Here is a 57,671-nt window from a genome sequence, read left to right on the forward strand (position 1 = left end):
CATGCTGCCCCATAATCTTGTAATTTTTTGCTGAAAAGATCACGACACTGATTGATAATTTTCCCGAATTGTACTGAAGTTTTTAACATAAATTCTCTTAATAGCCCAAATATACAAAAATAGGGGTTAGGTTGTGGGAATTCGGGAGTGATTTTGAACAGGAGTGCTTTAGGGCATAAGGTTTGAGTGTCGGAGTGTGGGAGAGTAAGAGAGTAGGCAAAAATTGGAGCTTTACTAAAAGATAAGGGAGTCGCTGTAAGTGTAAGAGAGTGGGAGAGTAGGAAAAATTTGGGGTTTTAGTGCAAAGGTAAGAGAGTCAGTGGAAGTGAGTATTTTGAGATAGTAGAGTTTGAAAGAATTTTGAGTATTGAATAGAAACTACATTTTCTAAAACTGTTTATTACTTGTTCCCGTAACGGACCAATTACCTTGCTCATCTTACTTTTAGTCCTTAGCTTTGCATTAAAATTCAGTAGCTAGAAACCCACAACCCACAACTCGAATCTCGTAACCATTACTCCTACACTCAAACCCTAATACACTCAAACGCTCAAACCCACCACTCAATATGCTCTCAAACGCTCCGACTCTCAAACCCTTTCACTCCATCAACTGTAATGGTAAACTCGTAGATTTAACGGTCCCAAAAATAATGGGTATTTTAAATCTTACTCCGGATTCTTTTTCTGATGGTGGCTGGTTTAATGAGGAAAAGCTGGCTTTAGAGCATGCTGAAAAATTACTGAAAGAGGGAGCGGGATTGATTGATATTGGCCCTCAGTCGACTCGTCCTCATGCACAATTTCTTAGTGCTGAAGAGGAAATTAAAAGACTGGGAAATATAATTTCTCAAATTAAAAGATTCTTTCCGGAAACATTGATCTCATTGGATACATTTTATTCTCAAACTGTAAAATTTGGTTTTAATGAGGGAATTGATATGATCAATGATATTTCCGGAGGACAATTCGATCAAAAAATGTTCGATGTAGCGGCAGAAACAAAACTTCCTTATGTGTTGATGCATGTGAATCCTTCCTATGAAACGATGCATGATACCATTAAGTTTAAAGATATTGTAGTGGAAGTTAACAGGTATTTCAGTGAAAGAACTCATGAGCTTTTACAAAAAGGAGTAAAAGATATTATTCTTGATCCGGGATTTGGTTTTGGAAAAGCTGTGGCAGACCAAATGAAAATGCTTGATGAAATAGAGTATTTGGGTTTTGAAAAATTTCCCTTACTGATTGGTATTTCAAGAAAATCATTTATTTATAAACCGCTTGGGAAATCACCCTTAGATATTAATGAGGAAACTCAGAAACTGCATTTAAAAGTTTTAAAACAAGGAGCTAAAATCTTACGGGTACATGATGTGGCAGAAGCGAAGAAAACACTAGAGGTGTTCTTACAAGGGAATTATTGAAAAATAGCCATAAACATCTGTACAGTCTGATGAATCTGTAGAAAAAGCTCAACCACAAAAGTCACAAAAGTTTTTAAACACTTTGTCATTGCGAACGAATGTGAAGCAATCTCAATTAAGAAGTACACATAAGTTTTAAAAAAATCTATGATTTTTTATAAGAATTCAGCGTCATCAGTAAATCTCTTTTGCTAACTCAGATATTGAGGTATTATAAAAAAACTTTGCGTTAAGAAAACCTAACGCAAAGCTCTATTTAAAATTACAAATCTACATCTGTAGTTTGTTTTTATCTTTCCAGTGTAAAATTAGAAATCACTTTTGGACGTTCATTTTCATTAGCTACTTTCCATGAAGTTCTGTACATCCATTCCGTCATTTTGTATAACTTTTTATAATTGATGTTTTCCGATTCATCCTGAGGAGTGTGATACTGATCATGCAAAACGCTCGTGAAAAAGATAGCGGGAATTCCAACTTTAGCATATGGGAGATGGTCACTTCTGAAATAGAAATATTCTGCATGATTAGGAGAATCCCAATCTTTAAGGTATTTAAATTTTGTGCTTTCATTGTTTGCATCCTCAGCCATTTTTACCAATTCTTCAGAATTTTTGTGGGGTGCATTTCCACCTAACAAAGCTGCTTCTTCAAGGCTATTTCTACCGATCATATCGCCATTTAAAACAGCAACGATCTGTTCCTTTGGAACCACAGGATGTAAAGCGTGCCATCTTGAGCCGAGTAAGCCTCTTTCTTCTGCGCCGTGGAAAACAAAAAGAACACTTCTTTTTCCGGGTTGCTTTTTATAAGCTCTTGCTATGGCTAACATAGCAACGCAGGTGCTTGCATTGTCATCGGCACCATTGTAGATGGTATCGTTTTTAACGGGATGCCTTATTCCATCGTGATCCTGATGTCCACTGATCAAAACATATTCATTTTTAAGCTTCGGATCTGTTCCTTCAATTTTTCCGATCACATTCACAGATGGATATTTATAGGTTTCAGTGATGAGGTTTAAAGAAATCTTAGGATTATTTTTTACCCAGTTGGCATTTTCTCTTTTGATCCACAGAACAGGAATATTATTGGTAATGGTTTCTCTCAGCCCCTCTACACCATATGATCCTCGCGTCATTTGAGGTAGAACTTCTACCCAGCTTTTTTCAGAAGTGTCATCAGTGATGAAAATAATAGCTTGAGCACCCAATTTTTGAGCCGTATTATAATACTTTGTTCTTACAAAACCGGGATATCTTCTTACAAAAAGGGTCATTTCCTTTTCTATATTTTTGTCTGAAGCATTTACAGCAAGAACTTTTCCTTTAAGATTCAGTTTTGATAAATCTTCGGGTTCCGTATTCCCGGCATATACAATTTCGGTATCCAGATTTGCATTTACAGGTTCCGCAACAAGAAAATCTTTCCACAATTTTAATGTATTTCCTCCCAGTTTCATGGTACTCTGTGGAATCACCTGATGCCTGTACATATCAAAATACTGGAAAAAAGTTCCGTTATCGCCTGCAGGAGACATACCGGCTTCCTTAGCTTTATCAGCCAGCCACATGGACACTTTAAGTTCATTCAAGGTTCCTGCTTCACGTCCCCAAAACTGATCTGCAGCCATTTCGTACATATCTTTCTTAATATCAGACTCCTTTATGGCAGATACCAATGGCTTTTTATAGCTCTGGGCATTTCCAAAAGAAAGGATTAATATACCCAACAGGGATAAAAAATAATTCTTGTTCATTGGGCTGCTATTAATTAAGTGGAGCTAATTTTTCAGAAAACTGTTTTGAAAATTCTTTTCTGTCTTCTTCCAGTTTTTCTTTATCAGCAGGTAAAATATAATTGAAAAGAATTTTTTCTTCCCGATCAATAAAAATGATCTCTTTCTCTTCACCATCAATCATTTGGAGAAAGATCTCCCACATAGAAACGTCTTTTAGTCGTAATAACTCAAAAAAATCGTCTGCTTTTATTTCTATTTTTTTCATGTCTTGATTATTAAAATTCTAACAGTTTTAATTTAAACTGTATGGCAAAATTCTGTTTAAAATTGGGTGTTGTATAATATCCTACTCTGTAAAATATACCCAGGTTAAAATAACTGGAAAGGAAGTTATTCCATTCCAAGCCTACTTCCTGATACAAATGATCCAGTTTTTTAAATTTGAAATCATGGTATTCAGGGTGTTTCATATCTCCAATAGTTCCTCTTAAGACAAAATCAAAGCTGGACACATTTTGTCCGATACTTTTCAGATAAAGTGGAAGTTTATGGGTGAAATAATAGGCTACAAATTTATCATTATAATATTTTCCACCTTCCAATGTGGCAAACCCTAAGTATGAAGTAAGGTTAAAATTGATATCTCTGCTTGGAGATGCCAATCCATTCATGGTGAAGTTTTTCCATATCGGAGCCTCTCCCAGAACAATTCCGCCATATAGTCTAAAACCTGTCGTACCTAAAATTGTTTTAAAGTTATGAACAAAAAGTGCATCAAAACGGGTGTAATTAAAATCTCCACCTAAAGTTTTATAACTCTGTTCATAATTAAAATAGAGCTCCGGATATTTCTGGTCAATAATAGATTTTCCCTGCGGAGTCATAATATTGGTGGAATTCGGAGAATATTTTAAAGTTAATAAGGTGTTGAAATTTTCAAATGAGGAACCTCCGTTTCTGAATTGGTAATCAAACATGGCCTGTTCAAAATTTCTTCTCGCGGCGAAAATTAATGTAAGTCCATTAGTAATGTCATTCTGGTAAGATAAGGAAGCCCCCCGGAAATGATAATATCGGTCATTATTAAGGTTATTTCCATAATTCATCGTCCTCATCTTAAAATTCCAAAGCCTTCTGTAAAATTCCCCTGAAGCAGTAACGTCATTGTAATATTCAATTCTGAAAAATGAATTTTTTTCAAGAGTGGTCTTTATGTCCAAACCAATTCCATATTTCCATTTGTCATCTTTAAACCCATAGGCAAAATAATAATCTGGAGAAAAGTAGGGATTAAAGGTTTCATTGATCTTAGCCTTTAAACCTAATCTGAATCCTTCGTATAAGTTATAATTTACAATTTCGTCTACCGCAAAATCTACAATACCCATTCTGATCTGCCCGTTCAGAAGTCCGGTTAATATTTTTGCTTTCTTGTCAATATTATAAATTTTTCCAAGGCTGTCAATCGTTGTATAAGTATTTCTTTCCCTTTCTGTCAAAGGGTCTGTTCTGTATTGGTCCAATGATCTCCCATCAGCATTTTTTACGGAAAAAGTATAACCCCTGAAGTCTTTAGGGTTTTCCTCAATGGGAGATTCGAAATCAAAATACCTGGAGGTGAGAAAGGCATAGGTGCCAAAACTCTTTTTATTTTTCTTATCAGAAGCGTCCTCGGAATGTTCTTTGGTTTCATCTTTCACGGCCATTTTGCTCATCCGAAGTTTTACCTTTTCATGGGCTAGGAACCATTTGTTATTATAAAAGATCCACGTACTGGTTATAATTCCGTCGTTTTTATTTTTGCTGATGTTTTCAATTTTTTTAATACCATACGTTTCTGTATCGATATAAATAGCTCCGTTAAACTTTCTTTTTTTATCAGATTTTTTGTAGTTCACTTCACGGAAACGGATCACAAAATTCTTTCTCCCGTCCAGTTCTATCGTATCAGTAAGAAAATACCGGTATAAACCCCGGTTTTCCTGTTTGACCTGATTAGGAATACGGTCTCTGTTACTTTGTTGTAAAGCGATCATTTCAGTAATAGGCTGTTTAAGACCGGAGATTCTGTTATCTAAGATATTGATCTTCTCACCATATTTTTTTGAATATAAAAATTCCTGAGCCCTTTCCCAGAGAAACAATTTACTTTTTGAGAATATCTTTCTGGCGGAAATATTATTTAATGAATCTTTTTCTCTTTTCTTTTTGAAAAAGTTGGTGTCATTAAAAAATTGATTGAACTGAGTAATGCTGTCTTCATCGATATCCAGCGAAACTTTCTCATACGATTTGTAAGTGTATGAGCCCAGACTTTTAGGAGAATTATCTTTAAAGTATTTGTTGACCTTCTTTAAGATTTCGAGTGCTCTGGGGTCACTTTTATCCTGTAAGATCACGGTTTCAATGGCGGTAGTCTTTGAAGAGGTTTTTAGGAGTGAAACCTCTATGTAATCTTCTATTAAAGCAATTTCATTCTGATAATGATCTGCCTGGATTTCAATGCTTTTACATTTGGTTTTAAATTCAAAAATACCATTTGAGTCCGTTTGACCCAGAAGCTTATCATTACAGAATATTTTTGCATTAAGAATCGGTGTTTTGTCTACTTCATCGATGACTTTAATTTTTGATTGTGAAAAACCAAAAATAAATGTCCAGAAAAATATAATAATTAAAACCCTTTTCATGCAATAAATGTAAATCAAAATTAATGATATTTCTTGTTCCGAAAAAGTTTTGATATAGTTATTAATATAATTTTCATCTTTAGGAAAAGCTCTGTTTTGATAGAAATGTAAATAAATTTATTTATAAGGATTAGAGCAAATAAAAAAACTTCCAGGAATTTTGGAAGTTTTTATTATTATTGTTAAAATATTGCTATTTAAATATTTAAAGCTTTTTGATAAGCATTTTCTAACCCAGCTAGATTTTTTCCACCCGCGGTCGCAAAACCAGGGTTTCCACCTCCACCACCTTGGATCTCTTTAGCGAGCTCTTTTATAATTGCCCCAGCCTGATAGCTTGCAGCAAGGTCATCAGACACTCCTACAGTGATCATTGGTTTATCATCAGCATTGGATAGAATGATCGTTACTGAGGTTGGAATCTCTTTTTTTAACTGGAAAACAATATCCTTTACAGAACCGGCATCCAATGAAGTTTTCTTAACGAGTAATTGTTTATCTCCTTTCTGTTCATAAGCATTTTTCCAATCACCGATTTCTCCTTTGGCTTTTTCTTTCTTGAAAGCTTCCACTTCAGATTTTAGAGAAGTATTTTCTTCGATTAACTTTTCGATAGACCGTACAACATCTTTAGATTTTAGCAATTGAGAAAGTTCTGTTATCTGCTTTTCCAGATTTTTAAAATATTCAGCAGATTGATCTCCGGAAATAGCTTCGATTCTTCTGATTCCCGCAGCCGCAGAGTTTTCAGAAGTGATTTTAAAGTGACCGATTTCGCTGGTGTTCTTAACATGCGTTCCTCCACATAATTCTTTTGAACTTCCAAACTGGATCATTCTCACACTATCCCCATATTTTTCACCAAACAAAGCCATTGCCCCTTTGTCGATAGCCTCCTGAATAGGAATATTTCTGAATTCCTGTAAAGCAATGCTTTCTTTGATCTTTTGATTGACCTTTTCTTCTATTAAAGCCAGTTCCTCTTCGGTCATTTTATTGAAATGAGAGAAGTCGAAACGCAAATAGTCAGGTCCCACATAAGATCCTTTCTGTTCAACATGAGTTCCAAGAACATCTCTTAAAGCTTCATGCAAAAGGTGAGTGACAGAGTGGTTGGCCTGAGAGTTTTTTCTATCTGTAGCATTTACTTTAGCATAAAAAACAGCTCCTGCATCTTTCGGAAGACCATTGATCAGTGAAATGATCAATCCGTTTTCCTTTTTAGTTTCCAATACTTCAAAGCTTTCAGTAGCATTTTCTAAAATACCTTTATCACCAATTTGTCCACCTCCCTCAGGATAGAAAGGAGAGTTGCTTAAAACTACCTGATAAAATTCTCCGTCTTTATTTTCAACCTTTCTGTATCTTGTGATATACGTTTCAGATTCAAGTTGATCATATCCAACAAAAGTTTCCGGTTTTTCTTCCAAAACTACCCAGTCATAAACTTTTGAAGCAGAATCTTTTTTAGAACGCTGCTTTTGTTTTTCCATTTCAGCTTTAAATCCTTCCTCATCGATGGTCAATCCTTTTTCTTCTGCAATGATTCTTGTTAAATCATCTGGAAAACCATACGTATCATATAACTCGAAAACTTCTACAGAAGGTAATACTTTTAAATTATCAGTGATGGTTTGTTGAATCAGTCTTTCAACTCTTACCAAACCACTTTCAATTGTTTTCAGGAATGATTCTTCCTCACTTTTAATAACCTCTGTCACAAGATTTCCTTGCTTTTCCAATTCAGGGAAATAAGGTCCCATCTGATCTTTAAGCACTGATACCAGTTCGAAAAGGAAAGGTTCTTTCATTTCTAAAAATCGATAAGAATAAGAGATTGCTCTTCTTAAAATTCTTCTGATCACATATCCGGCACCTCCATTGGATGGTAATTGCCCATCTGCAATTGCAAAAGAAACAGCTCTGATATGATCTACTACCACACGGATAGCAATATCTTTTTCGTCTTCTAAAATTCCGGTATATTTTTTACCTGAAAGTGCTTCAACTTTAGCAATAAGCGGCGTGAAAACATCGGTATCATAGTTGGATGATTTTCCCTGTAAAGCCATACAAAGACGCTCAAATCCCATTCCGGTATCAACATGTTGTTGTGGAAGTTTTTCCAAGCTTTTGTCAGCCTTTCTGTTGAATTCCATGAAAACCAGATTCCAGACCTCCACCACCTGCGGGTGATCGTTGTTTACCAATTCCAGTCCGGAAACTTTTGCTTTTTCTTCAGGAGTTCTAAGGTCGATATGGATTTCAGAACATGGTCCGCAAGGCCCACTTTCACCCATTTCCCAGAAATTATCTTTTTTGTTTCCATTGATAATTCTGTCTTCAGAAATATGAGATTTCCAGAAATCATAAGCATCCTGATCTCTTTCCAGGTTTTCGGAAGCATCTCCCTCAAAAATGGTTACGTATAAATTTTCTTTCGGAATTCCATAAACTCCGGTTAGCAATTCCCAGGCAAAAGCAATAGCCTCTTTTTTAAAATAATCACCAAAAGACCAGTTTCCTAACATTTCGAACATCGTGTGGTGGTAGGTATCTCTACCTACATCATCCAAATCATTATGCTTCCCGGATACTCTCAAACATTTTTGAGTATCGGCAATTCTAGGGGCAGTAGGTGTTTTATACCCTAAGAAAAAATCTTTAAACTGCGTCATTCCTGAATTGGAAAACATTAAGGTAGGATCATCTTTCAACACGATAGGTGCTGAAGGAACGATAAGGTGGTCATTACTTTTAAAATAATCTAAAAATTTTTGACGTATCTCTTGTGATGTCATAAGTATGTATATTGCTTTGCTTTTAAGATAAGATGCAAATTTAATGTTTTTAGGTGATTCAGTTTTAATTTATTAATACTTTTGAAAAGATTTGTATCAATAGTCTGAAACAATTTGAGGAGCTATTTCCCGCTTTCCGCACTCGCTATTTTTCTTTTGCAAAGAAAAATGAGCTCAAACAAATGCTGCAATCGGGGCTAGACGAAAAATATAATTGAAAACACCCCTCTCAAAAATTCTTTTAAAATTTTCTCCACCTCTAAAGAAAAGGAATTTTCATGCTGTATATTTTCTTGTACTTTTCCATTTAACTTACTATCTTCGTGAGTATCTGAAAAGATAAAAGTTGACTATGAAGAAAAATGAAGTCCTGAAGAGCTGGGTTGAAAAGTATTCTGAATCTCTTCTGAAAAGAGCAATGTATCTTCTTTCAGACAAAGATGATGCAAAAGATGTTGTTCAGGAAGTTTTTCTCTCAGCACTTTCATCATACGAGTCTTTTGAAGGGAAAAGCCAGCCGTTGACGTGGCTTACCACCATTCTTAATCGGAAAGTTGCCGATTTTTATCGTGGAAAGTATAAGTCAGAGCCACAGATCAGGCTCGATCATTTTTTTGATGAAACAGGTTCATGGAAAAATAATAATGTGTTGAACGACTGGAATATTTCAGATAAAGAACCTGAACTTCTGGATGATGTCAATTTTAATAAAACTCTTGAAGAATGCATTGAGGAATTGCCCTCCAGATGGAAGATTCCACTGAAAATGTATTATATTCAGGAAAAAAAAGCTCCCGAAGTAAGTCAGGAATTGGATATTTCTACGACTAACCTGTGGAAGATTTTACAAAGAAGTAGAATGCAGCTGCGAGAGTGTCTGGATTTTAATTGGTTTGCAAAATCATAAACTATTTAAAAATGCTTAGGAAAATTATACACTTATTGTTTCTTCCCTGTAGTACAGCTACATTACTTATGGAAAAGAAAAATGCAGGATCCATTTCTCCAAAAGAGGATCGGAAACTTTCTATGCATTTAAGAATTTGCAAATGGTGCCGGGCTTATCAAAAAAAACTGGAGCTTCTTGATGATATCATGAAAAGAACTTTTACCCCAAAAGAAAATGATAAAATTAATGATGCTGATATTCAAGAGTTTAAAGAGGGTTTAATTAAGAAAATAGATTTTTAATAAAAATTCTGTCAGGATTTTGAAACTGTTCCGACTATACTTTTGAAAATAATAAAGTAGTCATTCAAAATCTTAAAAAAATGAACGGAACATCTAAACAACTAGCCAAAGAATACCCGACGTATAAGCTTGGTTATTATATTTCTCTTTATGGAGCAGCGCTTATTTTACTGTGGATTGGAATTTTCAAATTTACCCCGACCGAAGCGCAAGGAATAAAAAGCCTGGTTGAAAACCATTTTCTTACTTTTTTCGTATATAAAATAGCAAGTGTCCAAACAGTATCAAATGCTATCGGAACGATAGAAATTATCATTGCATTACTACTCATATTTAGTCCGAAATTTGTAGCTCTGAAGAAGTATGCTGGAATAGGAATGATAGTTACTTTCCTCGTTACTTTAAGCTATTTATTTACAACGCCCGGAATCTGGAAAGTGGTGGATGGAGTACCCGTAACGGATTTCTTTATTCTCAAAGACCTGATGCTTTTAGGATTTGGATTAATGATATTTCAAAAAAATAAATAATGAATAAAAAGATAAAAATGAAAAGTATATTAATATTACTGGCAGTAGTTTTAGGTATTGCCGTATTTGCAAGAAGTTGTGGCGATTCAAAGAAATCGACAGAAATTAAAAAAGAAAATGAGACCAATATGGACAGTAAAAATGTAAAAGAAGTTTATTTTGCAGGTGGATGTTTTTGGGGAACAGAGCACTTTTTCCAACAGATTCGCGGCGTTGTAGGAACAGAAGTTGGTTATGCCAACGGGAATAAAACAAATCCTACTTATGAAGAAGTAGTAAGTCATTCGACAGGTTTTGCAGAAACAGTAAAAGTAAAGTATGATCCTGAACAAGTGGATTTAAAACTACTTATCGATCTATATTTCAAAACAATTGATCCAACGAGTTTGAACCAGCAGGGGAATGATAGAGGGGATCAGTATAGAACAGGAATTTATTCTACTGATAAAGATACGGAAGCTATTGTAAAAGAAGAAGTTCAAAAGTTGGCTAAAAATTACGGAAAGCCGGTTGTTGTGGAAACAATTCCATTGAAAAACTTCTACAAAGCAGAAGATTATCATCAGGATTATCTTGATAAAAATCCAGGCGGATATTGTCACATTGAACCGGGGCTTTTTGAAATGGCCAGGAATGCGAATCCTCTTCCAAAAGCTAAATATCAGAAGCAGGATAAAAAGGTTTTAAAAGAAAAACTTTCTGATGAGCAATACCGCGTAACGCAAGAAAATGCTACAGAAAGACCTTTTCAAAATGAATATGATAAAGAGTTTCGTGAAGGGATTTATGTAGATATTACCACAGGAGAACCATTGTTTATATCAACGGATAAATTTGAATCAGGTTGTGGATGGCCAAGTTTTTCAAAACCAATTACTAAAAAAGTCATTGAAGAAAAAATTGATAAGTCTGTTGGTATGACCAGAGTGGAAGTTCGAAGCAAAACAGGGGATGCTCATTTAGGACATGTTTTTACAGATGGACCTAAGGATAAAGGAGGTCTACGTTACTGTATCAACAGTGCTTCTCTTAAGTTTATACCAAAAGCTGAAATGGAGAAAAAAGGATATGCTGAATATCTTCCGTTATTGGATAAAAAATAAATTGTAAAGGTTGCCGAAAGGCAACCTTTTTTTATTGTATCAATTAATTGTGATAAACACTTTTTTAAAACATAGCGTGAGTTGATAGAGTGTACTTGTCATTCCATAGGGATCTCACCACACAAATCAAAATAGCTGATCTAGATTCCTGTGGAATGACAAGGTCTGGTTGATTACTATCGCTCAATGTATGTACTTAAAGGGATTCTTGTTAATTTGAAAATTTTCATTAATACTCAACATTGAAATATTCAGAAATAGTAAGAATCCGAAAATTACATAATATGCCTGTTGAGGGACTTGTTTGAGCTCGTATTCAAATTTTTGATACCCTGTATAATAATTTTCTGCTTTATAATTATGATTAACATCTCCAACTGTACCGCCACAAATAGGGTGAATTCTTTCATTAGGGTCTTTATAAAAATGAATGGCAAAAAAATGATCCGTATTGCCAACGTCCAATCCATAGGCCTCTTGTTTTGCCAAACTCATGGCATCTATTAATGTGGTAAAATCCTGTAAAGTGTTTTTATCTCCAATTATAAACTCTATACCTGTTTCTCTTTCATTCCTTTTCTGAAGCTTTTTAAGCTCCGAAATATAATACTGCTGATTTTGTACCGCAGTATTTGGTTGTACAATGATTTTTTTAAACTTCCAAGTTCTGAAAGATTCAAACGTATTATCTATGCTGTCATTATATCTATGTTTGGAGGGAAGTCCGAATTCTAAAAAAGTATATGGAAGATGGGCTCTCTGACCGGCATAATACCAGAATAAGAATGGAATAAGTACAGCACTTATTAATCCCGGAACATAATATATTCTTTTCATCCTTAGCATTTTGATAAAATTAGAAAAAATTAGAGCACATAAACAAAAAAGTGATTCAAAATGAACCACTTTCTAATATTTTAATTTTTCAATCTTTTAATCTTTTAACCTTTAAATTAAGAAAAAACTACCAATCCCTCTTTCTCAAGATCCAGTAAGATCCAAAAATAAAAAGTCCACTCCAAACGATACAAGCAATTAAGCTTTCAGTAGGATAGGTGAACTCATATTTCATTCCTATCATTTTTGCCATATTTAATCTCATGATGGGATTAGGTATAAGGTTAGACATGCTGTCTAATGGTAAAAGGTGTGTAAAGAAAAAATCTTCTTTGAGGATTTTCATTCTTTCCAGTTCCTGTGTACCGCGAACCTTTAAAAATACTTCGACAGCTGTTAAGATTCCTTCACCAATCCAATACACAAAGAAACCAAGAAATACAAACATCGATTTCCTTAAAAGTACAGAAAGAAACATCAGGAAGCAGAAAAAGGCAAATAGCTTCACAAAATAGTTTCCAATAAAGAACATTTCTTTAAAAACCATTGCTGAGTCGGTTATTTTAGAATATTTATAACCTAAGAGAAGTGTAATAATAAAGACAATAACCGTTGAAACAACCGTGAAAATAGTGATCATCAGTAGCTTTGATCCTATAAATTCTTTTCTGCTCAACCCGTCAATGGTGTTTTGCTTAAACATTCTGTTGCTGAATTCCTGGGAGATCGAAAAAACAATGATCAGCCCTAGAAAGATCTTTAATAATGCTACGATCCAGGTAGTGAAATTCCAGATTTCAGGAAAATTATAGATTCCCTGCTCTTTTAAATTAATAGTGGCTCCAAAAATGTCAAGATCCACGAGTCCGATAAAAAGAAGGGCTACCAAAATTGCAAAGTATAATATCGTAAAAACTCTGAACGGTTTGTAGTTCAGGTTTTTGTAGTATTCAAGTTTTAATAATTTAAGCATGGGTATTCGTGTTTTTTACAAGTTCAAGGAATTGAGTTTCAAGAGACAGTTTTTTCTTGGACAAATGAGACAGGAAAATACCTTTTTCTGCCAATTTCTGATTTAAGGCTGAAGCGGAAATAGAAGCGTCTTCACGAATCTGAGCTTTAATAATATCATTTTCCATATTCACAGAACTGAACCATTGGAGCTCTTCAAGGGCATGTAAAAGTGCGGTATTGTTGTCTGCTTTCAATTCGAAAAAGCCTTTATTATTGGTGATTTCATCCACCCGGCCGCTGTAAATTGAATTTCCTTCCTTTAAAACAATAACATGACTGCATATTTTTTCGATCTCATCCAAAAGGTGACTTGCGATAATAATGGTAATGCCTTTTTTCGCAATATTAGATATGATTTCTCGAATCTGAATAATACCTTCTGGATCAAGCCCGTTGGTGGGTTCATCCAGGATCATTACTTCAGGATTATTCAACATCGCTGAAGCAATTGCCAAACGCTGTTTCATTCCCAGTGAGAACGTTTTAAAAGTATCTTTTTTTCTTTCGATAAGATTAACCGTTGTAAGGACTTCGTCAATCCTTTCATAAGGTGCACCTTTAATTTCAGCTACGATCTTTAAATTGGTTTCAGCGCTTAGGTAAGGGTAAAAATTAGGTTGCTCAATAATCGCTCCGATCTTTTTTAGGGTATCGGGATCTGTCCCTTTTTTTCCAAACCAATACCAGTCGCCACTGGTGGGATTTATTGTTGAAAGAAGCATTCCAAATGTAGTGGATTTTCCACTTCCATTGGGTCCCAGCAGACCATAAACATTACCTCTTTCCACATCGAAGGAGATATTGTTCACAACAACTCTTTTGAATTTTTTAGTTAAATTCTTTACTGACAAAACTTTTTCCATGTAATTTGTTTTACATAGTAGTAGTCTTTGTTTTTAAGAGAATGTTACAATATTTAATCATTTTGTCTGATCTTTTTTAAGATTAAAATATTAAATTTGATCGTATAATTCGTGAATATGAAGTTAATTGACCTTGCAAAAGAATTAAATATTTCCGCAGAAGCGATCAAACAATTTATCCAGGATTTTGATCTTGAATTAGGAATCTGTATGAGTACTAATTTTGAGATCAAACAGGATTTTGAAAAATTTGCCCGGGAAAATGTAGATTTTCTAAAACGATACGAAAAAGATCTGGATAAGCATAAAACGCTGGAGCAAATTGCAGAAACAATCAATCAGCCTAAAGAAAAGGTAGAAAAAGCAATACAGGATTCTACGCCGAATATTTTTGATAACGGATTTTTCCGTTCCTCAATTTCAAGTTATGGAATTGATAATAAATTAGGCGGTAATTATCAGTTCGTATACAACTATTTTGGACATAAAACCAGTCTCCAGCACCGGGATTTTATTGGCTACAGAGATCTTTTCTTTTATATATCCAGTGTTTTAGAACCTTTCTTAGATAAACAGCAGATTAAAGATTGGGGGATTAATAAACCTGCGGGAATTATTCTGTATGGACCTCCTGGAAGTGGGAAAATTTTCTGGGCGAATAAAATTGCAGAAATAATCAGCTATCAGTTTAAAGAAGTTAAAAAACATTATCTCGGAACATCTTTGATCGATGGGAATAAAACAAATTTCAACGATTTCCTGATGAATATGCTGACAGAAGATAAAGTGCTTCTTTTCATGGATGATTTTGATGAAATTATGATGGAAAGAAATGCAGAAAATAACGTGGCTTCCTGTAATCTGGAAACCCAGGAGATTGTTTTGCATTATATTGGAAAGTTTGCTAAAGAAGATGTTCTTATGGTCGGATCAGCCAAATCAGTTTCTGAAATAGATGAAGAGATATTGGCTCCAGGAAGGTTTGATGTTATGATCCCGGTTTTTCCACCCAATGCTTCAGAGCGTTCGGAGATTATCCTTTATGGCATGACCAAAGGATTGGAAAGTGACTCTTTACTTTATAAGATCCTGAAAAATAATAAAGCGGATAAAGTGCCTTTCTGGAGTGAAACAGCTGGCAAGATGAAAGCTTTTAGCAATACCATGCTGATGGATTTTACACAGAGCCTGAAAAAAAGGATCAAGAAACTTTATCAGCGAACAAAAAATGAAAAACTGGTTATTGATGGAACTCTTTTAAATGGAGCATTAAGAGATGCTGCAGGTAAACTTACAGAAGAGTATCTGCAGCAGGTTGAACAATTTTTAAATGATACAATCATTAATAACTTTGATGACTTCCAGTACAGGATAAAGTCCCTGAGAACTGAACTTGAAACTTACAAATTGGTAGAAGAACCTACCAGAGCAATAGGTTTCCATCACAATGGGGAAGACGAAGAAGATAAAGGGTAGTTGTGTACCCATTTATCTCTATTGCCTTTTTTATCAACGATCAATAATTATCTATGATTAATCCTAGCATTTGGGAACTTGAAACCTTTTATAGAAAAAGAGATATCATTATTATAGGAGCCGGTTTTACAGGGCTTTGGACTGCTATTTCCATTAAAGAAAAATATCCTGAACGATCCGTTTTAATGATAGAAAGGAACCAAATTCCTTTGGGAGCATCAACAAGAAATGCAGGTTTTGCATGTTTTGGAAGCCTGACTGAAATTATTGCTGATCAGAAAAAAATGGGCTGGGATAAAACTCTGGGACTTGTCAGGATGAGGTTTGAGGGACTTCATAAAATTCAAAAATATTTTCGGAGCTCAGAAATCGATTTTGACTTAAGTGGAGGATATGAAATCCTTAATACCGATGAACCTTTGCAAAAGATGGCAGAGGTAAATGAAAAACTTAAGTCTATAACAGGAATTGCTAATACATATTCTTTACAACAAAGTAAAATACGGGAATTTGGCTTAGGGAAATCTAATTTTCTTATTGAAAACCCGTGTGAAGGAAGCTTACAGTCAGGAAAGCTTTTACAAAAACTCCTTGAAAAATGTTATGATCTCAAAATTGAATTTATTTTTGGAACTGAAGTAGCAGATGTAATTGAAAATACAGATGGGATACTTGTCAAACTTTCGGATCTGTTATCCATTCAGACAGATCAACTTATTCATTGTACTAATGCTTTTAGCTCAAGATTTTTAGAAAGTGAAGAAATAATTCCGGCACGGGGCCAGATTTTATTGACAGAACCTATTCAGAATTTAAAATTAAAAGGGACTTTCCATTATGATGAAGGGTTTTATTATTTCAGGAATTTAGGAGATCGTATCTTATTGGGAGGCGGAAGAAATCAGGATTTTAAAACCGAGGAAACGACAGATTTTGAAACCACAGAATTTTTGCAAAGTCATTTGGAAAGTTTTTTAAAAGAAGTAATTTTGCCCAATCAGAATTTTAAAATTTCACTGCGTTGGTCAGGAATTATGGCGATGGGATCTGAAAAAACTCCAATTGTAAAACAGTTATCTGACAGACAGTTTTGTGCTGTAAGGCTCTCCGGAATGGGTGTTGCGCTAGCTCCGAAAATAGGTGAGATCGTTGCCGGCTTGATTCTATAATAATCAGTAAGAATGGAAAGTTGAAAATTGAAAATGGAAAGTGAAAAAACAGAAGCTTTCTAATTTTATTCACCCATCTATAATTTTCAACCCTCCACTTTCAATTTTCCACTTTCAACTTATAACTACTAATCCCACTTTTATCCTTATTTTTGCACAAAAGAAAAATTCGTGATTAACAACGACCATATAAAAGATGTTCAGACTAGAATTGAAGATCTCCATAAATACCTTCAGATTGAAAAGAAGAAAATAGAAATTTCCAATGATGATGAGAAAACTGCAGCCCCTGAATTTTGGGATAACCCCAAAGAAGCTGAGGCTTTTTTAAAGCAGCTTCGTTCTAAAAAAAGATGGGTGGAAGATTATGAAGAGATCACGACCCAGTTTGATGATTTGCAGGTTTTAATGGAATTCGCAAAAGAAGATCCGGATTCTGAAAAAGAGCTGGATGAAGCCTTTCCAAAATTAGTGGAAAAAATCGAAGATTTAGAATTCAAAAACATGCTTTCTAATGAGGGTGATGAACTTTCAGCAGTTATACAGATCACTGCAGGAGCAGGAGGTACTGAGAGTTGTGATTGGGCTGCTATGCTCATGAGGATGTATACCATGTGGGCAGAGAAGCAAGGCTATAAGATTCGTGAACTGAACTATCAGGAAGGAGATGTAGCAGGTGTGAAAACAGTTACTCTGGAAATGGATGGTGAATATGCTTTTGGATACCTTAAAGGTGAAAACGGAGTTCATAGATTGGTTAGAATTTCTCCTTTTGACAGTAATGCAAAAAGACATACGAGTTTCGTTTCCGTATATGTATATCCGTTGGTAGATGATACGATTGAAATCAATATCAATCCTGCAGATATTTCATTTGAAACCATGCGAAGTTCAGGAGCAGGAGGGCAGAACGTAAACAAAGTAGAAACAGCCGTACGTCTTCGTCACGCACCTACCGGGATTATCATTGAAAACTCAGAATCACGCTCACAGCTTCAGAACAAAGAAAAAGCAATGCAGTTACTTCGTTCCAGACTATATGAAATGGAACTTGAAGAACGGATGAGAGCAAGAACAGAGATCGAATCCAATAAAATGAAAATCGAGTGGGGAAGTCAGATCAGGAATTACGTAATGCATCCTTATAAATTGGTAAAAGATGTACGTTCCGGACATGAAACTTCAGATGTGGATTCTGTGATGAATGGAAACCTTACTCCATTCCTGAAAGCATTTCTAATGGCCGATGGAACCGCAGTTTCTGATGATGATTTAGATCTGTAAAATATTATTCCGGTTTTTTAGTTAAAATCTTATAATTAATTTCTTAATCAGACTTTTTAGACTTATTTTTGTTACTTATCAATATGTATGGAAGATTTCAATAGCTGGAAAGATTTACTAAACCCGGAGTTTTATATCAAAATGGGAGGGTTTTGGCTTATTCTATTTATTATTTTTGCCGAAACTGGTCTTTTTGTAGGATTTTTTTTACCAGGAGACTCTTTATTGTTTGTTTCAGGAATTTATGCTGTTGAAATTATCAAAGAGACTTTTGGCTCCACAGGGAGCGATCTGCTTGATACTACCATTCTTGCTACTTCTGTTGCTCTTGCTGCGATTGTTGGTAATGAAGTCGGATATTATTTTGGAGTGAAGGCAGGTCCTTCGTTATACAAAAAGCAAGATTCTTTTCTATTCAAGAAAAAATATTTGTATCAAGCTCATGACTTTTTTGAAAAGCATGGAGCACTGGCTATTATCATGGCAAGGTTTTTACCGGTGGTAAGAACTTTTACCCCTATCGTTGCAGGAATTGTAAAGATGGATAAAAAAGAATTTTTAAGAGATAATATTATTGGGGCTGTATTATGGTCATTTATCCTGATCTTCGCGGGCCATTACCTAGATAAATTATTCCAGGAGCAGTTCGGAATCAATCTTAAGGAAAAATTAGAATTGATCATCATTGTTATCGTTCTTATTACAACCCTACCGATCATTATTAAATTTCTGTTTGGAAAGAAAGTGGACCATAGTAAATATGAGGACAATTCACCAGAATAATGTAAACACAAAACTTAAAATATGATAACCTGCTTTTTGCAGGTTATTTTTTTATCCACTCCAAAATATTTGGATAGATAATACTGTCTCTTTTTCGCTTGCTGAAAAATCTGGGTGCATGACCTGTATTTTTCATAAAAACCAATTTATGGACAATATTCTGGCTTGTTAACGCTGAATCTAGTGCCAGCCCCTGGTTTTTATTGACCAGAAAATCCTGGTTTCCCTGAAAGATTAATGTTGGAACATTGGTAATGTTCGCTATCGGACTTGCTTTTTTAAATTCCTCGGACAGATTATGCCGTTCAAATTTCTCTCCTACAACCTTTTGCAGGGTTGGAGAGGTATATTTTGAATAAAAGGATTGCATAAATTCCGGAGAATAAAAATCCGTTGGGCCGCTCAGAGAGATGATCTTTTTGATTTGATCGGGGTGTTGGTAGCCATACAGTAAAGCCAGATGCCCGCCGGCGCTTTCTCCCAGGATGATATAATTATCTGCCCGTAGTTCTGCTTTTCCGGCTAAGGAATTGAATTTATTAATAACAGCGCTGATATCTTCCAGCTGTTCACGATAGGTGATGTTTTGGGGTTTTGAAACCAATCTGTAGTTGATATTGATGCTCGGGATATTATTTTTAAAAAGCATTTTCTGGATCTGGATCATATGCTCTTTTCTTCCATATTTCCAGGCTCCTCCGTGTACAATAAGAACAACAGGCGAATCCTCAGAATAACCGGATGGAAGAAAAATGTCCATCTTTTGTCTCTTATGTTCGCCGTATTTTAAATTGTAAATTTTCTGCTGATTGTTATCCCCCACCCAAACTCTGAATCTTGAATTACATGAATTTAATAAAAAGCTGATACATCCTAAAACAAAAAAATGATATCTGAGTATGAGCTTTTTCATAGATCAAATGTAAGAAAAATATGGTGATTTAATGAGTAGAGAGGACTGTATTGTATCAGCTGCGCTCTGCTAATTCTTTTAGCTTCTGATTCATTGCATTAAATCCTGCAGCGGTACTGTCAAAATTGAAAAACGGAACAAGCAATCCTGAAAATTTCTCTGACTGAACAAATTTTGTCGTACCGTTCCCATTATCGGATAATTCAAATTTATGTTCTCCGTCAAATATTCCTTTGATCAATAATTTTCCCAGCCAACTTAATTCTTGAGCATTCTTTTTTGATAAGACTACAGGTTTAAAGGTCATTCCTTTTCCATCTTTTGGCTCAATGTTCACTTGTATTTGGTTGCCTATTTCTACAACTCCTTGAATACTTTTTATAAAAGGATTCCAAGTGGTATAGCTTTCGAAATCCGTTAATATTTTCCAGATCTTTTCTGGACTGGCGTGAATGATAACTTCTGTTTCAATTGTTTTCGACATGGGACAAATATTTTATAGGAACAAAGGTCGGACAGATTAAAAAAAATCCACTTGACAAAAATCAAAAATTTCCTGAAGCAATTTTATTTCTTATTCTGCTAAAGGTTTCAGAAGTCATCCCAAGCATAGAAGCAATATACTGCAGAGGAACCTGATTGAATAACTGAGGGTTTTCATTAAAAAAACATCGGTATCTTTCTTCAGCGGTCATTGATAAATGTCCATAGATTCTTGTTTCCATGGTGGTAAAACAATGAACAATAAATGCTTTTTCCAGTGTATGCCATTTCTTTACACACTCTTGTAATTTTTCGTAATCAGATTTATCAATGGTGTACAGCTGAGTATCAGTAAGAGCCTGGATAGTCCATCTGGCAGGAATATCAGACATAAAACTGGATAGATCCGTAACAAAGAACCCTTTAGTGGATATCCATTGGGTGATCTCTTTCTTTTCGGTTTCACAGAATATCCTTAAAAATCCGGATTGGATAAAACTTAATTTTGTACTTATTTTTCCTGATTTCAAGAAAAAATCATTTTTTTTAACCATCTCTGGTTTAAAAAAAGAGACAATTGTTTTGAGGTCGTCAGCTTCAATATGGGAAAAGTGAGACGTAAGGCTGCGTTCGAGGTCGGTGGTCATTAAGGCTTATTTATTTTTTTGTTCTAAATTTTCAGCATATCTGTATAAAGATTGATTATATCTGGGTAAATGTTTTGATAATGCTTGTAGGGACAAAGATAAAGCCTCCCGATCTTCTCCTGCAGAATAAAGGGAAAGAGCTAAAAAGGCATCAACAGCATCATTTAATTCATCAGAATAGTTTGCCTTTTCTTCTCTGAGAATCTGGATACTTTCATTAATTTTCTCATTATTTCTTAAAGTACTTGCCAGTTGGATTCTTGCTCTTCTTCTTCGCAAGCCGGATAGTCCTTGATCCAATGCGGATCTATACAAAGGTTCTGCTTCTTTTTCGTGCCCTGTTGAATCATAAGCACAGGCAAGCTCAAAATCACCAATAGCTTTTTGATCCGAATGAAGGGTGTGCTCCTTTATCCGCTGAATAAAATATTCATTGTTTACAGTCCCTAATTGCTGCCAGATCAATTGAAGCTCATTTTCCCAGTTCTCAGTTTCTTCCATTTTGTACTATAATCTTTGTGATGCAAATATGAGAAGATAATTGAATGTAAAGACAACTTTGCTTAATAATTTTAATGGGGTTTGATGAGATTTTGAAGAACAAGGATAAAGCGAAAAAAATAATACAGGATCTTCAAAACTCTTTTTTTGAATTCTATATTTTTTCATTTTTAAATTGATTTTAAAAGAAAATGAGAAATCGAATTAAATGGTTATTTTTGCTTTTAAATAATAAAATAAATATGGCGTCTGGTTTTTTTGCAATTTTAGATGATCTTGCAGCTCTTATGGATGATGTGGCGGTAACAAGTAAAATAGCGACTCAGAAAACGGCGGGCATTTTAGGGGATGATCTTGCGGTAAATGCAGAAAAAGCAACAGGCTTTATATCATCTCGTGAAATACCTGTTTTGTGGGCGATCACTAAAGGTTCTTTCATTAATAAGTTGATTATTCTTCCGATAGCCTTCTTACTGCATTGGCTTTATAAACCCGCAATAGAGATTATCCTTATTTTAGGAGGTTTTTATCTAGCGTTTGAAGGCGTAGAAAAGATTATTGAATTTCTATTTCACCGTGATAAAAAAGGTCATGAAGTTATAGAAGAAAGTACAAAAAATGAAGATGCCGAAAATTCTGAAAAATCAAAAATAAAATCAGCAATTACCACAGATTTTATTCTTTCCATAGAGATTGTAATTATTGCTCTGGGAACTGTTCTTGAGGAGCAACACCCGTTATTAACGCAGATCATTACAGTGAGCCTGGTGTCCTTTCTGGCAACGGTAGGGGTGTATGGAATTGTAGCGTTGATTGTAAGAATGGATGATGCAGGTTTTAAACTGATCAAAAAGAGTAACGATAAAGGTTTCTTTTCTAAGCTGGGGCATTTATTAGTGAAAGCATTACCCGTAATTATAAAAATTCTTGCCATTGTTGGAACAATTGCCCTTATTTTGGTGTCAGGAGGAATTTTTGCCCATAATATTAGCTATTTGCATCATTTTCTTCCTTCATGGCCGACCGCGCTTAAAGAGCTTGTCTTTGGACTAAGTGGGGGATTGATTGCTGTTCTGCTTTTTACAGTTGGGAAAAAAGCCTACACATTAGCAACACGTAAAGGCAGTTAATCTTTAGATTTAAATTACGGGATAAAACTATTTAACGAAGATCTGAGGATGAAATTCCTGTTCATTGATTATTATGAGAAATTTATCGATTGATATACTGAAAATCGTCCTGGCCTTTTTTGTTGTTTTCCTGCATATGCATATCCTTCGGGATTCTCATCCTGTTTTGAGTTTTGTACTCGTTAATGGGATTTTTAGAATGGCTGTCCCTACATTTTTAGTGATTACAGGATATTATTTTTATTATGTTGATGATAAGAATAAGCTGAAAAAATGGTTACTAAGGATATTCTTACTATACCTGATCTGGTCCATCGTTTATATACCTTTTTGGAAAGAAGGAGACGCCTGGATGAATATTATATTTGGTTATCATCATTTGTGGTATCTAATCGGAACCTTCTTTTCCGGGATTATTTTGTTTTTTATCAGGAAAATATCTGTCAACCTATTAGCAGGACTTGTTGTTTTATTATTTAGCCTGGGGTATGGAATACAAATTTTGGGAAACCTGCATTATTTTCAATATGAAACCGATTCGGTGATCAACCTTTTTCCATCGTACAGAAACTTTCTTTTGGTATGCTTCCCTTTTTTGACAATAGGATATCTGATCAATAAACTGAATCTGGATATGAAATACAAGCTTTCATGGATAGATGTGGTTATTGCAATGGGTTTTGTTGCGCTAGAATCGCTTTTCAATTATAAGATGATCAATTCAAGGGAAAATATTGATTTATTATTTTCTCTGTTAATTGCCTGTCCTTTATTGTTTATCTATTGTAAAAGCCTTTCTGTGATGGTGGATACAAAGCTTTTAGCAAGTCTTTCCACAGCGATTTATGTTATACATCCATTGATCATGAAGTGGGTATTGGATAAATATTATCCATTCGAAATTCCCATTTTTATCATCATTGTATTGATTTCCAGTTTTATTCTTGTATTGGTCAATAGGAAACTAAAGTACCTGTTGTAATATATGTTTGGGTTAATTGCCTATAATTTTCAACCCATTAATAAATGCAAGCTTAACCTTGTTGGCTCCTGTAAATTCTGAATAATTAAGATCGATTTCTTCCTTTGTTTCTAGTTGTTGATAAAGGTTAATGATTTTACTCTTATAAGAACAGGTATTCATAAAGTCATTAAAGAATTTCTGAGCTGTCTCTTTTTCAGCAAAACATAGTAAAAAATCCAATGGAAGAAGAGAGTATTCGGAATAGGGGTTGAATTTTGTCCCGTTGATCTTCAAAAACTCAATAGCTTTTTCTTTTGTGCTAAATAGATTGAAAATAGGAAGAATGTATTGTTTGATTTGGTCTGTTATTTCATGTATGCTTTTCTCAAAAGAAAGATCGGCTAAATTCCATTCCTGCCAGTTTTTATGTGGAGTTAAATAACCTATTTGCTCTCCGAAGATAAGACCCTGAACATTTTCATTGTTCGTGTGCTCAATTTGCCATTTCTTGAGTTCCTTTGAAAAAATAGCAATATGGGGGAGAATCTGAATATAAGAGGAAGTGTTTTTGGAACTGGATTGAAAATACACTTCACAATAGAGATCTTTATCAATCGAAATTTTTCTTATCCTTTGCCCTTTTTCAAAAGTCTTAAATGTTTCAAGCTTATCGGAAATCTCATTACAGGTCTTTAGGAATATCGTTTTAGTGTTCATTATGATTAAATGTTTTCTTCTCAGTTCACAAACAAATATAACAAAACGGACAAAAAAAGGAACCTTTTAAAAGGTTCCTTAATATATTTAGTTGAATAAATCTTTTACTTTATCAAAAAAAGTCTTTTCTTTTCCGGATGGTTCTGCAACCATTTCTCCGTTGGACATTTGCGTTTCAAAGAAGTCTTTCTGATCTTTTGTTAATTTTTGTGGAGTCCATACATTGATGTGTATAAACATATCACCTTTACCATAACTGTCAATACTTGGAAGACCTTTTCCTGCCAATCTTAAGATTTTTCCTGATTGGGTTCCAGGGTCAACAGTAATCTTTACCTTTCCGCCTACTGTAGAAACTTCTTTTTTAGTTCCTAATGCAGCTTCTGCAAAAGAAATATATAATTCCTGGTGAAGATTATCACCTTCTCTTTTAATTGTTTTATCTACCTCTTCCTCTACGATAACAAGCAAATCTCCCGGAACACCTCCGAAAGGAGCATCATTACCTTTTCCTCTTACATTCAGCTGGATTCCATCTCTTGCTCCCGCAGGAATATTGATGGTAATTTCCTCTTCATCTTTTATTAGCCCCTGTGCATTAGCTCCTGCCGGAATTTTATCAGCAACTTTTCCGATACCCTGACAAGTTCCACAAGTAGTTTGTGTTTGCATTTGCCCGAACATGGTGTTCATCACTTTCAACTGAACTCCGGAACCGTTACATGTAGGACAGGTTTTTGAAGTGGCACCTTCTGCCATCTTCATTTTCTTTACTTTGAGAGTTTTCTGGGTTCCATTTACCATTTCCTCAAGGTTCAGCTTAATTCTGATTCTTAAATTAGAACCTTTTACCTGCTGACGTCCACCGCCACCAAATCCGCCGCCGCCACCAAAGTGGCCACCGAAAATATCTCCGAACTGACTGAAGATATCTTCCATATTCATTCCGCCGCCGAATCCGCCACCACCGAATCCTCCATTTCCACCTACACCGGCATGACCATATTGGTCATATCTTGCGCGTTTTTGGTCATCACTCAGGACTTCATAAGCCTCAGCAGCTTCTTTAAATTTTTCTTCAGCTTCTTTATCCCCCGGATTTTTATCAGGGTGATATTTGATAGCCATTTTTCGGTATGATTTTTTTATTTCGTCGGCTGAAGCAGATTTGCTTATCTCAAGAACCTCGTAATAATCTCTTTTTGACATGACAATTGTATAATTGATTAGATAAATGACAATAGATGTTAAGAGTATTTAATTGGTCATTCACCAGTTATTACTCACCATTCATCACTTATTAATATTAGTTTCCTGTTACTACTTTAGCAAAACGAATTACTTTATCTCCCAAAATATAACCGGTTTCGATTACATCTACGATTTTACCTTTTAAATCATCAGATGGAGCTGGAATTTGAGTAATTGCTTCGTGAAGATCTACATTAAAAGAATCCCCGGCTCTTACCTCCATTACCTTCAGTCCTTTTTCTGTAAGTTTATTCTTGAATTTTTGATAGATTAATTCAACCCCTTGAAGATCTGCTGGATTTCCATTTTTCGCAATTTCTTTTAAAGCTCTTTCGAAATCGTCCAGTACTCCAAGCATAGAAACCATCATGTCCTGATTAGCATATTGGAAGAACTCCATTTTTTCTTTAGAAGTTCTCTTTTTATAATTTTCAAACTCAGCATAAAGACGAATATAACGGTCTTTTTCTGCTGACAAAAGTTCTTCTGCAGTCGGAGTATTTGTCACATTTTCTTCAGAAATATTTTCGTTCTGAATATTGCCTTCTTGTTGTTTATTGATGTTTTCTTCGTTGATATCCTGATTTTCCATATTCAATAACTATTTTAAAGAGTTGTTTGTCAAAGATTCTGCCAAATAGTAAATATGGACATTAAGGCAGAAAAATTATTCTCCGGAAAATGTCTGATATAACAAATAAATATTTAAAACAATAATGATGATGGAGATAGCCCAAACACAGATTTTCATTAATGGCTTATTAACGAAGTCTCCCATTTTAGCTTTGTCGTTGGTAAACATGACAAGTGGAACTACAGCAAAGCTAAGCTGCATGGATAAGATAACCTGGCTTAAGACCAGAAGGTCTGTAGTTCCCTTTTCACCATACAAAATGGCTACTATTAAAGCCGGGATCACTGCAATAAGTCTTGTTATTAATCTTCTCAGCCAGGGTTTTAGTCTGATATTTAAAAAGCCCTCCATTACAATTTGTCCTGCTAAGGTTCCTGTCAATGTAGAATTTTGACCTGAAGCCAGTAAAGCGATAGCAAAGGCAATACTTGCCATGGAAGCTCCCAGGATAGGGGTAAGCATCTTATATGCATCATGGATGTCTGCAACATGTTTATTTCCTGTAATATGGAAAGTAGCAGCGGCTAGAATAAGGATAGCGGCATTAATGAAAAAAGCGAGCATCAGAGAAATCGTACTATCCAGTGTTGCAAATTTTATAGCTTCCTTTTTACCTTCTTTATCACGGGTATAATCTCTTGTTTGTACAATACTGCTGTGTAAGTAAAGATTATGGGGCATTACAGTAGCTCCCAGAATTCCGATCGCGATATACAGCATTGCAGGATTCTGGATGATTTCCTTTTGAGGGATCAAGCCTCCCAGCATCTCATTAATTGCAGGTTTAGAAATTACAATTTCATAGATAAAACAGGCAAGAATAATAAAGATAAGTCCGCCTACAATACTTTCTATCCACCTGAATCCCTTTGCCTGTAGTAAAAGAATAAGTAGCACGTCTACGGTAGTGATCACAATACCCCAGGTGAGTGGGATGTGAAAAAGCAGGTTAAGAGCTATTGCTGAACCTATCACTTCGGCGAGATCACAGGCTGCGATGGCTATTTCGCAGAGTATCCATAAAATAAAATTGGTGGTAGGATTAAAATGATCTCTACACGCTTGTGCAAGGTCCCTTTCTGTTGCGACACCTAGTTTTACTGATAAGTGCTGTAAAACCATCGCAAAGATATTGGAGATTAGTATAACAGAAAGTAGGGTATAGCCAAATTGAGCGCCACCTGCAATGTCTGTCGCCCAATTTCCCGGATCCATATATCCAACTGCAATCATTAATCCAGGTCCTGCAAAGGCAAGGTATTTCCTCCAGAAAGAACCGTTTTTTGGAACTTTAATGGATGAATATACTTCTGGTAATGAGTGGAGTGTTTTATCTTTTCGCCAAGGCGCCTTAGTATTTAAATTCATAAATGTTAGAAATGACTAACAAATTTAATTAAATAAATGAAAATAGAAAACTTAATAACAAAAAAATCCCGAAAAAAACTTTCGGGATTTATATAAGAATGTATTTTTTTAGATTATTTTGCAAATCTGATAGACATTTTTCTGTCTGCAGCTCTTTCTGCATCAGAAGCTTTAGCATCTACCGTAGCAAATTTACTTCCATATCCTTCAGCACCTAAAACTTGTGCTCCAAGGTTTTGTTTGCCTAACCAATCTTTGATAAAATTAGCTCTTGCAGTAGAAAGTTTTACATTTGAAGCTTCATTACCTGTTTTGTCAGTGTATCCTCCTATTTTGATTTTTGAATCAGGGAAAGCTTTTAAAATAGCTGCTAAATTATCAAGCTGACCTTGAGAACCTGCTTCTAATTCTGTAGAGCTACCCATTTTGAAGTTTACATGATCGAAATCATACCAGGTATTTTTTAAAGCGTTGTCATCAGCTGCGTTTTTATAACCTCCAGACTTTAAGAATGCAATCATTTTGTCTTCCATTCCTCCTTTGTAACCTTTAAGAGCTACACCGTTCAGGTCGATATTTTCATCAACCTTTGCAGTTGTGGCAGGCATTGTTGCTGCTGTGTCTGCAGGAGATACTGCCGTAGCTGTATCAGAGTGTGTTCCTGTAGAATCAGCTCCCATTGTAGTGGTAGTTGTTTGTTTTTTCTCACACTGCTTCCATAAGAAATATCCTGCAGCAATTAATAATAAAAGTGGAAGCAACCATTTCCAGATTGAACCTCCACCTTGATTATTGTTATTATTGTTGAATTGTTCTTTTATTTCTCTTGTTCCTTCTGTAACGCTTTCTCTTGCTGAAGCAACACTTTCAGTGATGTTGTCCTTAGCTGTAGAAGCAACTGAAGCAACCGTTTCCTTAGCTCCACCAAACCAGTTTTCTGCTCCTAGCCCAAAAGAGGCTAAAGAAAGCCCTGCTGGTAATAAAGAAGAAACAATGCCTTTTTGGTCATTCAATAGACTTGAAATTCCTGATTGGCCTAAGTTGTTATCAGCAGCATATTTTCCTACTGTACCTACTGTAGCTCCTGTCACTAAATTAAGTAAAGAGCTAGAGGTATTATTACTAATTCCAGCAAATGTAGCAATAGAATTTACTAAGCCGCCAACCTTGTCGCCAAAAAGGGAGGACAATAAACCAGTGATTACAGAGTTGTTAGAAGAGCCTCCTAATAGATTACTTAAAATTCCACTAGATGAAGCTCCTGAAATTGCATCTAAAACACCCGGATTATCAGCATTATTAGCTAATCCACCAACAACTGCAGGCAATAGCCCACCAATTGCTTTTGAAATACCAGACTCACTTTCTCCAAACTGTGAAGCAGCCTGGGAAACTAATGCGGGACCCAATTGTCCTTTAATTAAATCAATAACGTTTAAAGACATAATAAATATTTTTTTAGATTAATGTTGACATAAAATTAAACAAAAATCTGTCCAAATGTCATTTTTTTTAATTATTTATTTGAATTTCAACGTTTTTTTTGTAAATGATTAAAATTATTAATAAGCTTTAGCGAATAGTACCCGTCTCTTGGAAGGTTTTCCTGATACGAGCGAAATACCCTCTTCTACATCATCGTTTAAAGGGATACATCTGATCGTTGCTTTTGTTTCCTCCTTAATTTGCTCCTCTTCTTCAGCTGTTCCATCCCAATGTGCATAGATGAAACCTCCTTTTTCTTCTAAAACCTTTTTAAACTCTTCATAAGAATCTACTTTAGTCATATTTTCCTCTCTGAAATTAAGAGCTTTGTTATAAAGATCCTTTTGTATCGTTTTTAGTAATTGGTCAATATAAGAATCTAAGCCTTCAAGAGGAAGAGTTTCCTTGGTCAGATTGTCTCTTCTTGCTATTTCAACTGATTTGTTTTCAAGATCTTTTGGTCCGATTGCAATTCTTACAGGAACACCTTTTAATTCATATTCAGCAAATTTCCAGCCTGGTTTGTTTTGGGTATCATTGTCAAATTTAACAGAAATACCTTTGGCTTTTAATTTAGCCTGGATATCTAAAGCAACTTCACTGATTTCATTTAATTGTTCTTCACCTTTGAATATAGGAACAATAACAACCTGTATTGGTGCTAAAGTTGGAGGTAATACCAATCCGAAATCATCAGAATGGGTCATAATAAGCGCTCCCATCAAACGGGTAGATGTACCCCATGATGTTGCCCATGCATGTTCTATTTTACCTTCTTTATTGGTGAATTTTACATCAAAGGCTTTTGCAAAATTTTGACCTAAGAAGTGAGATGTACCAGCCTGAAGAGCTTTTCCATCCTGCATTAATGCCTCTATACAATACGTTTCATCAGCACCTGCAAATCTTTCAGATGGCGTTTTTAATCCCTGAACTACAGGCATTGCCATGAAATTTTCTGCAAAATCTGCATAAACCTTATTCATTTTTTCTGCTTCTTCAATTGCTTCATCCTTGGTAGCATGAGCAGTATGACCTTCTTGCCATAAGAACTCTGAAGTTCTCAGGAATAGACGGGTTCTCATTTCCCAACGTACAACATTCGCCCATTGGTTGATAAGGATAGGCAGATCTCTGTATGATTGTATCCAGCTTTTATAGGTATTCCAGATAATCGCTTCTGAAGTTGGGCGAACAATAAGTTCTTCCTCCAGTTTAGCATCTGGATCTACGATGAGTTTATGAGGATTATTAGGATCGGTCTTTAATCTGTAATGAGTAACAACGGCGCATTCCTTTGCAAAACCTTCAGCATTCTTTTCCTCCGCCTCGAATAGGCTTTTGGGTACAAAAAGCGGGAAATAAGCATTAACGTGACCAGTTTCTTTGAATTTTCTATCCATTTCATCACGCATCTTTTCCCAGATTGCATATCCATATGGTTTTATAACCATACTTCCCCGCACTCCTGAATTTTCAGCTAAATCTGCTTTTACAACTAACTCGTTATACCACTTGCTGTAATCTTCGCTTCTTGAGGTTAATTTTGCCATTATTTTTTTAAATTTTTTTTAACTTTTTAACATTATTGTTATCTAAAAATAAAAATCTATTTTTGATAGATTTTTTAACCGATGTTTGGTACATTTTTGGTACACATTGCAAATATAATTTAAATTAAAAATCTTTACGTTATCATGAAAAAAAATATACATAAAAATTTACTCGGTATGCTAAAATCCAAAGGCGTTTTAGCGATATCAGGTGGATTACTGTTGATGTCTTGTGGTGCACAAATGGGAGGGTACAGCGAGACCGATGGGGTTTATTACGATCCCAATAAAGATACGCTGCCAGAGGGAGTTATTATCAATGGCGGAAACAGGGTAGGTGAATATTATGATTACTACCAAGATTCAAACGTTATCCAGAATGCAGAAACCAATTCTAAAGACCAGGATAATAAATACAGCACATGGGGTGGAAACTCATGGAACAATACAGCTACAGATTCTGACTGGGGCTCTTTTGCCGGAAGCCAAACCAATTACTATGACAATTCCTGGGGTTCGCCTTGGGGCTGGGGAGGTTGGTATGGCGGATATAGTCCTTATTGGGGCTGGAACAGAGGCTGGGGTATGTCCTTTGGTTGGGGCGGTTCATGGGGCTGGGGCGGCTCTTGGGGTTGGGGTAACCCATACTGGGGCTGGAATTTTGGATATGGAGGCTTTTATGATCCTTTCTGGGGTGGTGGCTACTATGGAAACCCATATTGGGGTTGGGGTGGCGGCTACTGGGGTAATGGCTATTACAACAGAGGAGTTTACAGAAGAAGTGGTGCAGACGGAAGATTGGGCTATGGCCTTAACAACGGGTATAACGGAAGTAATGGATCGGTCTACAGAAATAATATAAACAATTCAGGTTTCAGAAACAATGGTTCTGGATTCAGAAATGATAATAACAGCGGATTCCGAAATAATAATAGTGGGTTTAGAAATAATAATGGTGGATTTAGAAATAACACCGGCGGATTCCGAAATGGAAATGCTAATAATGGAGGATTTAGAAATAATAATTCAGGATACCGTAACCCAAATAATATGAACACTCAGGGTCCAAGACCTAATTACGATAGTCAACCTAGATATAGAAATGATAGTGGTTTCAGATCCAACGATAGTGGATTCAGATCCGGTGGATTCAATTCTGGTTCCGGCGGCGGTGGCTTCAGAGGAGGTTCTTCCGGTGGTGGAGGTGGATTCAGATCTGGCGGCGGTGGCGGCGGCGGATTCAGATCCGGTGGTAGATAATTTTCAAACTTAATAACTATTTCAAAAAATAATGTTAAAAAAATCTTTAGTAATAATGAGCATTTCTGTGGCATATTTTGCGCAGGCTCAGAATATTTCTACGATTAGGAACTCTCTTGAGGTTTACTCTAATACTCCCATGATAGGTTCATCAAAATTTAATGCGATGGCTGGATCAAATGGAGCTTTAGGAGGAGATGCAACTTCACTCATGACCAACCCTGCCGGTTTAGGTGTTGCTATTGCAGGTGATGCATCTGCTACTTTATTTCTTAGCAATAATAAGAATACAAGTTCATTGGCAGGTTCTTCAATAAATTATAATATCAATAAATTTACTCTTGGGAATGCTGGTGGAGTAGCTACCATTCAGTTAATGACCGAAAGTGCATGGAAGTTTATTAATATTGGTGCCAATATATCTATGCAGTCTTTAGAGGATTATGTAGAAAGCCCGGGGAATGCCAATGTTATTATTCCTAAAAATTTAATAAATTCTAGTGGAAATCCAGTTGTGGGTAATATGTCTTATTTGGGACATGCTTATAACAGATATGGAAATCAGACTAAATTTAATTTAGGGGTAGGTGCGAATTATAATAATTCATTGTATGTGGGTGCGAGCATCAATATGCATTATGCGGAGATTGATCAGTACGACAGTGCAAAATTTGGATTAGATCTGGATAACTCTGTCAACAGCTTTGATAAGCAATATACTCCTTTCTCTGAAAAATCGAATGGTTTTTCTGCTACCATTGGGGTAATAGGAAAACTAAGCAATCAATTCAGATTGGGAGCTTCAATAGAAACGCCTACATGGTGGAATATCGACAGGGCTTTCCGTGAATATTCTGATGGTAATGATGGTATTTATTACAGCAATTATGTTGAGGACAGAAATTTCAGATCTCCGATGAAAGCGACGGTGAGTGGTGCCTTTGTTCCAAATAAAAACTTTGCAATCAATGTTGACTATACTTTAGGTCTAACAAAACCTAAATATACTGTAGATGGTAATGCTGAAAGAGAATTGAATTCTTTCTTTAATGACAACTACAAGAATTTATCAGAAGTAAGAGTGGGGGCTGAGTATAGAATTAAAGCATTCAGATTGAGAGGTGGGTACTCCTACATGTCAAGTCCTATTGATGCAATGACGATCAATTCTTATTCAAATGCGGGTGTTGCAGGGGATAATAATTACAGTAATTTGGTTCTTGGAGAAAGAAATACGATTGGAGCAGGTGTAGGATATGACTTTGGAAATTTTTATGTAGATGCAGCCTATCAAAATATAAGCTCTAAATATAATAATCCTTTCTTAAAAGGAAGTGCAGCTGATGGAACTGGATATTATTCAGGAGACTTCGATGTAAATACACCAACTTCTGTTGTTTCAAGTGTAAAAAATAACAGAAATAACTTCTTCCTTACATTTGGCTGGAAATTCTAATTTCCAGTTGTGTAATGAGTGATTAAATTGATGCTCCGGATTTTACAATCCGGAGCTTTTTATTGGATCAATTTAAATGATAATTTTAGTCAGGGTTCTGAGTGAGATTTGGCTGGATCTGTATTTGCTGCTCGGGGATATATTCAATAATCCTGTTGCTTGTGTAAGGAACTGTGTAAAAAGGATTGTTTCCATTGAGATGGGTTCCGGGATAGTTTCTGTCCAGGGTTAATTTGTTCCTGAAAACATCATATTTTCTCTGAGCCTCAAAAGCCATTTCAAGTCTTCTTTCCTGTAGAACAACGTCTAGAATAGTCTGCCCTGCAGGAACTGAAGAATAGACTGGAATTCCGGCCCTTGTTCTTATCACATTGATATCAGCAAGTGCTGATGCTGAATTTCCCTTTTTAGCATAGCCTTCTGCTCTGTTGAGGTACATCTCGGCCAATCTTAAAATAACGGGAGACCACAGCTGTGGGACACCTTCCTGTAATGAACATTTTAAAATGTAAAATTTCGGATATCCGTTTCTTTTATCCATGTCATTATCCAGATCTACATAAACCTTCGCATTGTTTGAATTAATGAAGTAATAATTTGTCTTATTGGGTAAAACTTCAGATTGCACCTGATAGTTTATGTTATTCATCGTAAAATAGGTATTTCCACCCTGCTGAAAAGTCTTTTGGAAACTGTAATTATAGGTGATCCCTCCGGACGTGTTAGTTCCCTGTTGTACCCAATAGGCAACAGGAGTAGCCGGGATGCTGTATTTTTTGGAAATAAATTTCAATCTGGCATCCTGAGGGTTTTGATTAATAAGATCTAAATAAGAGGAAGATGCATACATTTCACCCCAGCCTACATTTTGAATGTTAGCGTACATTGATCCGATCGTATACCAGCCATCATTATAATCACCATCTTTATTGTATTTGAATGCAAAAATGGTTTCTTTATTGATTTCCGGTGCTTTGATCGCATAAGAAGGTAATTCAGAATTGGCTAATAGTGAGTATTTTCCGGAGTTGATAACTTTCTCAGCATATTCAATCGCTTTGTCATTATTTTCCATGTAGAGATATACCCGTGAAAGTAACGCCTGTGCAGCCTGTTTAGATGCATAGGTGTTATTTTTGTCAAGACTCATCAGCTGCTCTGCTTTTTTGAGATCATTAACAATCTGATCGTAAATCTGACCAACACTTGCTCTGGCGGGCAAATCGTTTACATCATCGGAGGTTTTCAATGGTACTCCAGGATTGCCCGTTCCCTGATTGTAGGGCTTTCCAAATACATTCACTAAAGAGAAATAGACATAGGCCCGAAGGAAATAATTTTCGCCGATGAGCTGGTCGGTACTGGCATCTTTTCCTTCTGATATTTTCGAAATAACCCTGTTGCAACCAACGATTGCCTTGTAACCGGCATTCCATATGGTATTGGATCTCCCATTGTTTTTAATACTCCTGTAATTATAATAATAGAAAAACTGATCAGTGGTTGTTCCGCTGATATCAATATTATCTCCGCCATATTCACCAACCCGGTACAGATTGTTGAAAAATCCTCCTCCTTCAGCATCTCCTTTTAAAAGGGCATAGTTTCCGAGTGTAATGGTTTGTAACCCTGTTGGGTCCGCCAATATTTCATCAGACTCTTTAGAGTCATAGGGCGAACGGTCTATATTACAGGCCACTAAAGTGAGCGCTATAAGTGATAAAAATATTATTTTCATGATTTTGTACATTTTAAAAAGTGAAAGTGAATCCTAAGGAAAATCTTCTGGGAATGGGATATATTGCTCCTGCGTTACCTGAATAGACAGTTTGGCTGTCAGCAGGACCCGCTTCAGGATCGACTCCCGAAAATTTCGTAATGGTAAAGAGGTTTTCCCCCATAATGTAAATACTGGCAGAAGTGACTTTAATTTTTTCTACCAAAGCATCCGGGAAATTATAACCCAGTCTCAAAGATCGCAGTTTTACATAGCTTGCATCCTCCAGATAACGTGAAGATGGTTTATTGGTCAACGTATTATTGTTGAAAATTGCTACGGGATGTGTTGCAATATCACCTGGTTTTTCCCATCTGTTCCAACTGTCTTTTAAGACCATTTGGTTGTAATACGGATAAGCTCCGTCTGAATCAAATAATTCTCTGTACGAATTGTAGATCTGACCTCCCTGTGAAAAATAAATATTGGCATTGAGATAGAACTTTTTTACCGTAAGATTGGTACTAAATGATCCGTAATAATCCGGGGTAGCAGCACCTACAATTTGCAGGGTAGCCTGATTGTAGTTGGAGGTAAGACTTTTGCTGCCATCAGCATTGACGACTTCCCACTGGCCGGCACCATTATCAGGATTTACACCCATCCATTTTCTCATGTAAAAGGAAGTGACATCATTTCCTGCTATTGCTACCTGATTATTTAACAATAGCTGTGTACTGTTATTTCTTGTTGAAAGAACCCTGTTTTTATAGGTGCTGATATTAAAGCCTACGTCCCAATTAACATTTTCAGACTTTATAATAGCATAGTTAAGGTTGAATTCCCATCCTTTATTTCTTACATCTCCAACATTCAGATATTGCCTGTCAACACCTGTCAGTGAAGGTAGTGTAACCAGCATTAGTAGATCTTTAGTTTTATTGTTGAAATAATCAACATTTAAAGTTAATCGGTTATCAAATGCTCTGATATCCATTCCAATATTGTTTTGATAAATAGACTCCCAGGTTAAGTTCGGATTGCCTAATTGGTTCCATGTAGCTCCTATTTGGCCATTATATGTTTGTGTTAGGGCATACAGATCCTGCCATCCATAATTCGGGCTTGGTGTATTCCCTACAAGTCCTCTGCTGGCCCGTAATTTCCATTCATTGATTTGCTTGACCCTGAAAAAACTTTCTTTTTGAATATTCCATCCTAAGCTGTAAGAATAAAAGAGTCCATTTCTTTGGCTGGCACCAAATGCAGACGAAGATTCGCTCCTTAAAGAACCCTGAACGAAATATTTTTTATCATATACATATTCAGCATTGAATAAGAAGGCATTGTAAGCTCTGTCATATTTTGTACCTGAGGGTTTTCTTCCCGATGTAGCTCCGTTATCAAAAATATCTGTTCCCGGAACGACCCCATACACACCGGCTTTTGATATTTTATACATTCTGTCATTGTATTCGTATGCTGCTAAGGCATTAACGTTGTGAACTCCAAAATCTTTATCAAATCTCAACATTTGATTAAAAAACTTAGTAACATCTTTAAAATAGGATTCCGTTAATTCACCTTTATTGCTTTCTCCTGAAATGGATCTCGGATCTGTATAGGACATGTCGTCGTAATTTCTATAGGTGACATTGTTGGTTGTGACGAATTTTAAGTAATCTGTAAATTTAATTTCTGCATCAAAATTCCCTATAAGATCAAGTTGGTTGCTCTTGCTGTAGTTCCATTGTAAATCGTACAGATAGTTGGAATAATCTCTTCCGTACCAGGTTCCATTGTAAGAATTCGGATTTATTAAATTTCCGTTAGAGTCTCTTGGATTATCCCATGGCATATTGAGATACATCTGATAGAGAGAACCCTGCCGGTCTTTCCCGGTGGTGTAGGATAAACTTACTTTTGGTTTTAAAATCAGCCAGGGTTTTACGGTGTGATCATGATTGATTCTAAAGGAAACTCTATTGTATTCATAACCTTTTATCGTTCCGTTTTCATCATAATAGTTCCCTGAAATATAAGTCTTGGAATTCTGTGAACCTCCTCTGAAGTCTATGGTGTAGTTTTGGACAGCTCCGGTTTGGGTTCCATTTTTCAACCAATCGTAGCCTGGATTTCTGAGTTGGGAAGGTATTGCAGGTGCATTTTTTAAAGAAGTGAAATAATCGTGTAGTTGTGTCCCATCCATCAGTTTAAAACGTCCGTTATTGAATGTATTAAAAGAATTATTTACAGAAACATTCATTGAACTTTTTCCTGTGGTTCCTGATTTAGTGAAGACCTGTACAATTCCGTTAGCTCCGCGGGAACCATACAAAGCGGTTGAGGTTGCGTCTTTTAAAATGTTAATGCTTTCAATCTGGTTAGGGTCAAGATTAGGAGTTCCGTTCATCATAACACCATCTACGACCCATAAGGCCTGACTGGGGCCGTTGATGGTAGCGGTACCTCTGATTTTTACAGTTGCTGAAGATCCCGGGCGCCCTCCTCCCTGCATGATTTGTGCTCCCGCGGCTTTTCCTTGCAGAAGACTCGACACATCAGAAGTGTTGGCATCTTTTAATTTTTTGTCTGAGATTGTGGAAACGGCTGCTGTAAGGCTGGATCTCTTCTGAGCTTTATACCCTATAATTACAACATCTTCAATGTTTTTTTCCCGTAGTGTGTCTTTTTTTTTACCAGTCTGAGCGGATGCCAAACTGTATATTAAAAAAAAACACACAGTCGTTGTCAAACGTTTTGTTTGTTTATTCATACGTGCGTGATTTAATGGTGCGCACGAATGTACAAAAAAAATTACATCAATATTAATTTGATGTAAAAATTATCAATAATTAAAGGATTTGACTATTTTATTGGGTGATAGGTGGTGTTATGTTGTATAATATTTAATTTTATTAAATTGTGTAATGGTTCTGTATTCAGGAACTTATAGTTTATCCGGAATTGTTTTAATTATTTTTTAGTGTGGGGAAACAGGAGGATGGGAATGGAAAACATGCATGCTAAGGGCCAGTGAAACCCCAACAATGACCAGTCCTATTTTTACCCAGTCAATATTATGATTTTTATTGCTTTCAAAAATAATTACTGAAGAGATATGCAGGAAGATTCCTCCCACGATAGCTAAGAAGTAAGGTTGCAGATCCGGATTGAAATAATTACCCAATAGCATTCCCAGGGGAGAAGCAAGAGCAAACAAAGCAATGATCATATAAGTAGGATACAACGGCTTGCTTTGACCTTCTTTCCTGTTGAATAAAAATGCACCCAGAATAAAAGAAATCGGAATATTATGAAAAACAATTCCTAACAGATAAGGAGATAACACCACTTTTTCATTGGCAAGAGGAATTCCCTCTATGAAAGCGTGGACGAATAAGCCTACCATTAAAGCTGCAGGAAGAATATTATGTTCACTATGGTGATGGAAATGACCATGCTCAAAACCTTTGGTTAAAGCTTCCAGGATCATTTGCAGTAAGACTCCTAAAATAACAAAGATACCAATAACATTGCTTTTTTCTGAAGTGTATACCTGTGGGAAAACTTCATTTAAACAAATGGTAATCAGGAAACCCGCACTTAAAATCAAAAGGTTTTTAGCGAGCTTTTCTTTTTTACCAAAATGCTTTCCAAGGAATAACCCTGCAATTACACTTAGAATCAGTAAAAGAACTATGATCATGATTTTTTCTTAAATAAATTGATACAGCGTGGTGAAGTTTCTTTTTTAAAATCATTCAATTGATAATCACCCCAAATTTTGATCCGTTCAAAGCCGCATTCTACTGCGTAAGAATTGATCTCTTCCAATGTGTGAAGTTTCACTTTTTCGAAGAAATGATAAGGTTTGCCTTCTGATTCGAATCGTATATCTTTGACAATGTGCCTTCCTTCAATTTTTTTCCGGATTTTAAAATCAATGTCTCCACGACTGACCACAGACTCAGGAACCATTTTGCTCCGGACATATTCTTCATTAAGATAATCCAATACAAAATAGCCTCCGGGTTTTAAAACAGAATAAACGGATTGAAAAACTTTCCGATCATCACTTTCGTGATCAAAATACCCGAAACTTGTAAATAAATTGAAAACAGCATCCATAGGATCCGCATCTATAGGATTTCTCATGTCATGGACGTTGAATATAAGCGTCTGATTTTCAAATTGCTTATCAAATTCTATACTTTGTCTTGATAGATCAAGCCCCAAAACATCATACCCCAATTTATTAAGAAAAACAGAGTGTCTTCCTTTTCCGCAGGCTAAGTCGATAATTTTAGAAGAAGGTGGCAATTGAAGGCTTGCAGTAAGCTCTGTAATAAAGTTTTCAGCTTCTGTATAGTCTCTGTTGCTATAAAGTAAATGATAATAAGGGGTATCAAACCAAGATTCAAACCATTCCATAATGCAAAAATAACTAAATTTGTGCGGTAAAAGGAAAAGTATTTTAAGATTGAAAGATTGAAAAATTCAATTATTCAAAATATTGAAGGGCTAATCTTTTAATTTTTAAATTATTAAATCTTTTAATAACTATTTATGGATACAGAAAATATAAAAATTCAGATAAAAACTTTCTTCGGATTGGAGCAGATCTTAGCTGAAGAAATTAAAAAATTGGGCGGACGGAATGTTGAAGTTAAAAATCGTGCAGTAAACTGTGAAGGAGATTTAGGTTTTCTTTATAAAATCAATTATTCGGCAAGAACCGCTTTGAAAATCTTGGTTCCTGTTTTTGAGTTTAAGGCTTTTAACCAACATCAGTTCTATGATAAGCTTTTTAAAATGGAATGGGAACAGTTTATGGATGTCGACCAGTCATTTGCGATTGATGCTACTGTAAACTCTGAGACATTCAAGCATTCTCAGTTTGTGACTTTGAAGATGAAAGATGCAATCGTGGACTACTTTCAGGAAAAATTTAAAAAACGTCCCAACGTAGAGCCTAAAAATCCGGATATCAAATTCCACCTTCATATCGATAGAGAATTGGTAACTATTTCCTTAGACTCGTCCGGTGATCCTTTATTTAAAAGAGGATACAGAAGAGAACAGGGGGAAGCACCGATCAATGAAGTTTTGGCGAGCGGGATGCTTCAGCTTGCCGGTTGGGATGGAAAAGGAAACTTTCTTGATCCGATGTGTGGATCGGGAACTCTTTTAATTGAAGCGGCGATGATTGCTCTTGATCTCCCGGCGCAGATTTTTAGAAGAAGATTTGCTTTCCAAAACTGGAGTAACTATGATGCGGATCTATTTACCAAGATCAGAGAGTTCAGAGTGAACAGGGTAAGGGAATTTCATGGGAAAATTGTCGGTTATGATATCGATGGAAGGATGCTCAATGCAGCGGCAACAAATATTGAGGCTGCAGAAATGGAAGATATTATTGAAGTAAAAAGACAGAACTTTTTTGAATCTAAAAAAGAACTTTTTCCTTTATTAATGGTTTTCAATCCTCCATATGATGAACGAATCTCTATCAATGATGATGACTTTTATAAGAAGATTGGAGATACTTTCAAAACCCATTATCCAAACACTTTGGCCTGGCTGATTTCCTCAGATCTGGAAGCAGTAAAGAAGATAGGACTTCGTCCATCCAGAAAAATCAAGTTATTCAATGGAAAACTGGAAACAAGATTTTTACAATACGAGATGTATGAGGGAACTAAAAAGGTCCATAAACTCGAAAATCAATAAATATTTTATAAAGCCTTCCAATCTGGAAGGCTTTTTGCTTTCTGGTGGTAAAATTAAAGCACTTTTTTATGTCCTGGAATATTTTTGATACAGTAGATATCGTTCTTGAAGTATTAGATGGGTTAAGTGGTTCATCTGCTACACCCAGATCGGATATTGCACGCAAATCCGAAAAAAGAAAGAGATATAAGTATAATGTAGAATGTATGAGTGCTGGTATGGCTTTTATAAGTTCTGTCATCCTGTTTTCTATTCTTAAAGATCCACTGCCTGTCCAGCATCCTGTTCAAACAATTGTTATCATTGCTTCAATCGGTGTTTTCATCTCATCAGTAATCTGTCTCGGACTCTATTTTGTGACATTATTTTATTTCAGAAATATATTTTCAATGCTCTTTTTCTGTTGTTCTCTCATTCTTTTTTCAACATCAATGGTATTATGGATGTATTTTAAGTCCGGATTATTGTAAGGAGCTATTTATGGTATTTTATGTAATGAAGAAACTTTTAGAATTCTGGCTGTTAAAATAAGACGGCCATAATTTTTATTTTATGTCTTTATTTTTATTAATATCAGTTTATGTTATGTTTTTGTTTGATTAACCTGCCTTTTATTAATAAATATGTAATTTAAATTAAAATATTATTTTGTGAATTTTTAATGTGATTGAGGTTTTTATTTTATTGTTAATTAAGGATTTTAGTTTTCATTGATAAAATAATAGAGGATTTTGATAATTTATTATTAATTAATTGTTAAGGTTTGTTTTAGTTTCGTAATAAACAGTTAAATACTTTTTATTATGAAAAAAATTAGCCTACTATCTCTACTTACTCTATTGATAGGTATTTTCAGTATTAATTCATGTAGTTCTGATCGTTTAGATGATTCAGTAACTCCCGATAATCAACCTTCCTCGGCAAAGACTAATATGGGAGCTAAAGTTGCTGCTTTCGGTAAAAATCCACTTTCTGTTATGTATGTTGAAGTCAACAGTAATGATATCAGGGAAGTAGGTAAATATAAACTGGCAGACGGAAGGCAGCTTTTTGATGTGGCCATAATTTTTGCAGCTAATATCAACTATAATACTTCTACTCAAAAAGCCTACTTATCTTTTAACACTCAGGTGACAAATGTGCTTACTAATAAAAATATGTATATAAAACCTTTACAGGATAAAGGGATCAAAGTCATGTTGTCTATTCTTGGTAATCATCAGGGTGCCGGGTTTGCTAATTTTCCTAATCAGGCAGCAGCTCAGGCTTTTGCTCAGGAATTAGCTGACGCAGTTACTACCTATGGCTTAGATGGGATTGATTTTGATGATGAGTACGCGAATTATGGAGCTAACGGAACCGGACAGCCTAATCAGTCTTCATTTGTTTATCTGGTAACGGCACTTAGAGACTTGCTTCCTGATAAGATCATTTCTTTTTATAATATTGGGCCTTCTGCCAGTAATCTTTCTTACAATGGAGTAACGGTTGGATCAAAGGTAGATTATGCATGGAATCCATACTACAGCACATACTCTGCTCCCAATATACCAGGATTGGATAACGCTCATAAAGGTGCAGCAGCAGTGAATGTAAACCCAGGAACCTCTACTTTTACCAGCAGTTCTACAGCTACAAACTATGCACAGAGAACTAAAGATGATGGCTATGGTGTTTTTCTGTGTTATGATTTGGGATCTACCAATATAGCATCTTATTTTTCAGGGGCGACCAATGTACTTTACGGTCAAAATACAGTATATGGGGATGGAACAACAACTCCAACAACGGGGATAACATCTGGTGCTACTTATCAATTGGTTTCAGGAAGTAATGGAACGAGTATGCTGGATGTTTTGAATGCGGGTACTACAGATGGTACCAAAGTTCAGCTGTGGGCGTCTAATGGTAATACCGCGCAAAAATGGAAAATTACTGATGTAGGAGGAGGGTATTACAAACTTCAACCGCTTAATGCTCCTACAAAATCTTTAGATGTATCCAATTCCGGGACAACAAATGGAACACAGGTACAAATCTATACGGATAATGGAACTAATGCTCAGAAGTGGAAAATAACATCCGTAGGAAACGATTATTATACATTGTCTCCTGCTCATGCGTCAGGTTTTAATCTTGATGTAAATAATGGTTCTGCAACAAATGGAACAAAAATCCAGATTTGGACGGCTAATACAGGCAACGCACAAAAATGGAAGTTGGTAAAATTATAATTTCTTCAGTTTAATTTTGAAGGACAGATTTCAAATTGAAATTTGTCCTTCTTTGTTTTTAATTATCTGATCATGGAGGGTGCATAGCCATATTGTTTTTTGAATGCGTAAGAGAAATGTGATAAATCCTCAAAACCCACTTCCATGAAAATATCAGAGGGCTTTTTATGTTTTTCAGTAAGATGATAGTAGGCCAACTCCAGACGTTTCCTGGTAAGCCATCGTTGAGGTGTAATCTGAAAAATTTTTCTAAAATCCCGGTTGAAAGTCGATAAGCTCCTGCCAGTCAGGTAGCCAAATCTCTCCAGTGGCATATTGAACATGTAATTTTTCTCCATAAAATGAATCAGATCGATTTTTCCCGGTTCTTCAAAATCAGCTAAAACCCTATCGATATCTGGATTGATTTCTCTTATAATACTGATAGATTCCATTATTTTTAATGAAGCTATATGCTCTGGGAAAGACTGTGTCATCTCAAAATACGGGATCAATGAAGCTAAGCAACTTTTTAATAAAGGATGATTGCTAAAACTGAAAATTTCCGGTTCTTTACGAAGTATTGGATGTTCGATGTTTAATGTAGAATAGAATTCTTTTAAACGCTCTGTTGTTAGATGCATGACCACTGCTTTATGTGGGCGTCCATCTTTGGGATAATTAATAATCGTTGCCAGCTGATTTCTTGGGATAAGGAATATATCTCCTGATGTAAAGTGATATGAACGATCGGCCTGGATAATCTTTGTTTCACCGGATATAAACCAAACCAGCATATGGTATTCAAAAACAGTTTCTGTTTTGAATAGCTTGTCTTCATAGGAAGAAAGTTTAATATCCGGTGTGATATATTTGATATGAAAATCCATTGACTTCAGTTTTTCAGTAACAAAATTATTCATTTAAACTAAGTTATTCAACATTGAATTGAATTCCAATCATTTCTTCACTGAGTTTCCATAGTCTTTTTGCATTTTCCTTATCTATAGAATAAGATTGTACACCTCTGATGGTAGATGGTTCATCATATCGGTGTTCGATTTGTCCATTATCTATTTCTGCAATATCACAATTTTCACAGTAAATTCCTCCGATATCATCTAATAACGGACTTGTTGCACACCAGACGGTGGTTGCTGCTCCCTGGGGAATTGTCTTTAATTTTGCTTCAACTTCCGGTTTTATTTTTCCGTCTGAATCATGGGTTCCCATTTGCTTAAAAAGCTCAATAGGTTCTTCTCTTCCCAGATCGGTTCCATAAACGGATCCGGGGTGCAAAGCGTAAGCTCTTACATTAAATGCTTTTCCTCTTGCATCCAGCTCAACAGCGAATAGATTGCTTGCTGTTTTTGATTGACCGTATCCCAGTAATGTTTGATATTCCCGGTGTTCAAAGTTGGGGTCTTCAAAATCAAACGGAGCCATCTGATGTCCATAAGAAGAAACATTAATTACTCTTGCTCCATCAGTTTTTTTAAGACTAGGCCATAATCTTGCGGTAAGCTGGAATTGACCTAAATAATTAGTCGCCAATTGGGACTCAATGCCCCGGCTGTCTCTGCGTAATGGAACCCACATAATTCCGGCGTTATTGATCAATACATCAAGTTTCCGCCCTGAAGCAATGAATTTTTCTGCAAAAGCATCAATAGAGACAGAATCCATCAGGTCCAATAATTCAAATTCAATATTTTGAACTCCGGAAAGATTTTTTGTAGCTTTTTCGAGATCTCTTGCGGGAACAATTACTCTGGCTCCAGCTGAAACCAATGTTTTTGTTGTTTCTAAACCGATTCCGGCATAACCACCAGTAATAATTACTGTTTTTCCATTGAGATCAATTCCCTGAATCACATCTTCAGTTGTAGACTGTGCATTAAAACCTGAGTGGATTGGACTCTGTAAATTTTTGTCTTGTATCATTTTTTTTATTTTTAATTGTAAGACAAAGGTAAAGGGTGTTAAAGTTCTCTGTTTTGTTTAGAATGTCAATTTACTTTGTTTAAAATTTCATGAATAATTAGCAATTAAGAAATGTTTCATAATTATTTTGAACACCTCGGTTATTTTGTAGGCTACTACTTGTTCGGTGTGTTAATTTAGAAGAATACCTGTTAAACTGTTTGTAAGTTCTTTTCTGAATGGTTAATTTTGACAAATTTTCAATTTGAAACCTACAATTTCCATCGTCATCGCTATATTTAATCGAAAAGATGAACTTTTCGAGCTTCTGAATTCTCTGACTCATCAAACGGACAGGGTATTTGAAATTATTATTGTAGATGATGGTTCTGTGATTGACCTTAAGCCAACAATCAAGAACTTTGATGAAATGTTGTCGATTAAATATTTCCGAAAAGATAATTCAGGACCTGGCCTATCCAGAAATTACGGAGCTCAGAGAGCAGAAAATGAATGGTTGGTTTTTGTGGATAGTGATGTTATTGTAGAGAAAGATTATATCGAAAATATTAAGAAAGATATTTTGGAAATTCCCTGTGATGCATTTGGTGGTGCAGATAAGGCTCATAAAGGATTCAATCTTATGCAAAAGGCAATTTCCTATTCTATGACTTCGGTATTTACTACCGGAGGTATTCGTGGAAATAAAAAAGCAGTCTCTAAGTTTCAGCCCAGAAGCTTTAATATGGGGGTAAAGAAACAGGTCTTCGATCAGGTTGGAGGTTTTTCTGAAATGAGAATAGGAGAGGATCCGGACTTGTCAATGACGCTTTGGGAAAATGGTTTTACAACAGCTTTTTTTGATGATATTGCCGTATATCATAAGCGTAGAGTTGATTTTGGAAAATTTTCTAAACAAGTCTTTCAGTTTGGTTGTGCAAGACCTATCCTTAATCAAAGACATCCTGATTATGTAAAGCTTTCTTTTGCTTTTCCAAGTCTTTTTTTATTAGGTTATATCCTTGGCTTCATTGAGTATTTTATACTGGGAAGGGGAATTATCCTTGCTTTATATGGTTTATATACGTTTCTCGTTTTCTTTCATGCTTTATGGGTGACCAGGAATATAAGTATTGCCGGGATGGCAGTTATTTCTACGTATGTTCAGATGTTTTCCTATGGTTACGGATTTTTAAAATCATGGATTCTGCTTAATGTTTTCCGAATGAAACCTGAAGATGCATTTCCAAAACATTACCATAAAAAATAAATGCTGTTGAATTTTCAACAGCATTTATTACAATAATGATTAGTATATGGATGTGTTTTCATGGTGGAGAACGCCTGTTTTTATCATGCATTCTTTCATTTTTTGGTAAGTTCTTTCAATATCGTGATCAAGGCCTATTGAGAATCTGATCAATCCATCAGATATTCCCATCGCAGCTCTTTCTTCTTCAGGAATTTCAGATGATGTTGAACTACCCGAGCATGAGAATAATGTTTTGTAAAATCCTAAACTTACTGCAAGGTACCCTAAGTTTTCCTGCTGCATCAGTTCCATTAGTTCATTAGCTTTGTCTGTTGTTCCTGCATCTAAAGTCATCAATCCCCCAAATCCGTATTCTTCATGCATCATACTTTTCATTAATTCATGATTTTTATGGGATGACAATCCGGGATAAGAAACTTTCAATCCGTCCTGTTCAAATCTTTCAGCGAGATATTGAGCGTTGTAGCTGTGCTGCTTCATGCGGATATGAAGTGTTCTGAGGTTCTTTAAAATGCTTGCAGAGCGGAAGCTGTCCATTGTTGGACCCAATAACATGCATGCCCCGTTATTTACATTTTTAGTATCATTGATAAATTCCTGTGTTCCACAGTAAACCCCGCCTACGGTATCACTGCTTCCATTGATAAACTTTGTTAAACTGTGAATTACAATATCAGCTCCCAATAACGTTGGAGAAATTGAAAGAGGCGAAAAAGTATTATCAACAATAAGTTTTAAATTGTGTTTTTTGCATATTTCAGAAAGCTTTCTAAGATCAGCAACCTCAAGAAGTGGATTACTTACACTTTCACAATAGATCACCTTAGTGTTTGGCTGTATCGAGTTTTCAATGGCTTCGATATTATTGATATCTAAGAAAGTTGTGTCAATATTAAAAGGAGGAAGGAAGTTTTTCAGAAATGCATAGGTGCCGCCATAAATGGTCCTGCTGGAAATAATGTGATCCCCACTTTTACAAACCTGTAAGAGAACAGAAGTGATAGCCCCCATTCCTGAGGCGGTAACATTAGCAGCTTCCGTGTTTTCCAGTTTAGCTAAAGCTTGAGCCAGATAAAGATTCATTGGAGATGAATGTCTGGAATATAAATAACAGCCTTCAGCATTTCCTTCAAATGTATCAAACATTGTTTTAGCGGAAAGAAAGGTATAAGTTGAACTGTCAGAAATTGAAGGATTTACTCCGCCAAATTCTCCAAAGTATTGTAAATCCTGTATTTCGTTTGCTGCGTTGAAATCTTCCATTGTTTTTGTTTTAAATTTGAACTATTTTAAGTTTTATTACAATGGTTCTCTCAAATTTTAGACTTTAAATCTATTATTTTATATTTTTATAGAAAATATGTTTGTTATATTTGTTTAAAATAATCTTTTTCAAAAAAAAAATCTATGAGCTTTGATGAAATAGACAAAAAACTGTTATTGTTTTTACAGGAAGATTCAAAACAAACCACCAAAGAGCTGTCTTACAAGCTTGGTTTATCCGTGACTGCAATATATGAGCGTATTCGTAAACTTGAAAATTCAGGGGTTATTTCAAAATATGTGGCATTATTGGATAAAAATAAGATTGGAAGAGATTTTATGGTATTGTGTCATGTGAAACTGATTCAGCATAAAAAAGAATATGTCCTGCAGTTTGAAAAAGAAGTAATGAATCTGCAGGAGGTTACAGAATGTTTTCATGTAAGTGGTGATTATGATTATATTCTTAAGATCTGCGTTCAGGATATGACAGATTACCGAAATTTTATGTTGACGAAACTCACTACTTTACAGCATATTGCAAGTACCCACAGTTCTTTTATGATCTCTGAGGTGAAGAATACGACAGTTGTTATTCTATAAATTTATATTATACAAGAACTCCGTTCTTAGAAGAGATAGGATCTGGGATGTCTTGTTCACCCATTATTTGTAATACGTCAATTTCTATAGTTCGGCAGATGGATAGCATGGGAATGTCAAACATTAATCCTCCAAAGGGATTTTCAGAATAATCTCCAACAAGCTCCATAACGATATAGATCCACCCCACCACTACACAAAAAGGAATGCTTGTCCAGATTCCCCAGTCTCCCAATTTTGCAAATTCATTAACCAAACCTAATGGAAGAAGCATAATGAAAATTACATTGAATACGAATGCTGTACTTGCAAACTGTCTTGGTGAAGGAAATTTTTTAATTCTTTCTGCCTGTCCCTGAAAATCATAAAACTGATTAAGACAGCTTTGCAATTGCATTTGATTAAAATCTGAGATTACTGCATCATTTTTTAGTTCATTGACTTCCTTTGCCTGTTTTGAAATCAGATAGGTTGCAAAGTTTTTATATTCTGACTGCAGTGCAAATTCTTCTGTGGAGAGGTATTTATGCAAAAAAATAGGAGTTCTTCCATAATCAGGAAAGCCTGCTTTCATTAGTCTGTGACGTCTGATGTTAATGGCGCCAAAATGTCTTTTCAGGCTGATATGCTCCCATTCAGTAGGAGTGAGCAGCTGCTCGCGGAAAGTATATAGCCAGGCTATGTGACGGTATGCGATTACCTTCCGTCTCTCGTTTAAATCGGTCTGGTCGCCATTTTCAGTTTCGAAGGCGTAGAGCATTGCTGCAAAAGAACGGCTTGAGTTAACTATTGCACCCCATATTTTTCTGGCCTCCCATAATCTGTCATAAGCCTGATTGTTTTTAAAACCTACATAAAACGCTTCCGCGGTACCAATTAATGCGAGAGGAACCCAGGGAATAATCATCCATTGCCAATTGAAAAAATAATATATCGTAGCAACAAGGGTACACCAAGCTGTAAGCCATATTAAATGCGAACCCGCAAGATTGAATATTTGTTTGTAATTGAAATACTTGGTTGTAATCATAAGAAATGGATGTGTTTTTATCGGTGTGTCTTTATCAAAATGAATACCAAGTTGTCCTAAGTGCTTAGGAGTTTATTCTTCATCGTATTAAAGAACTGTTTTACATTATTATTCCTTACATTTTATTTTCTGAAGAAGATAAATGTTGATTAAAAGTAATAAAAAATTGCATAAAAAAACCTCTAAGTAAATAGAGGTTATATTTTTTATATAAATTTAATATTGGAGCATTTCTTCAATTTTCCTTGTCAGCTTCTCTGCGTTAGGAAGCATTTCTTTTTCTAAGACCAAATTGATAGGTACTGCCGGGGTATTTAGTGATCCCATTGTTTCTACCGGAGCATCCAGGTATTTGAAGCAGTTTTTAGAAATACGGTGTGCAAAAGCTTCAGCAAATGAATTATTGATCTGTTCTTCTGTAAGAACGATACATTTTCCATGTGCTTTCACTCTTTCGAAAACAAGTTCTTCATCAAGAGGAATTAATGTTCTCAGATCGATTACTTCAATTCTTCCGTTGAAGTTTTTAGCAGCCTCTTTTGCCCAGTAAACTCCCATTCCGTAAGTTACCACCAATAATGTTCTGCCTTTATTTGTTTCGTCCTTATCAGCTTCAATAATAACTTTCCCTTTTCCAAACGGTAGAACATAGTCTTCCGCCGGCTCTATGGTTTTTGCATCTTCTGTTCCAGGAACTTTACTCCAGTACAATCCTTTATGTTCCAGCATGATTACCGGATTCGGATCATAATAGGCCGCCTTTAACAAACCTTTGAAATCGGCTGCGTTGCTAGGATAAGCTATTTTAATTCCTTTAATATTAGCTAAAATACTTTCCACACTTCCACTATGGTAAGGTCCACCACCACCATAAGCCCCGATTGGAACTCTGATGATATTGCTTACCGGGAATTTGCCGTGGCTTAAATAATTTGATTTTGAAATCTCAGTAATCAACTGGTTAATCCCAGGATAGATATAGTCTGCAAATTGAACTTCAACGATTGGTTTTAGACCAACAGCACTCATTCCCACAGTGGAACCTATAATATAAGCCTCCTGAATAGCTGTATTGAAAACTCTTTTGCTTCCGAACTTTTTACCTAATGTAACAGTCTCCCGGAAAACACCACCGATTCTTTCTCCAACATCCTGACCATATAGCAATGCCTCCGGATGTTTCCACATCAATTCCTGAATGGCATGAATCGCAGCGTCTACCATCACGATTTTTTCTCCACCTGCAGGTTCGCGTGTCCCTGTTTCCTCTGTAATAGGAGTGGGAGCAAAAACATGCTGCATTACGGTCTCGGGTTTCGGATCTTCAGCTTTTTGGGCTCTTTCAAAGGCGTCCTCAACTTCTAATCGTGTTTTCTTTGTGATTTGTTTTAGCAGCTCTTCATCAGCTCCGGTTTCCAACAACTGTTTTCTCAGAATTTCTCCCGGGTCCTTTGCTCTGTGTTTTTCTAAATCTTCATCATCTCTGTAAAACTCTCTTCTTACCCCTGATGTATGGTGTCCAATAAGTACTGTTTTTGCACATACTACCAATGGTTTTCTTTCTGTTCTTACAAAGTCTACAGCCTTTTTCATGACCTCGAAACTTTCTGCGAAGTCAGTTCCATCCACTCTCATTCTGCTTAACCCTGTAAATCCTGCTACAAAATCGTAGGCGTCACATGTTCTGGCCTCTTCTTTAGTTACAGAAATTCCCCACTCATTATCCTGAACCAGAAATATGATCGGGAGTTGATGTAGTGCTGCAAATTGTAATGCCTCACTTACTTCTCCTTCAGTTACGGAATTGTCGCCCAAGCTGCATACGACAACGGGATTGTTTTCAAAATTTTGCAATTCAAAATCCTGAATATATTTTATTCCCTGTGCTACACCTGTAGTCGGGATGGTTTGCATTCCTGTAGCAGAACTCTGATGAATGATTTTCGGCATCTTTTCATCTCTGCTTGATGGATGTGAATAATAAGATCTACCTCCGGAAAAAGGATCGTCGGCCTTAGCTAATAGCTGCAACATCAATTGATAAGGTTCAAAGCCGATACCAAGTAAAATGCTTTCATCTCTGTAATAAGGAGATACCCAGTCTTCTTTTTTTAATTGATAAGCTGTTGCCAATTGGATAGCCTCATGACCTCTTGAAGTGCTGTGGACATATTTACAGACATTTCTATTTTCTTCGTAGATGTCTGCCATTGCCTTTGCAAGCATCATATGGGTGTAAGCTTTAAGTAAAATATCCTGAGAAACTTTCTCGTGAAGTGTATTTTCCATAGGAAGCAAATATACATAAAAAAACAAAATACTAACAATCGTTAGTATTTTGTATTATCTATTTATTTTATTGATTATGATTTCAAAATTTTTTCTGAGATCGTTTATTTTTTTTCTTTTTTATAATAGCTTGTAAGTTGTTTTAATAGAGTGTGGTAAGCATTTTTATGATGTTTGTATATGAATTTTATGCCGGCATACTCAAGAATAACTCAACTAATCACAATACAAAATTTAATTGGAGAGTATTCATAAAAACTAATTGAATACCAAAAAAAATTGGAGTAACTTTACATTCTCTTTTTTAATTAAAAAGCTAGAAAATACATGTATTTAGTTTTTGACACAGAAACCACAGGGTTACCAAAGAATTTCAATGCTCCCCTTTCAGACTCAGATAACTGGCCAAGAATGGTACAGATAGCCTGGCAATTGCATGATGATGATGGGGTATTGATTGAAAATCAGGATTATATCATTAAACCTGAAGGTTATGATATTCCCTTTAATGCCGCGAGGATTCACGGAATTACAACGAAAATTGCGAATGAAGAGGGTAGAGATCTTGAGGAAATTCTTCAGGAATTTTCCAAAGTCCTTCATAAAGTGAGAGTTGTTTCCGGACATAATGTAGAGTTCGATTACAATATCGTTGGTGCTGAATTTTTTAGAAAAAATATAACAGATAACCTTCAGGAAAAGCCTAAGGCAGATACCATGATCTTAGGGACGAATTTTTGTCAGCTTGGAGGGGGAAGAGGAGGAAGGTTCAAACCTCCAAAATTGGAAGAGCTTTATGAAAAGTTATATGGAAATAAATTTGATGAAGCTCACAATGCAGCCGCGGACGTAAATGCTACTGCTCAGGTTTTCTTCGAAATGATGAGGATAGGAGTGGTTCCTTCGGATGTTTTAAAAATTTCTGAAGATCAGCTTGCTTACTTTAAATCTTTGCATCCTGACCCTATTAAGCCTTTTGGAATTATTATCCGAAGACAGGTTGCGGATTTCCATAATAAGAAAAAACAGCAGGATTTTGGCAGTGTTGATGAAATTGATCTTGGTAAATATTTCAATTTTAATAATCACAGCGTCTTTTCCACATTAATGGCGACATCGAGCATTAATGATTTAATTAAAAGGGCTTCTGATGATAATTTCCCAGCTGTTGGTATGGTAGATCTGGGGAATATGATGGGGGCTTTTAAATTCGTTTCTGCTGTAGAGGGTGCAAATGGGGATAGAGCTAAAAAACATAAAGAATATATAGCAAAAAAACAGGAAGCAGAAGAAAATGGAACAGAATTTAATGAAGAAGAACCTGTTTCAGAGCCATTGATTCCTGTGGTCGGTTGCGAATTTTATATTTCTGATCGGTATGAACAGAAACAATTTACTAAAGATGATCCTGATAGAAGGACTCAGGTGGTTTTACTAGCTAAGGATTTTAATGGCTACAAAAATTTAGCAAAACTTTCCAGTATTGGATTTTTAAAGGGGTTCTATTTTGGAGTTCCGAGAATCAGCCGGGAACTCATTGCTGAGTATAAAGAAGGGTTAATTGCTTTGACCTCTGGTATTTTAGGAGATATTCCAAGTGCTATTTTAAATACCGGGGAACAGAAAGGTGAAGAGCTTTTTAAATGGTGGAAAGATACTTTTCAGGATGATTTTTATGTTCAGATTCAGAATCATAATCTGCCCGAAGAAGAGCATTTAAATGAAGTTTTATTGTATTTGGCAGATAAATATGATACAAAGATATTGGCTCAGAATGAAACTTTTTATACAAGCAAGGACGATTCTAATATTCAGGATATCGTAAGCTGTATTAAAGATGGTGAAAAACTGTCAACGCCTGTTGGTAAAGGTTTTGGAAAAAGACGTGGTCTTACGGCTGGTGAATATTTTATCAAAAATTCAGATGAAATAAAAGAAACCTTTCTTGCGTATCCTGATGCCTTTGATGCTTACGAAGAATTTACCGCCAAATTTAAACCGTATACGTTAAAAAGAGACGTATTGCTTCCTAAATTCGACATCCCTCAGGAATTTGTTCATGCTGAAGATGATGTTGATGGTGGTAAGCGTGGTGAAATGGCATATCTAACGTATTTAACATATGAGGGTGCGAAGAAGAGATATGTTGAAACAGGAATTACAGATGAAATTAAAGAGCGTCTTGATTTCGAATTGGAAGTTATTGCCAATACAGGATATCCGGGGTATTTCTTAATTGTTCAGGATTTCTGTAATGAAGCCCGGAATATGGGGGTTTGGGTAGGTCCTGGAAGGGGATCAGCCGCAGGATCTGCAGTTGCTTATACCATTGGAATTACCAATGTGGATCCTATTAAATATGACCTCCTCTTTGAGAGATTCCTGAATCCTGAGAGGGTTTCCATGCCGGATATTGATATTGACTTTGATGATGAAGGACGGGATAAAATTATTAAATGGGTAATTGATAAATATGGGCAAAATCAGGTTGCTCAGATTATTACCTATTCGGTTTTAGGGGGGAAATCAGCTATTAAAGATGCCGGAAGGGTATTGGATGTTCCGATTCCGGATACTAATAATATTGCAAAACTGATTCCTTCAACGCCGGGGATGAATATCGCCAAAGCTTTAGCGAAATATGATAAATTAAAGCCTGAAGAACAGATGCTCGTTGATGAAATGAGATATGTTCTGGATAGTCCCGAAGATCCCCGTTTTGATGTACTTGCCAGTGCTATGAAAATGGAAGGGTGTATCAGGAATACAGGGATTCACGCTTGTGGGGTTATTATCACTCCGGAAGATGTTAGTAATCTGGTTCCCGTTACAATTGCTGCAAAAGATGCTGATATTCTCGTTTCGCAGTTTGATAACTCGGTAGCAGAAAGTGCTGGATTGCTAAAAATGGACTTTTTGGGTCTTCGTACATTGACGATTATTAAAGACGCTTTAAAGTTGGTTAAGGAAAGGCATAATGTTGATATTGACCCGGATGAAATTCCTTTAGATGATGCTAAAACGTATCAGTTGTTTAAAGAAGGAAGAACTGTGGGGATTTTCCAGTATGAAAGTCCCGGGATGCAAAAATATATGCGTGAGTTAAAGCCGACTGTTTTTGCTGACCTTATTGCCATGAATGCATTGTATAGACCGGGTCCTATTAAATATATTCCAAACTTTATCAACAGAAAGCACGGGATTGAGGAGATTGTGTATGATTTACCCGAAACAGAAGAGTATTTAAAGGAGACTTACGGAATTACAGTATATCAGGAACAGGTAATGCTTTTATCTCAGAAGTTGGCCAACTTTACAAAGGGAGAAGCTGATACATTGAGAAAGGCGATGGGTAAAAAGCAGATTGATGTTCTGAATAAGATGTACCCTAAGTTCATTGAAGGAGGAAGAAAGAATGATCTGAATGAAGAGAGGTTAGAGAAAATCTGGAATGACTGGAAAGCTTTTGCGGAATATGCGTTTAATAAGTCCCACTCGACATGTTATGCTTTTATTGCCTATCAGACTGCCTTCCTGAAAGCTAATTACCCTGCGGAATATATGGCAAGTGTAATGAGTAATAACATTAACAATACAGATTCTATTACCATGTTCATGGAGGACTGTAAGAGTATTGGTGTTGATGTTTTGGGGCCTGATGTTAATGAATCTCAATACAAATTTTCGGTAAACGAAAAAGGACAGATCCGTTTTGGTCTAGGAGCGATCAAGGGGATTGGAGAAGGACCTAGTGAAGGTATTACCAGAGAAAGAGAAAACGGAAGATTTAAAAATATATATGATTTCTTTGAAAGGATTTTGCCTTCTCAAATGAATAAAAGAGTAGCGGAAAGTTTAGTGCTGGCCGGAGCTTTTGATGAATTGGATTCTTTCCATAGAGGACAATATTTTGATATCGATCCTGCGGGGAGAACAAATCTGGAAAGATTGATAAGATATGGACAGAGTTTTCAGGAGGGTAAAAATGAAATGGAAAATTCACTTTTTGCTGATTTTGCAGAAGAGGTTCAGATAGAACAGCCAAAATTAGCGCCTTGCCCTGAATGGCCGAATATGCACAAACTGAATAAAGAAAAAGAGATTATCGGTTTCTATCTTTCTGCACACCCTTTGGATGAATTTAAATATCAGTTCCAGTTTATTCAGGGAAGTCTTTCCAGAAAATCTGTTTTAGAAAAAGAAGAGCACGGTAAAGCGGTGGTAGATGAGGCTCCGATTCTTGAAGTGGATTCTCCGGAAGAAGCTGTTGATTTAACAGAAATTGTTTCTGATGAAATTTTAACAGGTGAGGAAGTTATTGAAGAAGTGACTAAGAAAGCTGAGCCGAAAGGTAATTTTCTATTCTTAAATCTTGATGAAGTAGATGCTTATAAAGAGCAGGCTTTTGCTAACAAGCAGGAGGAATTGTTTGAAGAGAAGAAAAAGGACTGGAAGACTCTGCAGAAAGAAAGAGAGAATGGAGGTGGCGGAAAGGAGTATACTGTTGCAGGTCTGATTACTGAATATAGGGTTCAGGATGGGTTCAGGAGTGGTGAAAAAGTAGCCTTTGTTACACTGGAAGATTACTCTGGGTCCTATTCATTCAGATTGGGGGATAGGGATTATATGAAATTAAAAGAAAAGCTGGAAGTTCAGCGTTTTGTTATTTTTAAAATAAAATTCGCTCAGGTAAAGGATGGACGTGTTTTTGTAAATGTAAATGATGTAATTGAACTTCAGGAAGCTTTTGAACGGTTTGCTAAAAGTATTTCTTTAGTAATGGATGTGATGGACTTCAGGCCGGAAGATCTGGAATTTTTCAGAAATGTTCTCGATAAGAATAAAGGGGATCAAAAGTTTAAATTTTATATAAAAGATATGGATGATGATTCTCAGATTGAGGTCCAATCCATGAAACATTCCGTTGATCTCAACGGGGATCTCATTAAAGAAATTCAGTTACTTAATAAATATGAATTTTATTTAAACTAAAATAGAATTATGGTATAAAAAAAGCGGTCTTTGATCGCTTTTTTTGTGTTATTTAAGGTAATATTTAAAAATAATTAAAAAGGAATTAATAATGATTTTATCCTGTTGAGGTGAAATTCATATGTTTTAATTGTGTTTGTAATTATTTGTTTATCAGCAATTTGTGTTATTTCAACAATTGTTGACTTTTTAATTAAAATTAAATGTTTGTTTAATTCTTTATAATAAAAATGGTTAAATTGTGTAGTAATTAGTAATGATTTTAATATTTTATTGAATTTAATTGAAATATTTTTTACATTTACCGTCCAATTTAAATTTTTACTGTATATGAAAAAACTTCTACTAACGTCTCTGATATCTCTAGGGATTGGGGTATCCGCACAGACAAACATCGCTGGTTATTCTTTTAATAAGACCACGGGCGTGACTTACACACCTATTACAGGTGGGACTAAAGTATTTCCTTCAGGATCTAATACAACGTATGATGATGAGGTTTCCTCTGCCATTACACTTACTTCACCTTTTACCTTTGGGGGAGTTGCAGTGAATACGGTCTATATTAGTTCAAATGGTTTTATAACTTTTGGAGCTGCGCCATCTACAACAAGTTATACTCCTTTATCAACCTTGGGGTCAACCGTTGGGGCAATTTCAGCTTTTGGACAGGATGGAGGTTTTTCATCATCAGATACTACTCAGCCTCCGGGCAATCATGAAGTCAGATATCAGGATTTTGGAACTGAGTTTGTAGTTCAGTGGCAGGATCATGCAAACTATGACAATAGAGCTACTGAAAGGCTTAATTTTCAAATTCATTTAAATTATGCCACAGGTGCAATTAATATCGTTTATGGTGATTGTACCGATCCGGGAACAGTTTCTACTACTAAGGTTCCACAAGTTGGTATTAGAGGAAACAGTACTTCTTACTCAACCAATGTAAGTCCGCTTATGATTGGTAATGTACCGGCTGGAACAACTTGTGATTGGTCTAAAGCTGTTACCGGGAATTCAAATTCAAGCAATATGCTTTTTTCAGGAAGCACGAATGTGAACGTAAAGATTCCAAGTGGTTTGCAGTATACATGGACGCCTGGTACTCAGTTGCCGGTGAGAACTTTTGCTGCAACAACTGCAATAACCAATAGTGGTGCAACAATTAATTGGACAGCTCCAACAGGTGCTACCGCTTATAATGTTCAGTATAGAGATTCAGGAAGCTGTGACTGGACTAATTTTAGTGGTAATCCTGTTTCTGGAACGACTGCTTCAATTACAGGTTTAACGCAAAACACGACATATCAGGTTCAGGTGCAGGCTTTAAATGGTACTACACAGGCTACGTATTCTCATATACCT

At 35.8% G+C, this 57,671-nt stretch carries 47 protein-coding genes (2 of these 47 only partly in view); 20 read left to right on the top strand and 27 right to left on the bottom strand.

Annotated elements, in window-relative coordinates; all coding sequences use genetic code 11:
• Positions 1-89, bottom strand: the 5' portion of a protein-coding gene (locus tag CEY12_RS21050) for a DUF1599 domain-containing protein (protein ID WP_089029524.1). It extends 478 nt beyond the left edge of the window; 89 of the gene's 567 nt are visible here — the first part of the coding sequence; its start codon is at positions 87-89; its stop codon lies beyond the left edge, outside the window.
• Between the two features lie 563 nt (positions 90-652).
• On the opposite strand from CEY12_RS21050, the gene folP reads away from it, so the two are divergent.
• Positions 653-1,426, top strand: a complete 774-nt coding sequence (folP, locus tag CEY12_RS21055) for a dihydropteroate synthase (protein WP_089029525.1) — start codon at positions 653-655, stop codon at positions 1,424-1,426.
• 289 nt (positions 1,427-1,715) lie between these two features.
• Here the strand turns inward: folP and CEY12_RS21060 are convergent, their stop codons facing one another.
• The 4 genes from CEY12_RS21060 to alaS all read right to left on the bottom strand — a co-directional run bounded on the left by CEY12_RS21060 (position 1,716) and on the right by alaS (position 8,658).
• Entirely contained in the window at positions 1,716-3,185 is a 1,470-nt protein-coding gene (locus CEY12_RS21060; RefSeq protein ID WP_089029526.1) for a M28 family peptidase, read from the bottom strand.
• Positions 3,186-3,195: 10 nt separating this feature from the next.
• Positions 3,196-3,432 carry a hypothetical protein gene (locus CEY12_RS21065; RefSeq protein WP_089029527.1) on the bottom strand — a complete coding sequence of 79 codons (237 nt, stop codon included), beginning with the start codon at positions 3,430-3,432 and terminating at the stop codon, positions 3,196-3,198.
• Between the two features lie 10 nt (positions 3,433-3,442).
• Positions 3,443-5,857: a DUF5686 family protein gene (locus tag CEY12_RS21070; RefSeq protein WP_089029528.1), complete on the bottom strand. Its 2,415-nt coding sequence runs from the start codon at positions 5,855-5,857 to the stop codon at positions 3,443-3,445.
• Between the two features lie 197 nt (positions 5,858-6,054).
• Positions 6,055-8,658 (bottom strand): alanine--tRNA ligase, encoded by a 2,604-nt coding sequence (alaS, locus tag CEY12_RS21075; protein WP_089029529.1) that lies wholly within the window; start codon positions 8,656-8,658, stop codon positions 6,055-6,057.
• A 352-nt stretch (positions 8,659-9,010) separates the two neighbouring features.
• Between alaS and CEY12_RS21080 the strand changes: the two genes are divergently transcribed.
• The 4 genes from CEY12_RS21080 to msrB all read left to right on the top strand — a co-directional run bounded on the left by CEY12_RS21080 (position 9,011) and on the right by msrB (position 11,482).
• Positions 9,011-9,565, top strand: coding sequence for a sigma-70 family RNA polymerase sigma factor (locus tag CEY12_RS21080; protein WP_089029530.1), 555 nt, complete (start codon positions 9,011-9,013; stop codon positions 9,563-9,565).
• Positions 9,566-9,576: 11 nt separating this feature from the next.
• On the top strand, positions 9,577-9,849 hold the full coding sequence (locus CEY12_RS21085) for a hypothetical protein (protein WP_089029531.1): 273 nt from the start codon (positions 9,577-9,579) through the stop codon (positions 9,847-9,849).
• Positions 9,850-9,929: 80 nt separating this feature from the next.
• Positions 9,930-10,379, top strand: a complete 450-nt coding sequence (locus CEY12_RS21090) for a DUF417 family protein (protein WP_089029532.1) — start codon at positions 9,930-9,932, stop codon at positions 10,377-10,379.
• Between the two features lie 17 nt (positions 10,380-10,396).
• On the top strand, positions 10,397-11,482 hold the full coding sequence (msrB, locus tag CEY12_RS21095; protein WP_089029960.1) for a peptide-methionine (R)-S-oxide reductase MsrB: 1,086 nt from the start codon (positions 10,397-10,399) through the stop codon (positions 11,480-11,482).
• A gap of 183 nt (positions 11,483-11,665) precedes the next feature.
• Here msrB and CEY12_RS21100 read toward each other — a convergent pair whose 3' ends face one another.
• The 3 genes from CEY12_RS21100 to CEY12_RS21110 all read right to left on the bottom strand — a co-directional run bounded on the left by CEY12_RS21100 (position 11,666) and on the right by CEY12_RS21110 (position 14,196).
• Positions 11,666-12,319, bottom strand: coding sequence for a hypothetical protein (locus CEY12_RS21100; protein ID WP_089029533.1), 654 nt, complete (start codon positions 12,317-12,319; stop codon positions 11,666-11,668).
• 127 nt (positions 12,320-12,446) lie between these two features.
• Positions 12,447-13,292, bottom strand: a complete 846-nt coding sequence (locus tag CEY12_RS21105; RefSeq protein ID WP_089029534.1) for an ABC transporter permease — start codon at positions 13,290-13,292, stop codon at positions 12,447-12,449.
• Complete coding sequence (locus CEY12_RS21110) at positions 13,285-14,196, bottom strand: ABC transporter ATP-binding protein (RefSeq protein WP_089029535.1); 912 nt, start codon at positions 14,194-14,196, stop codon at positions 13,285-13,287. Before CEY12_RS21110 ends, CEY12_RS21105 begins: the two co-directional genes overlap by 8 nt.
• Before the next feature lie 117 nt (positions 14,197-14,313).
• On the opposite strand from CEY12_RS21110, the gene CEY12_RS21115 reads away from it, so the two are divergent.
• From CEY12_RS21115 to CEY12_RS21130, 4 genes are all read left to right on the top strand, one after another.
• Entirely contained in the window at positions 14,314-15,672 is a 1,359-nt protein-coding gene (locus CEY12_RS21115) for an AAA family ATPase (RefSeq protein WP_089029536.1), read from the top strand.
• 53 nt (positions 15,673-15,725) lie between these two features.
• Positions 15,726-16,841 (top strand): NAD(P)/FAD-dependent oxidoreductase, encoded by a 1,116-nt coding sequence (locus CEY12_RS21120; protein ID WP_089029537.1) that lies wholly within the window; start codon positions 15,726-15,728, stop codon positions 16,839-16,841.
• A gap of 171 nt (positions 16,842-17,012) precedes the next feature.
• Positions 17,013-18,125 carry a peptide chain release factor 2 gene (gene prfB, locus CEY12_RS21125; protein WP_089029538.1) on the top strand — a complete coding sequence of 371 codons (1,113 nt, stop codon included), beginning with the start codon at positions 17,013-17,015 and terminating at the stop codon, positions 18,123-18,125.
• A gap of 87 nt (positions 18,126-18,212) precedes the next feature.
• On the top strand, positions 18,213-18,908 hold the full coding sequence (locus tag CEY12_RS21130; protein WP_089029539.1) for a DedA family protein: 696 nt from the start codon (positions 18,213-18,215) through the stop codon (positions 18,906-18,908).
• Between the two features lie 43 nt (positions 18,909-18,951).
• Here CEY12_RS21130 and CEY12_RS21135 read toward each other — a convergent pair whose 3' ends face one another.
• The 4 genes from CEY12_RS21135 to CEY12_RS21150 all read right to left on the bottom strand — a co-directional run bounded on the left by CEY12_RS21135 (position 18,952) and on the right by CEY12_RS21150 (position 21,452).
• Positions 18,952-19,821: an alpha/beta hydrolase gene (locus tag CEY12_RS21135; RefSeq protein WP_089029540.1), complete on the bottom strand. Its 870-nt coding sequence runs from the start codon at positions 19,819-19,821 to the stop codon at positions 18,952-18,954.
• A gap of 55 nt (positions 19,822-19,876) precedes the next feature.
• Complete coding sequence (locus CEY12_RS21140; protein WP_089029541.1) at positions 19,877-20,305, bottom strand: SRPBCC domain-containing protein; 429 nt, start codon at positions 20,303-20,305, stop codon at positions 19,877-19,879.
• Positions 20,306-20,366: 61 nt separating this feature from the next.
• The gene (locus tag CEY12_RS21145) at positions 20,367-20,951 is read right to left on the bottom strand and encodes a Crp/Fnr family transcriptional regulator (protein ID WP_089029542.1); all 585 of its coding nucleotides are present in this window, start codon (positions 20,949-20,951) and stop codon (positions 20,367-20,369) included.
• A gap of 6 nt (positions 20,952-20,957) precedes the next feature.
• Entirely contained in the window at positions 20,958-21,452 is a 495-nt protein-coding gene (locus tag CEY12_RS21150; RefSeq protein WP_089029543.1) for a tetratricopeptide repeat protein, read from the bottom strand.
• 242 nt (positions 21,453-21,694) lie between these two features.
• Here CEY12_RS21150 and CEY12_RS21155 point away from each other — a divergent pair, with 242 nt between their 5' ends.
• Positions 21,695-22,582 (top strand): DUF808 domain-containing protein, encoded by an 888-nt coding sequence (locus CEY12_RS21155; protein ID WP_089029961.1) that lies wholly within the window; start codon positions 21,695-21,697, stop codon positions 22,580-22,582.
• Between the two features lie 73 nt (positions 22,583-22,655).
• Positions 22,656-23,564: an acyltransferase family protein gene (locus CEY12_RS21160; RefSeq protein WP_089029544.1), complete on the top strand. Its 909-nt coding sequence runs from the start codon at positions 22,656-22,658 to the stop codon at positions 23,562-23,564.
• Between the two features lie 12 nt (positions 23,565-23,576).
• On the opposite strand, the gene CEY12_RS21165 is transcribed toward CEY12_RS21160, so the two are convergent.
• The 6 genes from CEY12_RS21165 to proS form a co-directional block, all read right to left on the bottom strand.
• Entirely contained in the window at positions 23,577-24,263 is a 687-nt protein-coding gene (locus CEY12_RS21165; RefSeq protein ID WP_089029545.1) for a DUF4304 domain-containing protein, read from the bottom strand.
• Positions 24,264-24,350: 87 nt separating this feature from the next.
• Positions 24,351-25,472 carry a molecular chaperone DnaJ gene (gene dnaJ / locus CEY12_RS21170; RefSeq protein WP_089029546.1) on the bottom strand — a complete coding sequence of 374 codons (1,122 nt, stop codon included), beginning with the start codon at positions 25,470-25,472 and terminating at the stop codon, positions 24,351-24,353.
• 97 nt (positions 25,473-25,569) lie between these two features.
• Positions 25,570-26,106, bottom strand: coding sequence for a nucleotide exchange factor GrpE (locus tag CEY12_RS21175; RefSeq protein ID WP_089029547.1), 537 nt, complete (start codon positions 26,104-26,106; stop codon positions 25,570-25,572).
• 75 nt (positions 26,107-26,181) lie between these two features.
• A complete protein-coding gene (locus tag CEY12_RS21180; protein ID WP_089029548.1) occupies positions 26,182-27,516 on the bottom strand; it encodes an Nramp family divalent metal transporter in 1,335 nt (444 codons plus the stop codon).
• Positions 27,517-27,629: 113 nt separating this feature from the next.
• Positions 27,630-28,961, bottom strand: coding sequence for an OmpA family protein (locus CEY12_RS21185; RefSeq protein ID WP_089029549.1), 1,332 nt, complete (start codon positions 28,959-28,961; stop codon positions 27,630-27,632).
• Positions 28,962-29,078: 117 nt separating this feature from the next.
• A complete protein-coding gene (gene proS, locus CEY12_RS21190; RefSeq protein ID WP_089029550.1) occupies positions 29,079-30,554 on the bottom strand; it encodes a proline--tRNA ligase in 1,476 nt (491 codons plus the stop codon).
• Positions 30,555-30,731: 177 nt separating this feature from the next.
• Between proS and CEY12_RS21195 the strand changes: the two genes are divergently transcribed.
• Positions 30,732-31,814: a prolyl-tRNA synthetase gene (locus tag CEY12_RS21195; protein ID WP_157676875.1), complete on the top strand. Its 1,083-nt coding sequence runs from the start codon at positions 30,732-30,734 to the stop codon at positions 31,812-31,814.
• 55 nt (positions 31,815-31,869) lie between these two features.
• On the top strand, positions 31,870-33,270 hold the full coding sequence (locus CEY12_RS21200) for an OmpP1/FadL family transporter (RefSeq protein ID WP_228409749.1): 1,401 nt from the start codon (positions 31,870-31,872) through the stop codon (positions 33,268-33,270).
• 85 nt (positions 33,271-33,355) lie between these two features.
• Here CEY12_RS21200 and CEY12_RS21205 read toward each other — a convergent pair whose 3' ends face one another.
• The 4 genes from CEY12_RS21205 to CEY12_RS21220 form a co-directional block, all read right to left on the bottom strand.
• Complete coding sequence (locus CEY12_RS21205) at positions 33,356-35,008, bottom strand: RagB/SusD family nutrient uptake outer membrane protein (RefSeq protein WP_089029962.1); 1,653 nt, start codon at positions 35,006-35,008, stop codon at positions 33,356-33,358.
• Between the two features lie 13 nt (positions 35,009-35,021).
• Positions 35,022-37,763, bottom strand: a complete 2,742-nt coding sequence (locus CEY12_RS21210; RefSeq protein ID WP_089029553.1) for a SusC/RagA family TonB-linked outer membrane protein — start codon at positions 37,761-37,763, stop codon at positions 35,022-35,024.
• 207 nt (positions 37,764-37,970) lie between these two features.
• Entirely contained in the window at positions 37,971-38,693 is a 723-nt protein-coding gene (locus CEY12_RS21215; RefSeq protein ID WP_089029963.1) for a ZIP family metal transporter, read from the bottom strand.
• Complete coding sequence (locus tag CEY12_RS21220) at positions 38,693-39,421, bottom strand: class I SAM-dependent methyltransferase (protein WP_089029554.1); 729 nt, start codon at positions 39,419-39,421, stop codon at positions 38,693-38,695. Before CEY12_RS21220 ends, CEY12_RS21215 begins: the two co-directional genes overlap by 1 nt.
• A 135-nt stretch (positions 39,422-39,556) precedes the next feature.
• Between CEY12_RS21220 and CEY12_RS21225 the strand changes: the two genes are divergently transcribed.
• The 3 genes from CEY12_RS21225 to CEY12_RS21235 all read left to right on the top strand — a co-directional run bounded on the left by CEY12_RS21225 (position 39,557) and on the right by CEY12_RS21235 (position 42,954).
• Positions 39,557-40,720 carry a class I SAM-dependent RNA methyltransferase gene (locus CEY12_RS21225; RefSeq protein WP_089029555.1) on the top strand — a complete coding sequence of 388 codons (1,164 nt, stop codon included), beginning with the start codon at positions 39,557-39,559 and terminating at the stop codon, positions 40,718-40,720.
• A gap of 68 nt (positions 40,721-40,788) precedes the next feature.
• Positions 40,789-41,190: a branched-chain amino acid ABC transporter substrate-binding protein gene (locus CEY12_RS21230; protein ID WP_089029556.1), complete on the top strand. Its 402-nt coding sequence runs from the start codon at positions 40,789-40,791 to the stop codon at positions 41,188-41,190.
• A 333-nt stretch (positions 41,191-41,523) separates the two neighbouring features.
• Positions 41,524-42,954: an endo-beta-N-acetylglucosaminidase H gene (locus CEY12_RS21235; RefSeq protein ID WP_089029557.1), complete on the top strand. Its 1,431-nt coding sequence runs from the start codon at positions 41,524-41,526 to the stop codon at positions 42,952-42,954.
• 62 nt (positions 42,955-43,016) lie between these two features.
• Here the strand turns inward: CEY12_RS21235 and CEY12_RS21240 are convergent, their stop codons facing one another.
• Together CEY12_RS21240 and CEY12_RS21245 are read right to left on the bottom strand one after the other, a co-directional pair.
• On the bottom strand, positions 43,017-43,823 hold the full coding sequence (locus CEY12_RS21240; RefSeq protein WP_089029964.1) for an AraC family transcriptional regulator: 807 nt from the start codon (positions 43,821-43,823) through the stop codon (positions 43,017-43,019).
• A 43-nt stretch (positions 43,824-43,866) separates the two neighbouring features.
• The gene (locus tag CEY12_RS21245; RefSeq protein WP_089029558.1) at positions 43,867-44,877 is read right to left on the bottom strand and encodes an SDR family NAD(P)-dependent oxidoreductase; all 1,011 of its coding nucleotides are present in this window, start codon (positions 44,875-44,877) and stop codon (positions 43,867-43,869) included.
• A 244-nt stretch (positions 44,878-45,121) separates the two neighbouring features.
• Here CEY12_RS21245 and CEY12_RS21250 point away from each other — a divergent pair, with 244 nt between their 5' ends.
• Positions 45,122-46,126 carry a glycosyltransferase gene (locus CEY12_RS21250; protein ID WP_089029559.1) on the top strand — a complete coding sequence of 335 codons (1,005 nt, stop codon included), beginning with the start codon at positions 45,122-45,124 and terminating at the stop codon, positions 46,124-46,126.
• 39 nt (positions 46,127-46,165) lie between these two features.
• Here CEY12_RS21250 and CEY12_RS21255 read toward each other — a convergent pair whose 3' ends face one another.
• The gene (locus CEY12_RS21255) at positions 46,166-47,392 is read right to left on the bottom strand and encodes an aminotransferase class I/II-fold pyridoxal phosphate-dependent enzyme (protein WP_089029560.1); all 1,227 of its coding nucleotides are present in this window, start codon (positions 47,390-47,392) and stop codon (positions 46,166-46,168) included.
• A gap of 144 nt (positions 47,393-47,536) precedes the next feature.
• Between CEY12_RS21255 and CEY12_RS21260 the strand changes: the two genes are divergently transcribed.
• Positions 47,537-47,995 carry an Lrp/AsnC family transcriptional regulator gene (locus tag CEY12_RS21260; protein ID WP_089029561.1) on the top strand — a complete coding sequence of 153 codons (459 nt, stop codon included), beginning with the start codon at positions 47,537-47,539 and terminating at the stop codon, positions 47,993-47,995.
• 7 nt (positions 47,996-48,002) lie between these two features.
• Here CEY12_RS21260 and CEY12_RS21265 read toward each other — a convergent pair whose 3' ends face one another.
• A complete protein-coding gene (locus CEY12_RS21265; RefSeq protein ID WP_089029562.1) occupies positions 48,003-49,025 on the bottom strand; it encodes a bestrophin family protein in 1,023 nt (340 codons plus the stop codon).
• A gap of 216 nt (positions 49,026-49,241) precedes the next feature.
• Complete coding sequence (locus tag CEY12_RS21270) at positions 49,242-51,314, bottom strand: thiamine pyrophosphate-dependent enzyme (protein ID WP_089029563.1); 2,073 nt, start codon at positions 51,312-51,314, stop codon at positions 49,242-49,244.
• A gap of 327 nt (positions 51,315-51,641) precedes the next feature.
• Here CEY12_RS21270 and dnaE point away from each other — a divergent pair, with 327 nt between their 5' ends.
• Positions 51,642-56,306 carry a DNA polymerase III subunit alpha gene (dnaE, locus tag CEY12_RS21275; RefSeq protein ID WP_089029564.1) on the top strand — a complete coding sequence of 1,555 codons (4,665 nt, stop codon included), beginning with the start codon at positions 51,642-51,644 and terminating at the stop codon, positions 56,304-56,306.
• A gap of 330 nt (positions 56,307-56,636) precedes the next feature.
• A protein-coding gene (locus tag CEY12_RS21280; RefSeq protein WP_089029565.1) for a fibronectin type III domain-containing protein crosses the window boundary here: on the top strand, positions 56,637-57,671 show its 5' portion. Its footprint extends 1,389 nt past the window's final position; 1,035 of the gene's 2,424 nt are visible here — the first part of the coding sequence; the start codon lies at positions 56,637-56,639; the stop codon falls past the right edge of the window.

The sequence above is a fragment of the Chryseobacterium sp. T16E-39 genome (assembly GCF_002216065.1).
Taxonomy (GTDB): Bacteria; Bacteroidota; Bacteroidia; order Flavobacteriales; family Weeksellaceae; genus Chryseobacterium.

What these genes read in the sequence shown, in the direction of transcription:
- CEY12_RS21120 (WP_089029537.1), top strand. Translation starts at nt 15,726, where the DNA reads ATGATTAATCCTAGCATTTGGGAACTTGAAACCTTTTATAGAAAAAGA.
- CEY12_RS21255 (WP_089029560.1), bottom strand. Translation starts at nt 47,392, where the DNA reads ATGGAAGATTTCAACGCAGCAAACGAAATACAGGATTTACAATACTTT.
- CEY12_RS21165 (WP_089029545.1), bottom strand. Translation starts at nt 24,263, where the DNA reads ATGAACACTAAAACGATATTCCTAAAGACCTGTAATGAGATTTCCGAT.
- CEY12_RS21180 (WP_089029548.1), bottom strand. Translation starts at nt 27,516, where the DNA reads ATGAATTTAAATACTAAGGCGCCTTGGCGAAAAGATAAAACACTCCAC.
- alaS (WP_089029529.1), bottom strand. Translation starts at nt 8,658, where the DNA reads ATGACATCACAAGAGATACGTCAAAAATTTTTAGATTATTTTAAAAGT.
- dnaE (WP_089029564.1), top strand. Translation starts at nt 51,642, where the DNA reads ATGTATTTAGTTTTTGACACAGAAACCACAGGGTTACCAAAGAATTTC.
- CEY12_RS21240 (WP_089029964.1), bottom strand. Translation starts at nt 43,823, where the DNA reads ATGGATTTTCATATCAAATATATCACACCGGATATTAAACTTTCTTCC.
- CEY12_RS21140 (WP_089029541.1), bottom strand. Translation starts at nt 20,305, where the DNA reads ATGTCGAAAACAATTGAAACAGAAGTTATCATTCACGCCAGTCCAGAA.
- CEY12_RS21070 (WP_089029528.1), bottom strand. Translation starts at nt 5,857, where the DNA reads ATGAAAAGGGTTTTAATTATTATATTTTTCTGGACATTTATTTTTGGT.
- CEY12_RS21210 (WP_089029553.1), bottom strand. Translation starts at nt 37,763, where the DNA reads ATGAATAAACAAACAAAACGTTTGACAACGACTGTGTGTTTTTTTTTA.
- CEY12_RS21185 (WP_089029549.1), bottom strand. Translation starts at nt 28,961, where the DNA reads ATGTCTTTAAACGTTATTGATTTAATTAAAGGACAATTGGGTCCCGCA.
- CEY12_RS21265 (WP_089029562.1), bottom strand. Translation starts at nt 49,025, where the DNA reads ATGATTACAACCAAGTATTTCAATTACAAACAAATATTCAATCTTGCG.
- CEY12_RS21110 (WP_089029535.1), bottom strand. Translation starts at nt 14,196, where the DNA reads ATGGAAAAAGTTTTGTCAGTAAAGAATTTAACTAAAAAATTCAAAAGA.
- CEY12_RS21235 (WP_089029557.1), top strand. Translation starts at nt 41,524, where the DNA reads ATGAAAAAAATTAGCCTACTATCTCTACTTACTCTATTGATAGGTATT.
- CEY12_RS21085 (WP_089029531.1), top strand. Translation starts at nt 9,577, where the DNA reads ATGCTTAGGAAAATTATACACTTATTGTTTCTTCCCTGTAGTACAGCT.
- CEY12_RS21220 (WP_089029554.1), bottom strand. Translation starts at nt 39,421, where the DNA reads ATGGAATGGTTTGAATCTTGGTTTGATACCCCTTATTATCATTTACTT.
- CEY12_RS21245 (WP_089029558.1), bottom strand. Translation starts at nt 44,877, where the DNA reads ATGATACAAGACAAAAATTTACAGAGTCCAATCCACTCAGGTTTTAAT.
- CEY12_RS21105 (WP_089029534.1), bottom strand. Translation starts at nt 13,292, where the DNA reads ATGCTTAAATTATTAAAACTTGAATACTACAAAAACCTGAACTACAAA.
- CEY12_RS21155 (WP_089029961.1), top strand. Translation starts at nt 21,695, where the DNA reads ATGGCGTCTGGTTTTTTTGCAATTTTAGATGATCTTGCAGCTCTTATG.
- CEY12_RS21225 (WP_089029555.1), top strand. Translation starts at nt 39,557, where the DNA reads ATGGATACAGAAAATATAAAAATTCAGATAAAAACTTTCTTCGGATTG.
- CEY12_RS21175 (WP_089029547.1), bottom strand. Translation starts at nt 26,106, where the DNA reads ATGGAAAATCAGGATATCAACGAAGAAAACATCAATAAACAACAAGAA.
- CEY12_RS21150 (WP_089029543.1), bottom strand. Translation starts at nt 21,452, where the DNA reads ATGGAAGAAACTGAGAACTGGGAAAATGAGCTTCAATTGATCTGGCAG.
- CEY12_RS21200 (WP_228409749.1), top strand. Translation starts at nt 31,870, where the DNA reads ATGAGCATTTCTGTGGCATATTTTGCGCAGGCTCAGAATATTTCTACG.
- CEY12_RS21160 (WP_089029544.1), top strand. Translation starts at nt 22,656, where the DNA reads ATGAGAAATTTATCGATTGATATACTGAAAATCGTCCTGGCCTTTTTT.
- CEY12_RS21145 (WP_089029542.1), bottom strand. Translation starts at nt 20,951, where the DNA reads ATGACCACCGACCTCGAACGCAGCCTTACGTCTCACTTTTCCCATATT.
- CEY12_RS21065 (WP_089029527.1), bottom strand. Translation starts at nt 3,432, where the DNA reads ATGAAAAAAATAGAAATAAAAGCAGACGATTTTTTTGAGTTATTACGA.
- CEY12_RS21205 (WP_089029962.1), bottom strand. Translation starts at nt 35,008, where the DNA reads ATGAAAATAATATTTTTATCACTTATAGCGCTCACTTTAGTGGCCTGT.
- CEY12_RS21100 (WP_089029533.1), bottom strand. Translation starts at nt 12,319, where the DNA reads ATGAAAAGAATATATTATGTTCCGGGATTAATAAGTGCTGTACTTATT.
- dnaJ (WP_089029546.1), bottom strand. Translation starts at nt 25,472, where the DNA reads ATGTCAAAAAGAGATTATTACGAGGTTCTTGAGATAAGCAAATCTGCT.
- CEY12_RS21115 (WP_089029536.1), top strand. Translation starts at nt 14,314, where the DNA reads ATGAAGTTAATTGACCTTGCAAAAGAATTAAATATTTCCGCAGAAGCG.
- msrB (WP_089029960.1), top strand. Translation starts at nt 10,397, where the DNA reads ATGAAAAGTATATTAATATTACTGGCAGTAGTTTTAGGTATTGCCGTA.
- CEY12_RS21080 (WP_089029530.1), top strand. Translation starts at nt 9,011, where the DNA reads ATGAAGAAAAATGAAGTCCTGAAGAGCTGGGTTGAAAAGTATTCTGAA.
- CEY12_RS21230 (WP_089029556.1), top strand. Translation starts at nt 40,789, where the DNA reads ATGTCCTGGAATATTTTTGATACAGTAGATATCGTTCTTGAAGTATTA.
- proS (WP_089029550.1), bottom strand. Translation starts at nt 30,554, where the DNA reads ATGGCAAAATTAACCTCAAGAAGCGAAGATTACAGCAAGTGGTATAAC.
- CEY12_RS21270 (WP_089029563.1), bottom strand. Translation starts at nt 51,314, where the DNA reads ATGGAAAATACACTTCACGAGAAAGTTTCTCAGGATATTTTACTTAAA.
- CEY12_RS21060 (WP_089029526.1), bottom strand. Translation starts at nt 3,185, where the DNA reads ATGAACAAGAATTATTTTTTATCCCTGTTGGGTATATTAATCCTTTCT.
- CEY12_RS21130 (WP_089029539.1), top strand. Translation starts at nt 18,213, where the DNA reads ATGGAAGATTTCAATAGCTGGAAAGATTTACTAAACCCGGAGTTTTAT.
- CEY12_RS21135 (WP_089029540.1), bottom strand. Translation starts at nt 19,821, where the DNA reads ATGAAAAAGCTCATACTCAGATATCATTTTTTTGTTTTAGGATGTATC.
- CEY12_RS21195 (WP_157676875.1), top strand. Translation starts at nt 30,732, where the DNA reads ATGCTAAAATCCAAAGGCGTTTTAGCGATATCAGGTGGATTACTGTTG.
- folP (WP_089029525.1), top strand. Translation starts at nt 653, where the DNA reads ATGGGTATTTTAAATCTTACTCCGGATTCTTTTTCTGATGGTGGCTGG.
- CEY12_RS21260 (WP_089029561.1), top strand. Translation starts at nt 47,537, where the DNA reads ATGAGCTTTGATGAAATAGACAAAAAACTGTTATTGTTTTTACAGGAA.
- CEY12_RS21090 (WP_089029532.1), top strand. Translation starts at nt 9,930, where the DNA reads ATGAACGGAACATCTAAACAACTAGCCAAAGAATACCCGACGTATAAG.